General features: G+C 44.2%; 48 protein-coding genes and 1 other RNA gene (1 of these 49 running past the window's edge). 32 read left to right on the plus strand and 17 right to left on the minus strand.

Annotated features, from left to right (window positions below; all coding sequences use genetic code 11):
* Positions 1-378: 378 nt before the first annotated feature.
* The 9 genes from R7E51_RS18185 to R7E51_RS18225 all read left to right on the plus strand — a co-directional run bounded on the left by R7E51_RS18185 (position 379) and on the right by R7E51_RS18225 (position 10,359).
* Positions 379-1,506: a bifunctional tRNA (adenosine(37)-C2)-methyltransferase TrmG/ribosomal RNA large subunit methyltransferase RlmN gene (locus tag R7E51_RS18185; protein WP_017633913.1), complete on the plus strand. Its 1,128-nt coding sequence runs from the start codon at positions 379-381 to the stop codon at positions 1,504-1,506.
* Positions 1,507-1,941: 435 nt separating this feature from the next.
* On the plus strand, positions 1,942-2,892 hold the full coding sequence (rodZ, locus tag R7E51_RS18190; RefSeq protein ID WP_005381700.1) for a cytoskeleton protein RodZ: 951 nt from the start codon (positions 1,942-1,944) through the stop codon (positions 2,890-2,892).
* Positions 2,893-2,898: 6 nt separating this feature from the next.
* Positions 2,899-4,017, plus strand: coding sequence for a flavodoxin-dependent (E)-4-hydroxy-3-methylbut-2-enyl-diphosphate synthase (ispG, locus tag R7E51_RS18195; RefSeq protein ID WP_005381699.1), 1,119 nt, complete (start codon positions 2,899-2,901; stop codon positions 4,015-4,017).
* A 26-nt stretch (positions 4,018-4,043) separates the two neighbouring features.
* The gene (hisS, locus tag R7E51_RS18200) at positions 4,044-5,312 is read left to right on the plus strand and encodes a histidine--tRNA ligase (RefSeq protein ID WP_206958373.1); all 1,269 of its coding nucleotides are present in this window, start codon (positions 4,044-4,046) and stop codon (positions 5,310-5,312) included.
* Positions 5,313-5,438: 126 nt separating this feature from the next.
* Positions 5,439-6,053 carry a YfgM family protein gene (locus tag R7E51_RS18205; RefSeq protein ID WP_005381697.1) on the plus strand — a complete coding sequence of 205 codons (615 nt, stop codon included), beginning with the start codon at positions 5,439-5,441 and terminating at the stop codon, positions 6,051-6,053.
* Positions 6,054-6,065: 12 nt separating this feature from the next.
* Positions 6,066-7,226 carry an outer membrane protein assembly factor BamB gene (gene bamB, locus R7E51_RS18210; protein ID WP_005381696.1) on the plus strand — a complete coding sequence of 387 codons (1,161 nt, stop codon included), beginning with the start codon at positions 6,066-6,068 and terminating at the stop codon, positions 7,224-7,226.
* 167 nt (positions 7,227-7,393) lie between these two features.
* On the plus strand, positions 7,394-8,890 hold the full coding sequence (der, locus tag R7E51_RS18215) for a ribosome biogenesis GTPase Der (protein ID WP_206958375.1): 1,497 nt from the start codon (positions 7,394-7,396) through the stop codon (positions 8,888-8,890).
* A gap of 59 nt (positions 8,891-8,949) precedes the next feature.
* Positions 8,950-9,825 carry an alanyl-tRNA editing protein gene (locus tag R7E51_RS18220; RefSeq protein ID WP_206958377.1) on the plus strand — a complete coding sequence of 292 codons (876 nt, stop codon included), beginning with the start codon at positions 8,950-8,952 and terminating at the stop codon, positions 9,823-9,825.
* Between the two features lie 309 nt (positions 9,826-10,134).
* Positions 10,135-10,359 carry a zinc ribbon domain-containing protein gene (locus R7E51_RS18225; protein ID WP_054575088.1) on the plus strand — a complete coding sequence of 75 codons (225 nt, stop codon included), beginning with the start codon at positions 10,135-10,137 and terminating at the stop codon, positions 10,357-10,359.
* A 13-nt stretch (positions 10,360-10,372) separates the two neighbouring features.
* Here R7E51_RS18225 and xseA read toward each other — a convergent pair whose 3' ends face one another.
* A complete protein-coding gene (gene xseA, locus R7E51_RS18230) occupies positions 10,373-11,704 on the minus strand; it encodes an exodeoxyribonuclease VII large subunit (RefSeq protein WP_054575087.1) in 1,332 nt (443 codons plus the stop codon).
* Between the two features lie 231 nt (positions 11,705-11,935).
* On the opposite strand from xseA, the gene guaB reads away from it, so the two are divergent.
* From guaB to R7E51_RS18255, 5 genes are all read left to right on the plus strand, one after another.
* Complete coding sequence (gene guaB / locus R7E51_RS18235; RefSeq protein ID WP_017633908.1) at positions 11,936-13,402, plus strand: IMP dehydrogenase; 1,467 nt, start codon at positions 11,936-11,938, stop codon at positions 13,400-13,402.
* A 99-nt stretch (positions 13,403-13,501) separates the two neighbouring features.
* Entirely contained in the window at positions 13,502-15,055 is a 1,554-nt protein-coding gene (guaA, locus tag R7E51_RS18240) for a glutamine-hydrolyzing GMP synthase (protein WP_005381685.1), read from the plus strand.
* Between the two features lie 163 nt (positions 15,056-15,218).
* Entirely contained in the window at positions 15,219-16,742 is a 1,524-nt protein-coding gene (locus R7E51_RS18245) for a Na+/H+ antiporter NhaC family protein (protein WP_206958380.1), read from the plus strand.
* Between the two features lie 212 nt (positions 16,743-16,954).
* Positions 16,955-18,658, plus strand: coding sequence for a chitinase (locus tag R7E51_RS18250; RefSeq protein ID WP_017820571.1), 1,704 nt, complete (start codon positions 16,955-16,957; stop codon positions 18,656-18,658).
* Between the two features lie 182 nt (positions 18,659-18,840).
* Positions 18,841-19,431, plus strand: coding sequence for an acetate uptake transporter (locus tag R7E51_RS18255; RefSeq protein WP_005381682.1), 591 nt, complete (start codon positions 18,841-18,843; stop codon positions 19,429-19,431).
* 100 nt (positions 19,432-19,531) lie between these two features.
* Here the strand turns inward: R7E51_RS18255 and R7E51_RS18260 are convergent, their stop codons facing one another.
* Together R7E51_RS18260 and R7E51_RS18265 are read right to left on the minus strand one after the other, a co-directional pair.
* Complete coding sequence (locus tag R7E51_RS18260) at positions 19,532-21,079, minus strand: alanine/glycine:cation symporter family protein (RefSeq protein WP_005381681.1); 1,548 nt, start codon at positions 21,077-21,079, stop codon at positions 19,532-19,534.
* Between the two features lie 307 nt (positions 21,080-21,386).
* Positions 21,387-22,643 carry a D-amino acid dehydrogenase gene (locus R7E51_RS18265; RefSeq protein ID WP_206958382.1) on the minus strand — a complete coding sequence of 419 codons (1,257 nt, stop codon included), beginning with the start codon at positions 22,641-22,643 and terminating at the stop codon, positions 21,387-21,389.
* 106 nt (positions 22,644-22,749) lie between these two features.
* On the opposite strand from R7E51_RS18265, the gene R7E51_RS18270 reads away from it, so the two are divergent.
* The 4 genes from R7E51_RS18270 (at position 22,750) to R7E51_RS18285 (ending at position 27,416) form a co-directional block, all read left to right on the plus strand.
* Complete coding sequence (locus R7E51_RS18270; protein WP_206958384.1) at positions 22,750-23,661, plus strand: LysR substrate-binding domain-containing protein; 912 nt, start codon at positions 22,750-22,752, stop codon at positions 23,659-23,661.
* Positions 23,662-23,778: 117 nt separating this feature from the next.
* A complete protein-coding gene (locus R7E51_RS18275; RefSeq protein ID WP_005381677.1) occupies positions 23,779-25,047 on the plus strand; it encodes an O-acetylhomoserine aminocarboxypropyltransferase/cysteine synthase family protein in 1,269 nt (422 codons plus the stop codon).
* Between the two features lie 207 nt (positions 25,048-25,254).
* Positions 25,255-26,586 carry an aspartate aminotransferase family protein gene (locus tag R7E51_RS18280; protein ID WP_206958386.1) on the plus strand — a complete coding sequence of 444 codons (1,332 nt, stop codon included), beginning with the start codon at positions 25,255-25,257 and terminating at the stop codon, positions 26,584-26,586.
* Positions 26,577-27,416 (plus strand): 3-keto-5-aminohexanoate cleavage protein, encoded by an 840-nt coding sequence (locus R7E51_RS18285; protein ID WP_158157263.1) that lies wholly within the window; start codon positions 26,577-26,579, stop codon positions 27,414-27,416. Before R7E51_RS18280 ends, R7E51_RS18285 begins: the two co-directional genes overlap by 10 nt.
* 74 nt (positions 27,417-27,490) lie before the next feature.
* On the opposite strand, the gene R7E51_RS18290 is transcribed toward R7E51_RS18285, so the two are convergent.
* The 4 genes from R7E51_RS18290 to R7E51_RS18305 all read right to left on the minus strand — a co-directional run bounded on the left by R7E51_RS18290 (position 27,491) and on the right by R7E51_RS18305 (position 32,368).
* Positions 27,491-28,858 (minus strand): Na+/H+ antiporter NhaC family protein, encoded by a 1,368-nt coding sequence (locus R7E51_RS18290; RefSeq protein ID WP_206958389.1) that lies wholly within the window; start codon positions 28,856-28,858, stop codon positions 27,491-27,493.
* Positions 28,859-29,038: 180 nt separating this feature from the next.
* The gene (locus R7E51_RS18295; RefSeq protein WP_005381671.1) at positions 29,039-29,626 is read right to left on the minus strand and encodes a DedA family protein; all 588 of its coding nucleotides are present in this window, start codon (positions 29,624-29,626) and stop codon (positions 29,039-29,041) included.
* Positions 29,627-29,830: 204 nt separating this feature from the next.
* Entirely contained in the window at positions 29,831-31,366 is a 1,536-nt protein-coding gene (locus R7E51_RS18300) for a bifunctional GNAT family N-acetyltransferase/carbon-nitrogen hydrolase family protein (RefSeq protein ID WP_047102129.1), read from the minus strand.
* Positions 31,367-31,486: 120 nt separating this feature from the next.
* Positions 31,487-32,368: a LysR family transcriptional regulator gene (locus tag R7E51_RS18305; protein ID WP_047102126.1), complete on the minus strand. Its 882-nt coding sequence runs from the start codon at positions 32,366-32,368 to the stop codon at positions 31,487-31,489.
* A 398-nt stretch (positions 32,369-32,766) separates the two neighbouring features.
* On the opposite strand from R7E51_RS18305, the gene R7E51_RS18310 reads away from it, so the two are divergent.
* A complete protein-coding gene (locus tag R7E51_RS18310) occupies positions 32,767-33,330 on the plus strand; it encodes a porin family protein (RefSeq protein WP_005381668.1) in 564 nt (187 codons plus the stop codon).
* Between the two features lie 692 nt (positions 33,331-34,022).
* Here the strand turns inward: R7E51_RS18310 and R7E51_RS18315 are convergent.
* The 3 genes from R7E51_RS18315 to smpB all read right to left on the minus strand — a co-directional run bounded on the left by R7E51_RS18315 (position 34,023) and on the right by smpB (position 35,955).
* Complete coding sequence (locus R7E51_RS18315; protein WP_206958391.1) at positions 34,023-34,508, minus strand: DUF6795 domain-containing protein; 486 nt, start codon at positions 34,506-34,508, stop codon at positions 34,023-34,025.
* A gap of 527 nt (positions 34,509-35,035) precedes the next feature.
* Positions 35,036-35,403, minus strand: a transfer-messenger RNA (tmRNA) gene (ssrA, locus tag R7E51_RS18320).
* Between the two features lie 66 nt (positions 35,404-35,469).
* Positions 35,470-35,955: an SsrA-binding protein SmpB gene (gene smpB / locus R7E51_RS18325; RefSeq protein ID WP_005381642.1), complete on the minus strand. Its 486-nt coding sequence runs from the start codon at positions 35,953-35,955 to the stop codon at positions 35,470-35,472.
* Positions 35,956-36,073: 118 nt separating this feature from the next.
* On the opposite strand from smpB, the gene R7E51_RS18330 reads away from it, so the two are divergent.
* The gene (locus R7E51_RS18330) at positions 36,074-36,517 is read left to right on the plus strand and encodes an SRPBCC family protein (protein ID WP_005381641.1); all 444 of its coding nucleotides are present in this window, start codon (positions 36,074-36,076) and stop codon (positions 36,515-36,517) included.
* A complete protein-coding gene (locus tag R7E51_RS18335) occupies positions 36,507-36,866 on the plus strand; it encodes an RnfH family protein (RefSeq protein WP_005381640.1) in 360 nt (119 codons plus the stop codon). Before R7E51_RS18330 ends, R7E51_RS18335 begins: the two co-directional genes overlap by 11 nt.
* 101 nt (positions 36,867-36,967) lie before the next feature.
* Here the strand turns inward: R7E51_RS18335 and bamE are convergent, their stop codons facing one another.
* The 5 genes from bamE to nadK form a co-directional block, all read right to left on the minus strand.
* Entirely contained in the window at positions 36,968-37,327 is a 360-nt protein-coding gene (gene bamE / locus R7E51_RS18340; protein WP_017820585.1) for an outer membrane protein assembly factor BamE, read from the minus strand.
* Positions 37,328-37,569: 242 nt separating this feature from the next.
* On the minus strand, positions 37,570-38,052 hold the full coding sequence (locus tag R7E51_RS18345) for a GNAT family N-acetyltransferase (RefSeq protein WP_154204810.1): 483 nt from the start codon (positions 38,050-38,052) through the stop codon (positions 37,570-37,572).
* A gap of 21 nt (positions 38,053-38,073) precedes the next feature.
* Positions 38,074-39,738, minus strand: coding sequence for a DNA repair protein RecN (gene recN, locus R7E51_RS18350; RefSeq protein WP_005383750.1), 1,665 nt, complete (start codon positions 39,736-39,738; stop codon positions 38,074-38,076).
* Between the two features lie 166 nt (positions 39,739-39,904).
* Positions 39,905-41,086, minus strand: coding sequence for a DUF3103 domain-containing protein (locus R7E51_RS18355; RefSeq protein ID WP_017820586.1), 1,182 nt, complete (start codon positions 41,084-41,086; stop codon positions 39,905-39,907).
* A 265-nt stretch (positions 41,087-41,351) separates the two neighbouring features.
* Positions 41,352-42,236: an NAD(+) kinase gene (nadK, locus tag R7E51_RS18360; protein WP_005381631.1), complete on the minus strand. Its 885-nt coding sequence runs from the start codon at positions 42,234-42,236 to the stop codon at positions 41,352-41,354.
* Between the two features lie 146 nt (positions 42,237-42,382).
* Here nadK and grpE point away from each other — a divergent pair, with 146 nt between their 5' ends.
* From grpE to dnaJ, 4 genes are all read left to right on the plus strand, one after another.
* Positions 42,383-42,979 carry a nucleotide exchange factor GrpE gene (grpE, locus tag R7E51_RS18365; protein ID WP_021034134.1) on the plus strand — a complete coding sequence of 199 codons (597 nt, stop codon included), beginning with the start codon at positions 42,383-42,385 and terminating at the stop codon, positions 42,977-42,979.
* A gap of 417 nt (positions 42,980-43,396) precedes the next feature.
* On the plus strand, positions 43,397-44,671 hold the full coding sequence (locus R7E51_RS18370) for a dicarboxylate/amino acid:cation symporter (RefSeq protein WP_005381625.1): 1,275 nt from the start codon (positions 43,397-43,399) through the stop codon (positions 44,669-44,671).
* Between the two features lie 347 nt (positions 44,672-45,018).
* Complete coding sequence (gene dnaK / locus R7E51_RS18375; RefSeq protein ID WP_005381623.1) at positions 45,019-46,932, plus strand: molecular chaperone DnaK; 1,914 nt, start codon at positions 45,019-45,021, stop codon at positions 46,930-46,932.
* A gap of 204 nt (positions 46,933-47,136) precedes the next feature.
* Entirely contained in the window at positions 47,137-48,285 is a 1,149-nt protein-coding gene (gene dnaJ, locus R7E51_RS18380; RefSeq protein ID WP_005381620.1) for a molecular chaperone DnaJ, read from the plus strand.
* Positions 48,286-48,354: 69 nt separating this feature from the next.
* Here the strand turns inward: dnaJ and R7E51_RS18385 are convergent, their stop codons facing one another.
* Positions 48,355-48,786, minus strand: coding sequence for a type IV pilin protein (locus tag R7E51_RS18385; RefSeq protein ID WP_017820588.1), 432 nt, complete (start codon positions 48,784-48,786; stop codon positions 48,355-48,357).
* Between the two features lie 103 nt (positions 48,787-48,889).
* On the opposite strand from R7E51_RS18385, the gene R7E51_RS18390 reads away from it, so the two are divergent.
* The 6 genes from R7E51_RS18390 to tadA all read left to right on the plus strand — a co-directional run bounded on the left by R7E51_RS18390 (position 48,890) and on the right by tadA (position 54,256).
* Entirely contained in the window at positions 48,890-49,399 is a 510-nt protein-coding gene (locus R7E51_RS18390; protein ID WP_017820589.1) for a GspH/FimT family pseudopilin, read from the plus strand.
* Entirely contained in the window at positions 49,380-49,997 is a 618-nt protein-coding gene (locus R7E51_RS18395; protein WP_017820590.1) for a PilW family protein, read from the plus strand. The genes R7E51_RS18390 and R7E51_RS18395 overlap by 20 nt, the downstream gene beginning before the upstream one ends.
* A complete protein-coding gene (locus tag R7E51_RS18400) occupies positions 49,994-51,247 on the plus strand; it encodes a hypothetical protein (RefSeq protein ID WP_017820591.1) in 1,254 nt (417 codons plus the stop codon). Before R7E51_RS18395 ends, R7E51_RS18400 begins: the two co-directional genes overlap by 4 nt.
* Entirely contained in the window at positions 51,237-51,647 is a 411-nt protein-coding gene (locus tag R7E51_RS18405; RefSeq protein ID WP_054579040.1) for a type IV pilus modification PilV family protein, read from the plus strand. Before R7E51_RS18400 ends, R7E51_RS18405 begins: the two co-directional genes overlap by 11 nt.
* 288 nt (positions 51,648-51,935) lie before the next feature.
* Complete coding sequence (locus tag R7E51_RS18410; RefSeq protein WP_017635695.1) at positions 51,936-53,495, plus strand: AbgT family transporter; 1,560 nt, start codon at positions 51,936-51,938, stop codon at positions 53,493-53,495.
* Between the two features lie 212 nt (positions 53,496-53,707).
* Positions 53,708-54,256, plus strand: a complete 549-nt coding sequence (gene tadA / locus R7E51_RS18415) for a tRNA adenosine(34) deaminase TadA (RefSeq protein WP_206958393.1) — start codon at positions 53,708-53,710, stop codon at positions 54,254-54,256.
* A 588-nt stretch (positions 54,257-54,844) separates the two neighbouring features.
* Here the strand turns inward: tadA and mltF are convergent.
* The gene (gene mltF, locus R7E51_RS18420; protein WP_031779069.1) at positions 54,845-56,422 is read right to left on the minus strand and encodes a membrane-bound lytic murein transglycosylase MltF; all 1,578 of its coding nucleotides are present in this window, start codon (positions 56,420-56,422) and stop codon (positions 54,845-54,847) included.
* Positions 56,423-56,721: 299 nt separating this feature from the next.
* On the opposite strand from mltF, the gene purL reads away from it, so the two are divergent.
* Positions 56,722-57,671: the 5' portion of a phosphoribosylformylglycinamidine synthase gene (gene purL / locus R7E51_RS18425; RefSeq protein ID WP_137281754.1), read on the plus strand. It continues 2,944 nt past the right edge of the window; only the first 950 of its 3,894 coding nucleotides appear in the window; its start codon is at positions 56,722-56,724; its stop codon lies beyond the right edge, outside the window.

The following is a 57,671-nucleotide window of genomic DNA, read 5'->3' on the forward strand; positions in this document are numbered from 1 at the left end:
TGGCGCTGGACTAAACAAAGGCCCCCTTTTAGGGGGCTCACACAAAGCCACCTTCTTTAGAAGGTGGTAATTTACTCCGTGTTCTCCATTTCATCGGCGAGTTCATTCGTAATTATTCGCGAAGATATTGGCTAATCTGAGCATTTTACAGAGGTGAAAGCTTAGTTACGTGTGTTTGTTCTCACTGTTTTCTCTGTACCACTTCTACGCTTTTGTTGTCGGTTGTCTAATCATTATTCTCACCGTAAAGTCTGATTAAAATTTAATCGTTTTTATTTTAATGCCTTAGCAAACTCAGGGTCTTACACCCCTTGTTGTAGCTGCATAAAGGCTGTACAATTCGCGCCCTTATTCTTGTTTCAGTCATTGAGAGGCAACATGACCACTGAAAAAATCAATCTACTCGACTTTGATCGCAAAGGCATGCGTCAGTTTTTCGCGGAAGAACTTGGCGAGAAAGCGTTTCGTGCTGATCAGGTTATGAAGTGGATCTACCATTTCGGTGTAGATGACTTCGAAAAAATGACAAACATCAACAAGAAGCTGCGCGAAAAGCTTTTACACAAGTGTGAAATTAAAGCTCCAACTGTAGCAGAAGCCCAGCATTCTTCAGACGGCACGATCAAGTGGGCAATGAAGGTTGGTGATCAGGATGTAGAAACGGTTTACATTCCAGAAGATGATCGCGCAACGCTTTGTGTATCTTCTCAAGTAGGTTGTGCATTGGAATGTAAGTTCTGCTCAACAGCACAGCAGGGCTTTAACCGTAACTTGAAAGTTTCAGAGATCATCGGTCAGGTGTGGCGTGCTGCACGTGAAATTGGTCTTGAGAAAGAAACAGGCCGTCGCCCAATTACGAACGTGGTGATGATGGGCATGGGTGAGCCGCTTCTTAATATGAAGAACTTGATTCCAGCACTGGAGTTAATGTTGGATGACCTTGGCTTTGGTTTGTCGAAGCGTCGCGTAACCGTATCAACATCAGGTGTGGTTTCTGGTCTTGATCAGATGACGGGCAAAATCGACGTTGCGTTGGCGATCTCTCTTCATGCGCCAAACGATAAGCTGCGTAGTGAAATCATGCCAATTAACGATCGTTGGGATATTCAAGATTTCCTAGCATCCGTTCGTCGTTACATTGCTTCATCGAATGCAAACCGTGGCAAGGTAACAGTCGAGTACGTGTTGCTTGATCATGTGAACGATGACATGGACCATGCACGCGAGCTGGCTGAATTGATGAAAGACACACCATGTAAGATTAACTTGATTCCGTTTAACCCGTACCCAGGTTCACCTTACAAGAAACCAAGTAACTCACGTATTGATCGCTTCCAAAAAACATTGATGCAATACGAGCACACAGTTACGGTTCGTAAAACGCGCGGTGATGACATTGATGCCGCATGTGGTCAGTTGGTCGGTGATGTAATTGACCGAACTAAACGTACGGCAATGCTGAAAGCGTCACGCGGTGCCGATACCATTGAAGTGAAAGCTGTATAAACGACCGGAATTCAAAAATAGCCAGAGCCATTCGCTCTGGCTATTTTGTTTATTGTTTAGGACATTTTCGCCAAGATTTGGGACTATCACTCTTCAACTTAAGGTTATTTGGGTATAATTTCGAATTCCTTTGTCAAAGTTTGGACAAAAGCTTGAGCTATCTGTTAGTTTGAGTGTAAAGAGTTTTTGTCTTCGTTGCGCATTCGCTTATCATGATATGTAACACTAACGATGACACCGATAATTCTCAGCACTTTCTCACATACGTTTTGCTGATTTTTGCAAAACGGGTATTCGCACTCAGATCGCTGAGAGTTTCTTAAAACTATTATTTTTGGTTAACGCGTTTAGGCTAGCTATCTTTAAAGAGGCTTAAGAACAATAACGAAAATACATGACCACGTTAGCCACTAAAACAGATTAAATACCGCCATTATGACAGAACACGAAAATACGAATGAAGTGCCACTCTCTATTGAAGCTGGCACATTACTGAAAAACAAACGTGAATCCTTGGGAATGAGCCAAAAGCAAGTTGCCGATCGCCTGAGGCTTCGCATTTCTGTGATTGAAGATATTGAAAATAACCGATTTGAATCTCAACAAGTCGCGACATTTACGCGTGGTTACTTACGCTCTTACGCTAAATTCGTAGGTCTTGATGAGAAGGTGGTTTTGACGGCGTTAGAGCAGACTGCCGATGCTCAGCCTCAAGAGCAAGAAATTGAAATGCAAAGCTTCTCTCGTAAAACAAAAGACGAGAAGCACAATAGCCGTATTATGCTCCTTACTTGGGTTATCGGGCTGGTCATTATTGGCATTTCAGCGGCATGGTGGTGGCAAAACCAACAAGAGAATAGCCTAACTAAGGAAGTAACGGATTCAAGTGTTGAAGCGCCGCAGCCCACTGCTCAAGAATTAGCTGATATCGATTTGATGACGGCTGAAGAGTTAATCGCAAGCACTCCTGAAGAAGTTGCTTCAACTAATGAAGGCGTTGCTGAATCGACTGAAGCATCCGTTGAGCAAGGGGCGGATCCTTTGCTGACTGAAACTGAAAATACAACAAGCGTAGATTCTGAAGAACCTGTTGCCGTGATTGAAGCGGCGGAAGAGGAACAGCCTGCGCCAGTAGTACCTGAAGGCATGACACTTCTTACTATGAAGTTTAAAGCGGACTGTTGGATTCAAGTAAAAGACACCAATGGTAAAACGCTGGTAAGTGGTACTCATAAGCCAGGACAAGATGTAGAACTTACCGGAAAAGCGCCATTTAAAGTGATATTGGGCGCACCGGAAGGGGTTACAATGACATTTGCAAGTGAACCTGTCGACCTTTCTGGGTATACTTCAGGCAAAGTAGCTAGATTCACTCTACCGTTATAAAAAATTATGCAACACGAATCTCCAATTATTCGTCGTAAATCGACGCGTATTTATGTGGGTGATGTGCCAATTGGTGATGGTGCGCCAATTGCAGTACAGTCAATGACTAACACTCGCACGACTGACGTAGAAGCGACAGTCGCTCAAATCCGAGCACTAGAAAAAGTCGGCGCAGATATCGTTCGAGTTTCTGTACCTACGATGGACGCAGCAGAAGCTTTCAAACTGATTAAACAGCAAGTTTCTGTACCATTAGTGGCTGATATTCATTTCGACTATCGTATCGCGCTGAAAGTTGCGGAGTACGGAGTTGACTGTTTACGTATCAACCCAGGTAACATCGGCAATGAAGAGCGCATTCGCGCCGTTGTTGATTGCGCTCGCGATAAAAATATCCCGATCCGTATTGGTGTCAATGGTGGATCTTTGGAAAAAGACCTACAGATGAAATACGGTGAGCCTACGCCAGAAGCCTTGGTTGAATCGGCGATGCGTCACGTAGACCATCTCGATCGTCTTAACTTTGACCAATTTAAAGTTAGCGTGAAAGCTTCAGACGTTTTTCTTGCGGTGGATTCATATCGTCTGCTGGCGAAGAAAATCGATCAGCCTCTTCATTTAGGTATCACAGAGGCGGGTGGTGCTCGAGCTGGCGCTGTTAAGTCATCTGTTGGCTTAGGTATGCTGTTATCTGAAGGGATAGGTGATACGCTGCGTATCTCTTTGGCTGCCGATCCAGTTGAAGAAATCAAAGTCGGTTTCGACATCCTTAAATCTCTGCGCATTCGCTCTCGAGGCATCAACTTTATTGCGTGCCCAAGCTGCTCACGCCAAGAATTCGATGTGATTGGTACGGTGAATGCACTGGAGCAACGTTTAGAAGACATCATCACGCCAATGGATGTGTCTATCATCGGTTGTGTGGTAAACGGCCCTGGTGAAGCAGAAGTTTCTCACTTAGGTCTAGCAGGTAGTAACAAGAAGAGCGCATTCTACGAAGATGGTAAACGCCAGAAAGAGCGCTTTGATAACGATGACCTTGTGAATAAGCTAGAAGCTAAGATCCGTGCGAAAGCAGCTATGATGAATGGCGAAAACCGCATCGAAGTTAAAGTACAAGATTAATCTCAACGAGAATTACGGTAAGTATTGTGGCAAAAACAATTCAAGCAATTCGAGGCATGAACGATTGCCTCCCAACTCAGTCGCCACTGTGGCAAAAATTAGAAAACACAGTGAAAAATGTAATTAGCGCATACGGTTATAACGAAGTGCGCATGCCAATCGTTGAAGAAACAAACCTATTCAGCCGCGCTGTTGGTGAAGAAACAGACGTCGTTTCAAAAGAAATGTACACTTTTGATGACCGTAACGGCGACAGCCTAACACTTCGCCCAGAAGGTACGGCGGGTTGTGTACGTTCATGTATCCAAAACAGCCTGATCAACCGTGATGAACAGCGTCTGTGGTACATGGGGCCTATGTTCCGCCATGAACGTCCGCAGAAAGGTCGTTACCGTCAATTCCACCAGTGTGGTGTTGAGGTGTTTGGTCTAAATGGTCCAGATGTTGATGCAGAGCTTATCATGATGACGGCGCGTCTATGGCGTGAGCTAGGTATCAATGAGCATGTCCGTCTTGAGCTGAACTCTATCGGTTCTCAAGAAGACCGCGCAGACTACCGTACTGCACTGGTTGCATTCCTTGAGCAACATATTGATGTGCTAGACGAAGATTGTAAGCGTCGCATGCACACGAATCCACTGCGTGTTCTGGATACGAAGAACCCAGACGTTCAAGCTATTTTAGGTGATGCACCTCGCCTTTCAGATTACTTGGGTGAAGAGTCTAAAGCACACTTCGCAGGTCTATGTGAACTTTTAGACGCCGCAGGTATCAAATACACAGTTAACGAACGTCTAGTTCGTGGTCTGGATTACTACAATCGCACGGTATTTGAGTGGATCACTGAGAGCCTAGGTGCTCAAGGCACTGTATGTGGCGGTGGTCGTTACGATGGCCTTGTAGCGCAATTAGGTGGTAAACCAACACCAGCGGTTGGCTTTGCAATGGGCCTAGAGCGTCTAGTACTGATGCTAGAAACGTTGGAACTGACAGACGTTCGTCGCAGTGTTGACGTGTACGTAGTCACAGCGGGTGAAGGCACCATGACGGCAGGAATGAAGCTAGCAGAACAGCTTCGCGAGTCTGTTCCAGGCGTTCGTGTGATGAATCACTTCGGTGGCGGTAACTTCAAGAAACAGTTTAAACGCGCAGACAAAGTTGGTGCTGTTGTAGCATTGGTTCTGGGCGAAAACGAAGTTGCGGATAATACCGTAGTACTGAAAGACTTAGCTGGTGGTGAGCAAGAGACTTACAACCAAGCAGAAGTTGCAGAAAAGATCGCAGCACTGATTTAAGTCTTTTAGTAATCTAACAAAATTACATCCTAGTTCGTAAGCTAAGGCTCCCAAATGTGGAGCCTTTAAACGAAATAGGAACAATGGCAGCTAAGCTGCCATTTACATGTTTTAAGAGGACAGGAAGTGGAACTTTACGATACTGAAGAACAACAAGTTGAAGCCATTAAAGACTGGTGGAAGGAAAACGGCAAAGCCGTCATCATCGGTGCGGTTGTTGGTTTAGGTGGTCTATTTGGCTGGCGTTACTACCAGGATTCTGTGATTCAGGCGAGTGAAGCAGCTTCTCAAAGCTACACGACAGCAATGAATGCTTTGCAAGACAAAGGCACTGATGCTCAAGCTGACGTGAAAGCTTTCATTGAGTCAAATGAAGTAAAAGAATACTCAGTATTGGCTGCGCTACAACTTGCTAAAGCACAAGTTGAAGCTCAAGACCTTTCTGCTGCATTGGAGCAACTGAAGTGGGCGCAAAGCAACACTCAAGATGCTGCGTTGTTACCATTGATTAGTTACCGCATTGCGCGTATTGAGACGGAAATGGGTAACTTCGACGCTGCAACGGCAGAGCTAAGTAACGTCACTGATACAGCATGGACAGGTCGTATTGCTGAACTTCGTGGCGATATTGCGATTCGCCAAGGTGACAAAGATGCTGCGTACGCTGCGTATACTGAAGCTCAGCAAGCGGCAGATGCAAGCCCGACACTACAAATGAAATTGGACGATCTGGCGAAATAAGGACCGCATTGGATGAAAAGAGTCTTTAAGAAAGCCTTGCTAGGGGCGTTAACAATGGGAGTACTTGCCGGTTGTGCAGGTGAGAAAGACACCATTGTAATGGCGCCACTACCTCAGGTAGACAGTCAGTTTACAACCAGTAGTGAGTGGAGCACATCGGTTGGCGATGGTGTTGGTCATTACTTTTCAAAACTATCCCCTGTATTTGCGAATGATACATTGTTCGTGGCAAGTCGTGATGGCTTAGTAAAAGCGCTGGATCCTGAGAATGGTAAACAACGTTGGCAAACGGACCTAGAAGAAGATGTCATTGCTCGTCTCTCTGGTGGTATCACAGCGGCATACGGAAACCTTTACATTGGCTCTGAGAATGGTGAAGTCATCTCTCTTGACCAAGAAACAGGTGAAATTGTTTGGCGTGTAAAAGTTGGTGGTGAGGTACTGGCGAAGCCAGTTGCAGATTCAGGCCTTATTATCATCAATACTAGCCGAGGCATGTTGATTGCCCTTAATGAGAGTACAGGTGAGCAACGCTGGGCATTGAGCACAGAAGTGCCGAACTTAACTTTACGTGGCGACAGTACTCCGACTGCAATTGGCGGCGGTGTATTTTGGGGAACGGCAAATGGCCGACTCGCAGCTGCTATCGTTGAGCGTGGTCAGTTGATTTGGCAACAGCCTGTTGGTACGCCAAAAGGCGCGACAGAAATTGATCGTTTGGTTGACGTTGATTCATCGCCAATTGTGCTAGGCGGTACTCTTTTCACCATTGGATACAATGGTCAACTTATCGCCATTGACTTGCGTTCAGCGAACCCGATTTGGAAGCGTAATTACTCATCTGCGACAGACATTTCTACAGATGGTAGTCGCATCTTTGTGATAACGGAAAAAGATCATGTTGTTGCCGTTGATTCACGAAGCGGGACTGAGTTGTGGGAAAACAGCTTGCTTGAGCACCGACAACTTACAGCGCCAGTTATTGTTGGCAATTATCTCGTTGTCGGTGACACGCTTGGTTACCTTCACTGGATGGATCGTTCAACGGGCGAATTTGTTGCGCAGCAGTTTGTCGATGATAGCGGCTTGGCTGTTGGCCCGACGTTATTGTCGGATGGTTATGTGATTACAACTCGCAACGGCGATGTAAAGAAACTAACCATTAACGAATAATATCGTGATATAATTCACATTCGGCTCCTGGCTGGTGACAGCTAGGAGCCGTTTTGTTGTTTGAATTTATTAACCCTGACGTGGTTATAGGTAAAAAGCTGGTTTGATTTGGCATCGAGCAAGTCGTTACCTATAACTACAGAAGAAAGATTATTGTAGAGGTTGTTATGGTACCTGTTGTAGCTCTAGTAGGGCGTCCGAACGTAGGTAAATCTACACTATTTAACCGATTGACTCGCACTCGTGACGCGTTGGTTGCGGACTTTCCAGGCCTAACGCGAGACCGTAAATATGGCCAGGCGAGACTTGGTGAAGAGCACGAATTCATTGTGATTGATACTGGTGGTATCGATGGCACAGAAGAAGGCGTGGAAACAAAGATGGCAGAACAGTCATTAGCCGCGATTGATGAGGCTGATGTTGTATTGTTCCTTGTTGACGGTCGTGCTGGTCTGACACCTTCAGATGAAGCAATTGCTACGCATCTGCGTAAAATTGAAAAGCCAGCGATGCTGGTAGTAAACAAAATCGATGGTATTGATGCCGATGCGGCGTGTGCTGACTTTTGGCAGCTCGGCGTGGATGATATGTACCAGATTGCGGCCGCTCATGGCCGTGGTGTGACCGCTTTGCTTGAGCGTGCTTTATCTCCATTCTTTGATGATCTACTAACAAGTGAATCTGAAGAAGGTGAGATTGAAGACCTGACTGGATTCGAAGACGAAGAGCCTCTTGTTGAAGATTACACTGAAGAAGACGCAGAAGCAGAGTTCAAACGCCTTCAAGAGCAGCCGATTAAGTTGGCGATCATCGGTCGTCCTAACGTAGGCAAATCGACACTGACTAACCGTATTCTGGGTGAAGAACGTGTAGTTGTATACGATATGCCAGGTACAACGCGCGATTCTATCTACATCCCGATGGAGCGTGATGGACGCGAATACGTACTAATTGATACCGCAGGTGTTCGTCGTCGTGGTCGTATCAATGAAACGGTTGAAAAGTTCTCTGTTGTTAAGACTCTGAAAGCGGTAGAAGATGCAAACGTCGTTCTACTGGTGATTGATGCCCGTGAAAATATTTCAGACCAAGACCTAAGCTTGCTTGGTTTTGCACTGAATGCTGGCCGCTCAATTGTCATCGCCGTTAACAAGTGGGATGGTCTAGACAGTGACGTGAAAGAAAGCGTGAAGAAAGAACTGGACCGCCGTCTAGGATTCGTCGATTTCGCGCGTATCCACTTTATCTCTGCGCTGCACGGTACTGGCGTTGGTCACTTATTTGAATCTATTCAAGAAGCATATAACTCGGCGACAACGCGTGTGGGTACGTCAGTACTGACGCGTATCATGAAGATGGCAGTGGATGATCACCAGCCGCCAATGGTTCGTGGTCGTCGTATCAAACTCAAATACGCACACGCAGGTGGTTACAACCCACCGATCGTTGTTATCCACGGTAACATGGTTCGTGAATTGCCAGATTCGTATAAACGTTATTTGATGAACTACTTCCGTAAGTCTCTGGAAATTATGGGAACACCGATTCGCATTAACTTCCACAACAGTGATAACCCATACGAGAACCGTACGAATAAGCTTACGCTATCACAAGAGCGTAAACGCAAACGTATGATGTCGATGGTGAAAAACCGCAATAAATAATGAAATTCGAATACCCAAGTTTCTACTTGGGTATTTTTTTATCAAAAGTAATCGTAAAAATGACTATCACAGCAACAAAGACTCGTTTTTGTCATCAAACATGGCAATTAGAAGCACAAATACAGCTCGTTCAATCTACGGAAGAAGTGACTTACGTTATTACAGATGTCACGCCGTTCCATCCCGTTAGTCACATATGGCCGGATCACCCTGCAGACAAAGGAACGTTGAAGGTGAATGGGGCTGAGCATGACGTAGTAGATTGCCAAGTTGGAGCAGTGGAGCAGGAGAGTGGTGCTTTGTATGTGGGTAGTGACATCCCTGTAAAGCGTGATGCTGAAGGTTGGGTGTTTGTCGTCGTGCATGTTTTATCACGTACGGAATCATTTGCAATTAATGACTTGGTAACATTAGCGGTAGATAAAGACTATCAAAATGCTTTGAGTCGAGGCCACACAGCAGGACACTTAGCGTATTTGGCGTTGAATAAAGTACTAGCGGAAGACTATTGGCGAAAAGACGCAGACCGCAAAGACCCACATGGTTATTATGACTTTAATAGCTATGCGCAAGTTACGAGTTATGTCACTCCAGACAAGTGCCTCGATACGTACCGTTTAGGTAAAACACTCCGTAAAAGAGGATTAAACAGTGCAGATATGCTGAATGACCTCCAGGCGATTGCAGAAAAAGTGAATGGCCAACTGGTTGAATGGCTTCAAAGAGATGCGATGATCACCATGGAATGCCACGGCGATAGATTAACGGATTCTCGCTATTGGAAGTGCGATTTAGGGGAAGGTCAATTAGCGGTAATCCCTTGTGGTGGAACGCATGCGAGCCATTTAAATGAGTTTGCTTTTATCCAAGTTAAACTCGTTAAGCTCGACGCTCAAACTATCGAAATGCACACCAATGTAAACACTGCTTTTTGAATAAGATCTTTTTATTAAATTCTTATTTTTTGTTTAATTAAATATTTCTAAGGTTTTTTATTCTGTTTTAAATTGGAATGCAGAATATGTAACTTATGCTTTCGGTGTGTGGTTATATAAATATTCTTTTAAGGGGTGATCGCTGATCAAGGAGTAAATATCAGACGATCAGTATAAGATCCTACGTATCAAGTATGGTTATCGCCTCGTGAAACTTGTTGGGGCGGTGATGAAGATCAACATACTTGTTCGTTATTTTGAGTAGCATGCGTTACTCGAAATTGCTTAGTTTAGAGAGAGGAACGGGATATGCAGCAGAACATTTGCCCGACTTGCAATGTCGAACTGGAATGGACAGGACAATACCATTGTGCACAGTGTGAATCGGATTTTAAAAAAGTAGGTTTTTGCCCTGATTGTGAGGCGGAGCTGGAGAAGCTGCAAGCATGCGGTGCTGCGAGTTACTTTTGTAATGTGTGTAATGAACTCAAATCAAAATCACGTGTCCGATTTGAGTTCAAGAAAGTCAGTTAACCAGAGTTTGTATTCAGTTAACGGTAGAACGAACGTCGCCTTCGGCTAACCGGGTAATCAATACATCTCCCGACTTTACATCTGAAGATTGCGTAATTACTTTACCTTGCTCAGTTTGAGTAATTGAGTAACCTCGTTTCAATGTCGCTAGTGGGCTGACGGTGTCCAACTTTTCTGCGGCAATCGCGAGTTGATGGCGCATAGTCAGTAATTTGCGATCCATTGCATCCATGAGCTTTTGCTCAACACGTTCTAGCTTCGACTTCTGCTCGCTAAGGCGTGTTACAGGAGAATTTAATTGCAGCCGATAATGTTGACGCTCGATTCGCTGTTGACGCAAGGCAATAAAACGACTCATCGCTCGCTGTAAGCGCATGTCCAACTCATCTAACTGTTGCGTCTGACGTTGTAAGCGATAGCTTGGGTGCTGTCTCTCTAGACGGTGCACTAATTGAGCAGATTGCTGCTTTTGTTGTGCTAGGTAGTAACGCATCGCGCTCGCTAACTTATGCTGGCGGGTAACTAAAGCTTGATCTTTGTGGCTGTTATCACGGCTTACTAGCTCAGCGGCTGCTGATGGAGTAGGCGCGCGTACGTCGGCGACAAAATCAGCTATTGTCACGTCAACTTCATGTCCAACGGCGCTAATAATAGGAATTTGGCTTGCTGCAATCGTGCGAGCTAATATCTCGTTGTTAAAGCACCATAAGTCTTCTAATGAACCACCACCTCGGCCCACAATTAGCACATCACATTCATCACGGCTGTTAGCGCGACCAATGGCTTGTGCAATTTGAATGGCTGCGTCCTCACCTTGTACCACTGTCGGATAAATCACAACAGGTAGGGAAGGATCACGACGTTTCAATACGTCTAAGATATCGTAAAGCGCGGCACCAGTTTTCGATGTGATGACGCCAACACGTTTAGGGTGTTCAGGCAAAGATTGCTTATTGGTTTGCGCGAACAACCCTTCTGCTGCAAGCTTCATTTTCAGCTCTTCAAACTCTTGCTGAAGACGGCCGTCACCTTCCGGTTGCATGCTTTCGATGATCAATTGGTAGTCACCGCGAGGCTCATAAAGAGACAGACGAGCTTTTACTAGGACTTGATTACCGTTAGCGGGTTTGAAAGTAACGCGGCGATTGTTACCACGAAACATGGCACATTTAACTTGAGCGCGAGAGTCTTTAAGAGTGAGGTACCAGTGACCAGAGACAGGAGCTGAAAAGTTGGATATCTCTCCGACTAGCCAAACGATCCCCATTTCGTTTTCAAGGAGTAAACGAACTTCTGCGTTGAGGCGAGAAACAGTAAAGATGTTTTGATTGGTCTTGGAGAGCACAGCTAATCTCTTAGACGTGAGTATGGAAATTAGCGGCAATATAATACATAGCAAGGGGGTAATTGCAAGAAAAAAATTAAAAAATTTGTGGTCAAGCGATTGCGTTAACCGTATAATCCCTCCGCAATATCTAATCCAAATGTAGCCAACAACCTAAAACTGGTTACCCTCATTATGCGAAACGATGAGATTGGATTGTCTTTTTACTCCTCTAATTGTGAGATATTGCAAATGCTAAGAATTGCCAAAGAAGCGCTGACATTCGATGACGTACTACTCGTGCCAGCTCACTCCACCGTTCTCCCAAACACAGCTGATCTTCGCACTCAGTTGACTAAGAACATCACCCTAAACATCCCAATGATTTCAGCGTCTATGGACACTGTTACTGAAGCTCGTCTAGCGATTGCGCTAGCGCAAGAGGGTGGCATTGGCTTTATCCACAAGAACATGTCTATTGAGCAGCAGGCAGCCGAAGTTCGTAAAGTTAAGAAGTTCGAGGCTGGTATGGTGACTGACGCGGTTACTGTAAACCCTGACGCGACCATCGCTGATGTTGTTGCACTCACTGAAAAGCATGGTTTTGCAGGTTTCCCTGTTGTCACTGAGAGCAATGAGCTTGTTGGTATTATCACTGGTCGTGACGTTCGTTTTGTGACGGACCTTTCTAAGAAAGTATCTTCAGTAATGACGCCAAAAGAGAAGTTGGCAGCAGTTAAAGAAGGTGCAACACGAGAAGAAGTGCAAGAGAAAATGCACGAAGCTCGTGTAGAGAAAGTATTGGTTGTGAATGATGAGTTCCAACTAACCGGTATGATTACTGCGAAAGACTTCCACAAAGCAGAACGTAAACCAAACGCATGTAAAGATGAGCGTGGTCGCCTACGTGTTGGCGCAGCCGTTGGTGCTGGCGCTGGTAACGAAGAGCGTGTTGCTGCTCTAGTTGAAGCAGGCGTTGACATTCTACTTATCGACTCTTCACACGGACATTCTGAAGGTGTACTAAACCGCATCCGCGAAACTCGCGCTGCTTACCCAGATCTAGACATCATCGGTGGTAACGTAGCAACAGGTGCTGGTGCTAAAGCACTAATCGAAGCTGGCGTAAGCGCAGTGAAAGTGGGTATCGGCCCTGGTTCTATCTGTACAACTCGTATTGTAACGGGTGTGGGAGTTCCACAAATCACTGCAATCGCAGATGCGGCAGAAGTGGCTAATGATTATGGTATTCCGGTTATTGCTGACGGTGGTATCCGTTTCTCAGGTGATATCTGTAAAGCAATCGTAGCTGGCGCATCATGTGTGATGGTTGGTTCTATGTTTGCAGGTACTGAAGAAGCGCCGGGTGAAGTGATTCTATACAACGGCCGTTCTTACAAGTCTTACCGTGGCATGGGTTCTCTTGGTGCTATGTCTCAAGGTTCTTCTGACCGTTACTTCCAGTCTGACAACGCAGCGGACAAGCTAGTACCAGAAGGTATCGAAGGTCGTATCGCATACAAAGGCCGTCTAAAAGAGATCGTACACCAACAAATGGGTGGTCTACGTTCAAGCATGGGTCTAACTGGTTCTGCAACTATCGAAGATATGCGTACGAAAGCTGAATTTGTACGTATCTCTGGTGCTGGTATGCAAGAGTCTCATGTACACGATGTTCAAATTACTAAGGAAGCGCCGAACTACCGTCTAGGGAACTAATTACCTAACGGAAACGTTTGCTTTTTCCTTGAAGCATTAAGAAGAGGCGAGTACACTCGCCTCGGTTTTAATCACTTAGCCTTAAAAAGACTGCTCAAAATGACTAAAAATATCCATGACCAACGTATTCTGATCTTGGACTTCGGTTCTCAGTACACTCAATTAGTAGCACGCCGCGTACGTGAAATCGGCGTTTACTGTGAACTATGGAGCTGGGATGTAGAAGAAGCGGATATTCGCGAATTCAACCCAGATGGCATTATCCTATCTGGCGGTCCAGAAAGCGTAACGGAAGAGAACTCTCCACGCGCGCCTCAATATGTGTTTGATTCTGGTGTTCCTTTGCTTGGCGTATGTTACGGCATGCAAACCATGGCGGAACAGCTAGGAGGCAAAGTGGCGGGCTCTAACGAACGTGAGTTTGGCTACGCTCAGGTTAAAGTTTCTGGTGAATGTGCTCTATTTAAAGACCTTGAAGCAACTCAAGACGTTTGGATGAGCCATGGCGACAAAGTAGTAGAGATCCCAGCCGATTTCGTAAAAGTTGGTGAGACAGACACTTGTCCTTACGCTGCGATGGCGAATGAAGAGAAGAAATACTACGGCGTTCAGTTCCACCCAGAAGTGACACACACAAAAGGTGGCCTACAAATGCTTGAGAACTTTGTTCTTGGCGTATGTGGCTGTGAACGTCTATGGACTTCTGAATCTATCATCGAAGACGCGGTTGCTCGTATTAAAGAGCAAGTGGGTGACGACGAAGTTATCCTAGGTCTATCTGGTGGTGTTGATTCATCGGTAGTCGCGATGCTAGTTCACCGTGCAATCGGCGACAAGCTAACGTGTGTATTTGTTGATAACGGTTTACTTCGTCTAAACGAAGGTCAACAAGTAATGGATATGTTCGGCGACCAATTTGGTTTGAACATCATCAAAGTTGACGCTGAAGAACGCTTCCTAAAAGCACTTGAAGGCAAGTCTGACCCAGAAGAGAAGCGTAAGACTATCGGTCACGTATTCGTAGATGTATTTGATGAAGAGTCTAAGAAGCTGAAAAACGCGAAATGGCTAGCTCAAGGTACGATTTACCCTGATGTAATCGAGTCAGCTGCATCTAAGACTGGTAAAGCGCACGTGATCAAATCGCACCACAACGTGGGCGGTCTTCCAGATGACATGGAAATGGGTCTTGTTGAGCCACTACGTGAGCTGTTCAAAGATGAAGTTCGTAAGATTGGTCTAGAATTAGGCCTGCCTTACAACATGCTTTACCGCCACCCATTCCCAGGTCCTGGTCTAGGTGTTCGTGTTCTTGGTGAAATCAAGAAAGAGTACTGTGACTTGCTACGCCGTGCTGATGCTATCTTTATTGAAGAGCTTCACGCAGCTGATCTATACAACAAAGTATCTCAAGCGTTCACGGTATTCCTACCAGTACGTTCTGTTGGTGTAATGGGCGATGGCCGTAAGTACGATTGGGTTGTGTCTCTACGTGCGGTAGAAACTATCGACTTCATGACTGCTCATTGGGCACACCTACCATATGACTTCCTTGGTAAGGTTTCTAACCGTATTATCAACGAAGTTGATGGCATTTCTCGTGTTGTTTACGACATTTCAGGTAAGCCACCAGCGACTATCGAGTGGGAATAATTTTCCTCTAGACAGTTGAGTTTATAAGAACCAGCCTTCGGGCTGGTTTTTTTGTACTTCAAGTTTGTGAAGAGGAGGCTCAACTTTTTCGTGAGAGATATATATGTGGTTAAATTAAATATATATTCATTTTAATTGTTTGATTATCATAAATGGTATTGCTATGGAACAGGCTGACGTTACCTCTCTCATTCCCATCCTTATTACTCTTTTCCTCGCGCTGACCACAAGAAATGTCGTTGTTGGTTTATTCGCCGGTGTGGTGAGTGGTGTCGCTATGCTCGAAGGGACATTTGTCGAAAAAGGGCCACTAGACTCGTTTAGTGCATTGATGAAAAGCTATCTACTGCCGCAATTAACTGACAGCTACAATGCGGGCGTCATTTTGCTCTTGGTCTTTATTGGTGGCTTTGTTGCCTTGATGGAGAAATCTGGCGGTGGTGTGGCGTTTGCTAAAAAGGTTACTCAATGGGTTGCGAGTAAATGCCAAGCTCAACTGTCCGCATGGTTCGGTGGTGTGGTTATTTTCTTCTCAGACCTTGGTACACCACTGATTGTTGGCCCTGTTTTTCGCCCTTTATTTGATAAGTTAAAAGTATCACGCCAAAAATTAGCTTTTATTATCGACTCTACTTCCTCTCCCGTCGCAATCTTGATCCCTTTTATCGGATGGGGCGTTTACATCATGGGATTGATTCAAAAAGAGTTTACTGCCCTGAATGTCAGTATGAGTGATTGGGATGCTTTCATTGGTGCGATCCCGTATCAGTTTTACGCCTTTCTTGCGATCGCGATTGTGCCGATTGTCTCTTTCTTCAAATTAGATTTCGGACCGATGGCGAAGGCTGAACAACTAGCAGAGCAGGGCTCCGACTTTGGGAAAGTGCAGGAGTCCATGAATGTGTTTACGCATAAAAATGCAAAATCTAGTTTTGTATGGGCACCTTTGCTCGTTATGCTGGTGGTTCTATGTACCATCCTCGTGCCACACGGTTTTCCATTTCAAAAAGTGGCAGGATCAACGTTTAGAGCTGCACTTTCTTCTGCATATTTCTTTGCGGCCTTCACTTTAATTGCGCTGATGGCGTTTTATGGCGTAAGAAAGCTTTCGGATGGTATTCAGGTTTATCTGAAAGGGATGTCAAACATGATGTCAGTGGCGGTGATTCTGGTATTGGCTTGGGCGCTTAGCTCGGTTGGGAAAGAATTAGGTGCAGCTGCATACATTGCTGAACAAGCTCAAGCCTGTTTCCCTTACTGGTTATTGCCAGCGGTTGCGTTTTTACTGGCCGGTATTATCTCGTTCGCTACGGGATCATCTTGGGGGACGTTTGCCATCATGATGCCATTAGTGATCCCAACTGCCGTCGCGATTGATGCACCACTGTTGGTTTGTATTGGTGCGGTATTATCTGGTGGCTTGTTTGGCGATCACTGTTCTCCCATCTCTGAAACTACGATTTTGTCGTCGACAGGAGCGGGGTGTGAACAGTATGAGCACTTCCGTACACAATTACCTTACGCATTACTCAATGGAATGATCGCATTGGGGTGTTTTCTTTTAGCTGGAATCAACGCCTCACCAGTGATTGTGCTTGCCGCAATTATTTCTCAGTGTGTGGTTTATTTTGTGCTGTCTAAACAAAAGTCAACCGCGAAGCTAGAGGTGGTTTCGGCAGAACAATAAAGAGAGAAACATCACAAAGCGGAGGCTCATAGGGTCTCCGCTTTTCTTTTGAGTCAAGGTAACATTTTTCTTGTGACAAAATGTGTGTGAGGACCTATTTATTCATTTTGTCTCGCAGAATCAACGTACTTGGCTCGGTGTTTCGTATATATGATCCACTATATGTCTAGTTATTCCTCGTATATTGTATTGTTGAAATCCGGAGACTAGACATGTTTGCACTCAAACATCTTCCTCTTGCATTGAGTTGTGTCTTAGCAGCACAAGTGAATGCGAGTATGAATATTCAGCCCGATCCGCAAAATCCGAATGGTTATGTTATTGCTCGTGGTGACGTTCAAGCCGTAGAGCAAAGCAAAACTTCTGATCCTATGTATGCCATTTGGTCACAAGCATTAGAGACACGCCCGAACTCAGTGGTTGAAGCGATTGTTCCAGGGGCGACAACCAACCCAGAAAACGTGAAGCGTGTAGAGCGTGTATTCCCCGAAAGTGAGTGGGACTTCCTGACTCAAATGGCGGCACCTGAATACACTTACACGCGTTTCCTACGTGCAATTGGTAAGTTCCCTGCATTCTGTGGTGAGTACACAGACGGTCGTGATTCGGATGCAATTTGTAAAAAATCGATCGTGACAGCGTTTGCTCACTTTGCACAAGAAACCGGTGGCCATATTTCGATTGATAACGTATCGGATAATCCGCTAGGGTTGGAAGAGTGGCAGCAAGCTTTGGTTCATGTGCGAGAAATGGGATGGTCTGAAGGGCAAGAAGGTTACACAACAGGTTGTGGTCAAAATGACTGGCAAAACAAACGCTGGCCATGTGAACCTGGACAAGGTTACTTTGGACGTGGTGCAAAACAGCTTTCTTACCATTTTAACTATGGCGCGTTCTCTGAAGTGATGTTTGATGGCGATGCATCTGTATTGCTGAAAAATCCAGGCTTGGTTGCGGATTCGTGGCTGAACTTAGCATCGGCTATCTGGTTCTTCCTAACCCCACAAGCACCGAAACCTGCAATGCTACATGTGATTGACCGTACTTGGGGGCCTTCACAGCGTGAGCTTGATGCTGGCATTGGTTACGGCTTTGGTACCACCATCAACGTGATCAATGGTGGTATTGAGTGTGGGGAGCAAAACAAAGATAAAGGTCAACCTGTTAACCGTATTCGTTATTGGGAAGGTCTTGCCGCCCATTATCAAATTCCAATTGAAGCCGATGAGACCAATACCTGTTGGCAGCAGACGCCTTACGGCAGTCTGAACCTAAATGGTGCGACAGACGTGCTTTACACCAACTGGGATGGTAACTGGAAATACTACTCAGATCGTCCTGGAGGTCACTCATTTGAATGTGAGCTTGTTGGTTTCCAAACGGCTTACTCTGCGCTAGTTGCGGGTGATTATGAGAAATGTGTAACTAACTTCTACCAATCTCATGCGGGTTGGCCAGAAGTTCGTGTAGTTGACAAGTTAGACTCTGTGGATCCGGTTGAGCCGCCTGTAGGTGGTGTGGCAGCTTGGGATTCTGGCAAAGTATATAACACGGGTGATCAAGTTTCTTACCAAGGTGCTGTTTACGAAGCGAAATGGTGGTCACAAGGTAATGAGCCAACGAAAGGAGACCCGTGGAAGCTGGTTTCAGGCACTCCTACGGAGCCGCCTACAACGGAACCTGAACCACCGGTGACTGAGCCAGAGCCGCCCGTCACAGAACCTGAGCCGCCAGTAACCGAGCCAGAACCACCAGTGACAGGCAATTTTATTCAGTGGGAGCCGGGTGTAACGCAAGTCGCTAACGGCGATAAAGTGACGTACCAAAACAAATGTTTTGTTGCGAAAAATGGCCCAGGAGTGTGGGAAAGCCCAACGCAAAGCAACTGGTTCTGGGACGAGATTTCTTGTCAGTGATCGAGTGAAAAACAACCTAACCATCTATAAAGACTCTGCTTTTTTGCAGGGTCTTTTTTTATATATGTAGTGGTTTATTTATGGAATCTAAGTTTTCAATAACAGCTTTTCTCTTTTGTTCTGCAGCCCATTAAAATTCGCGCGCATTTTTTATCAACATTTTTGAAAAAAGGTATTTGTACATGTCGACAAAACTGGCTAACCCAGCACCGCTAGGTCTTATGGGTTTCGGTATGACCACTATTCTGCTCAATATTCATAATGCAGGATTTTTCCCAATTGACTCTATGATTCTAGCGATGGGCATCTTTTACGGTGGCCTTAGCCAAGTAATCGTTGGCATCATGTGCTTTAAACGCGGTGATACATTCGGCACAACTGCGTTTACTTCTTACGGTCTATTTTGGCTAACATTGGTTGGTCTAATCGTAATGCCTCACATGGGTCTTCCTGCAAGCCCTGCAAGCTTTATGGGTTGGTACCTAGCGCTTTGGGGCATCTTCACTGGTTTCATGTTCATTGGTTCTCTATGTTACCCAACAGCGAAGCAAGTGGTATTTGGCTCTCTAACTATCCTGTTCTTCTTGCTTGCTGCTCGTGATTTCACTGGTAGCGAAGTGATCGGTGCTATCGCTGGCTTCGAGGGTATCTTCTGTGGCGCAAGTGCAATTTACTTCGCAATGGCACAAGTACTGAACAACGAATTTGGTCGTGAAGTGTTACCTGTAGGTAAAGCAAAAATCGCTCGTAAAGTTGAAGCGGTTATCGCCTAAGCTGCTACTCATAATGAAGAAAGGGGGATTAACCATTGGTTAATCCCCCTTTTTTATGTCCTCAATCGGACCACTGCTTTTTCTTATTTATGTGATAACGCTATGTTGATGGTTGCTCAACAGTTTCTGCGCTATTGCTGTCTGCCGTTGGTGCTTTACCCGTTTTACGTCGGTACTTATCTTCCCAGTAATCTGCGCCTTTAATGCCCAGTGCAACAGGGTTAAATGTAAAATCGGTCACACCACGTTTTTGTTGCTCTTCGTAGTCGTTCAGTGCTTTGAGTGCAGGCTTCGACATAAAGAAGATGATCAAAATACCGATGATGTTTAGCCACGCCATCAGTCCTACGCCTACATCACCCATCGCCCATGCTAAGTTGGCGGTTTTCACGGTTCCGTAGAACACGGATGAAATAATGATGACTTTCAGAATAAACATCAGTCCATTTACTTTGAACGTACGACGAATGTAAGCAATGTTCGTTTCTGCAATGTAGTAGTAAGCCAGAATGGTCGTAAACGCGAAGAAGAATAGAGCGATTGCGATGAATGGTTTACCCACGCCAGGTAGTGCGCTTTCGATCGCCATCTGTGTAAACACAGGACCATTTGCACCAATATCCGCTGGTAGGTTTTGAACCAGGAATGTACCTTCAATCGCACCATTTACGTTGTACGCGCCAGTGATAAGAATCATGAACGCGGTTGCTGAACACACAAGTAGTGTATCGATGTAAATAGAGAAAGATTGAACAAGACCTTGCTGAGCTGGGTGATCAACACTCGCTGCTGCTGCTGCGTGAGGACCAGTACCTTGACCTGCTTCGTTGGAGTAGACACCACGTTTTACACCCCAGCCGATTGCTGCACCAACGCCTGCCATTGGTGTGAATGCGTCACCAATGATCATGCCGAAAATGCGTGGAACCTCACCAATGTTTAGAAGGATGATGACAAACGCAGTAATGATGTAAGCTAACGCCATAAATGGCACAACGACTTGGGTAAAGTTCGCGATACGCTTTACGCCACCAAAAATGATGAAAGCCAAAATGACACAAACAACCGTACCAGTGAAAATTTTAGCAAAACTGAAGGTACCAATAGCGGTTTCAATCATGTCACCTGAGCCAAATGCGGCTTCTACTGCGTTACCGATACTGTTCGATTGAACGCCAGGAAGTAGAACACCACAAGCAAAGATGGTCGCGATAGCAAAGATCCAAGCGTACCATTTTTGTCCCATTGCTTTCTCAATATAGTAAGCAGGGCCACCACGGAACTCGCCTTCGTCTTCTTCTTTATAAATTTGTGCAAGTGTTGATTCTGCGTATGCGGTTGCAGCGCCAAAGAAGGCTACGACCCACATCCAGAATACGGCGCCTGGGCCACCGAAACCGATAGCAGCAGCAACACCAGCAATGTTACCTGTACCTACACGGCCAGACAGTGAAACGGCAAGTGCCTGAAATGATGATATCCCTTTTGTTGAACTCTTCCCTGAAAGTAATAAGCGCCACATCTCAAAGAAGTGACGAATTTGTACAAAACGCGTCATGATTGAATAGAACAAACCTGCGCCAAGGCACAAATAGATCAGTACCGGGCTCCAAATAATTCCATTCAGAAAATCAACTAATGACTGCATGAGTATTTTCCCTGTTAGTTGTGTTTGTGGTTGTTTTTCACACAATACATTACCCTTTATGTAATGCAATTGTTAACTTTTTTAGCTACAAATCCTTTGTAGCGTGATGATGAACACAGAATGGAGAGTAGTTGTTAAAATTTGGTTCTTGTTGCTTATTTGCTCCTTTTAGGTAGAAGATTTGCTTGATGATTAATTATGCAGCACATTGTCATTTAAATGTGCTGCGATTTTGATGAGTTAAAAATGCCAGTGGTTATGCATTTTGTGGAGTAAGTGTCTGCCTGTTTTTTGTTCAGTCATGTCCTCAGGCGTAACGACAAAGGTTAAGCTCCGCATTATCCATCACTTTTGTTTTTTCACCTTTCATTACGCTTGCTAGCAATTGACCTGAACCACAAGCCATCGTCCAACCCAGAGTTCCGTGTCCGGTGTTAGTAAAAAGGTTATCGTATTTAGTCGCGCCGATAATTGGTGTGCCATCAGGCGTCATTGGCCTAAAGCCGCTCCAAAACTCAGCTTGTCTGAAGTCACCACAACGAGGAAAAAGATCACGGATGACCATTTCGATGGTGTTTTTGCGCTTTTGTGGAAGGGAAGCATCAAACCCTGCTAATTCTGCGGTGCCAGCTACGCGAATTCGGTCATCAAATCGAGTCATAGCGACTTTGTAGGTTTCATCCATCACAGTAGATCGAGGAGAGAAGTGTTCATCTTCCATCGGGATGGTGAGTGAATAGCCTTTGACAGGGTAGACCGGAATATCAATATCGAGTTGCTTGAGTAGCGCTGTAGAGTAGCTGCCAGAGGCCACCACATATTGGTCTGCTTTAAATTGTCCTCGGTTCGTTTGGACACCTATGATCTTTTTACCTACTGTAACCCAATTGCTTACTTCAGTATCGAACTCAAATCGGACACCGTGTGCCTTAGCAAGCTCCGTTAGTTGTTGGCAAAATTGATGGCAATCGCCCGTTTCGTCATCAGGTAGATGCAAGCCACCAACCAGTTTGTCTTTCACAAGTGCAAGCCCTGGCTCTTGTTCAATACATTGTTCGACGTCCATTAGCTTAAATCGGGTTCCGCTTTGTTCAAGGAGCTGCATGTCCTTTTCAATGGCTTGCAGCTGTTGATGTGTTCGGAATACTTGCAAGGTCCCAAACTGACGTCCTTGATACTCAATGGCGTGTTCTTGGCGTAACTGTTCTAAGCAAACACGGCTGTGGTTAGCGATCGAAAGCATGCGAGCCTTGTTAACTTGATAGCGAGGTAGGGTGCAGTTCGCGACCATTTTACTCGCCCAGCGGATCATGTCGGCATTCAGAGTGGGTTTGATTTTAAGTGGAGCATGCTCCTCCATTAACCACTTAATGGCTTTAACAGGAACACCAGGCGCAGCCCAAGGCGAAGAATAGCCATATGAAATCTGCCCGGCATTGGCGAAGCTCGTTTCCATGGCACTGCTTGGTTGGCGGTCAATGACGGTAACTTGATAGCCTGCTTGAGATAAATACCAAGCAGAGGTTAAGCCGATAACGCCGCTGCCTAATACGATGACTTCCATTGATGCACTCCACACATTTATCAGAGTGCTCAGTTTCTTTTCTTTACCTTTTGTTAACAATCGATATAAATTACACGCAGCGTTTAGAAAAACTATAGGCTCAAGGATGAAAAGTAATCTGATAAGTGGCTTATGTCTATTTAGCCAAGTCGCGGAGTACAACAGCTTTACTGGTGCTGCAAGACATTTACACCTCACCACTGGTGCCATAAGCCAACAAATTATTCATTTGGAAGCGTTATTAGGTTTTACTTTATTTGAACGCCACTCTCGCGGTATTCGTTTAACCGTAAAAGGCACTCAGTTACACCAAGCGACGCAGTTTCACTTTTCGGAACTGAGCAAATTGCTTGATGAGCTCAAAGTAGAAAAGCAAACTAATGAAATTCGTTTGAAGTTGACGCCTTCTTTTGCTTTCAAATGGTTAGTCCCAAAGCTCGAAAGCTTCCATCATGATAATCCGGATATCCAAGTACAAATCTTTGCGGAAGGTGCGCTGGTAAATAGTGAGATAAAAGACTATGACGTCGCAATTGACTATGGTCTTCATCCTTATAGAAATGCTAACGCGGAGCTGATTTTGGATGAGCATCTGCTGCCGGTGATGAGTCCAAAATACCTTGAAGATCATGGCTGGCTAAAAACGTTGTTTGGTGAACAAAAAACCTCAATGCCAGTGAAGCAATGGCAAGAGGCGACGCTACTACACGATGCGATGCCATGGGAAAAAGCGACGCGTGACTATGAGTGGCTATATTGGGCGTCAGCGATGGGGTTGGATTTTAAAACCGATATCGGACACTTTTTTAATCGAACGGATATGGCGATGTCTGCAGCCGAAGCAGGCGTTGGGATTGCGATGGCACGAATGGCACTGATTGAGGATGAATTGACGACAGAGCGTTTGGTTTCTCCATTCAAACCGATTCCTGCCAATGCAGGGTATTACTTGATCATGAACACACGTACGAATGCGACAGAAACGTTTCGTCACTGGTTACTTGGACAGTTGAATTAGCGTTTTATCTCTGTGATTCATCCCTACGTTATTTGTTGAAAAATTGGGCAATATAAGTTTTAAGCAAGGTAAGTGCTTTGCTTGCCGCTATTTGAGTGATGAAAGACAGGGAAGAACATGAAAGACGAAACGCTATCCATCCATTTTGGTTACGAAACTGACCCTACCACTAAATCTGTCGCGACGCCGATTTATCAAACAGTCGCGTACGAGTTTGACAACGCGCAGCACGGCGCTGATCTGTTTAACTTGGAAGTGCCGGGGAATATCTACACTCGCATCATGAATCCGACTAACGATGTTCTGGAAAAACGCATGGCGGCGTTAGAAGGCGGCATTGCTGGATTGGTCGTGAGTGCGGGGAGTGCAGCGATTAACTATGCAATTCTGACCTTAGCGCAAGCGGGCGATAACATCGTTTCTACGCCGCAACTTTATGGCGGTACTTATACCTTGTTTGCGCACATGCTCCCAAATCAAGGTATTCAGGTGAAGTTTGCTAAAGATGACAAGCCAGAAAGTTTGGCCGAATTAATTGATGAAAATACCAAAGCGGTGTACTGCGAGAGCATTGGTAACCCTGCGGGTAATATCATCGATTTAGAACGTGTGGCGGAGCTTGCTCATGCACAAGGCGTACCTGTGATTGTGGATAACACCGTTGCGACGCCAGTGCTTTGCAAACCCATCGAATTTGGTGCGGATATCGTAGTTCACTCTCTCACTAAATACGTTGGTGGGCATGGCACCACATTAGGTGGCGTGATTGTGGATTCAGGTAAATTCCCTTGGGCGCAGCACAAAGACCGCTTTCCTGTTTTCAACCAACCAGAACCTTCTTACCACGGCGTGGTGTATACCGAAGCGTTTGGTGAGGCGGCATTTATCGGGCGTGCGCGTACCGTACCACTGCGTAATACCGGAGCAGCATTATCACCGATGAATGCATTTATGCTTATGCAAGGGCTAGAAACGTTACCGCTGCGTATGGAGCGCCATACCGAGAACACACTCAAAGTGGCTGAATTCTTGGAACAGAATGACAAAGTCAGTTGGGTAAGTTATGCCGGATTGCCAAGTTCTGAACACTTCCATCTCGCCGAAAAATACATGAAAGGTAAGCCTTCTGCGATTTTGTCGTTTGGTTTAAAAGACGGTTATGACGCAGGTGTGCGTTTTTATGATGCTTTGAAAATCTTTAAGCGTTTGGTGAACATTGGCGATGCAAAATCATTGGCTTGCCATCCTGCATCGACGACTCATCGTCAATTGAGCGAAGCAGAACAAAAACAAGCTGGTGTGTCTCCAGAGATGATTCGTTTATCGGTGGGCATTGAACATATTGACGATATTCTAGCCGATTTAGAACAGGCACTAAACGCGTAAAACGATTCTGTTTTTAGCTTTGGGTTACCCATAGGCCAGCCTTTAAAAAGCTGGCCTATTTTTATTTTATTGTTTAAATATCAAGGGTTTTGGTGTTTTTGGTTTGTGGTATTCCAAAAGCTCATAGAGGGTGAGATTTATTCTCTTGTCACGTTTGGGGTGGTTCCTGATGATGTGTGCAAGTATTACACATTGGAAGGGACTCAAATGTCTTACGTATTTCACCGTCATTGCCATGCCACGCTGCCAATCATCGATAGAGGTGAAGGTGTTTATCTATTCGATAAGCATGGAAAGCAGTATCTCGATGCTTGTGGTGGTGCTGCGGTATCAAACCTTGGCCACAGTCATCACGCCGTTAAAAAAGCCATGTTGGAACAGATCGAGCGAGTGCCATTTGCTCATACTGGATTTTTTACTAGTGACAACAGTGAGCGCCTAGCAGAATTGATTTGTCAGCACATGCCTGAACAGTTCAACCATGTGTATTTAGTCAGTGGCGGATCAGAAGCGGTGGAGTCGGCACTAAAAATGGCGCGGCAGTATTTCGTGGAATCAGGTAAGCCAGAGAAAAAGCAATTCATCGCGCGTCAGCAAAGTTATCACGGTAATACCTTGGGGGCTTTGGCTGTCGGAGGTAATGAATGGCGACGTGAACCGTTCAAACCCATCTTACACCCGAGCCATCATATCGCCCCTTGCTATGCTTATCGTTATCAGCAGAGTCATGAGTCGGAATTGGATTACTCATTGCGAGCGGCGAATGAGCTAGAGGCAAAAATTCTTGAGTTGGGGGCTGATAATGTCATGGCTTTTGTCGCCGAGCCCATTGTGGGAGCCACCGCTGGAGCTGTGACTGCCACACAAGGTTACTTCAAGCGTATTCGCGAAATATGCGACCAATACGATGTGTTATTGATCTTGGATGAGGTCATGTGTGGCGTTGGACGCAGTGGCAGTTTTTTTGCATTTGAGCAAGAAGAGGCAGAACCCGATCTGGTGTGTATGGCTAAAGGGCTTGGTGCGGGTTATCAACCTATTGGCGCGGTGGTTGTGAATGATCGAGTCTACCAAGCTATTGCCGGTGGAAGCGGTTTTTTCCAACATGGCCATACCTTTATGGCGCACCCTGTGGCGTGCGCTGCTGCCGTGGCAACCATTCAAACCATCTTCCAAGATGATTTATTAACGGCGGTGAATCAGCAAAGTGCTTTGCTGCGTAATGAGCTTACTTCTGAATTGGCCCATTTACCGTACATTGGCGACATTCGTGGTAAAGGCTTATTTTTTGGCATTGAGCTGGTGGCGGATAAAGAAAGCAAGGCGCCTCTGAGTAAAGCCACATTGGCAGACAAACGCATCAAACAGCAAGCAATGGAAAATGGCTTAATGTGCTACCCAATGGGCGGAACGATTGATGGCGTTAATGGGCACCATATCTTGCTTGCACCGCCATTCATTATTCAGCCTCACCATATTGATGAGCTAGTTGGCAAACTCTCATTAACGCTAAAAGAGGTAGCGAAGGAATGGAATTAGAAAATCGATCTATACGAGAGCCTATCGCTATTATCGTGGCCCCAAACGGTGCAAGAAAAACTAAGTACGATCACGCCAGCTTACCCATGACAACAGACGAACTGGTTGCAGAGGCTATCGCTTGTCAAACGGCAGGGGCTGCTATGATCCATTTGCATGCTAGAGACGCCAACGGACGTCATTCATTAGACATCGACGACAACATGGCAATTTACCATGCCGTGAAAGAAGCAGTGGGACAAAACATGATGGTACAGCTCACCACAGAGGCGGTGGGCTTGTATTCTCCGCCACAACAGATGGCGTTAGTTAAAGCTGTGAAACCAGAAGCGGCTTCTTTCGCATTGAGGGAGTTAATCCCTGATCGCGCAAGTGAGAAAGAAGGGCATGCCTTTTTCCATTGGGTGGCAGAACACAACATCGTGAGCCAAATTATTCTCTACGATGCAACCGACATTGAACGTTATTTCCAACTGCGTGATGCGGGCGTGTTACCTAAAACGCATCAGCATGCATTAGTGGTGTTAGGGCGTTATCACCAAGCTCAACAGTCTTCGCCATGGGATTTACGAGGTTTGAATTTGGCGCGTTTTGTCGAGGAAGAAATTCGATGTGCCATTTGTGCTTTTGGCGCGCGAGAGCAAGACTGTTTAGCGAGTGCGATGTTACTTGGATTCGATGTGAGAGTGGGGTTTGAGAATAACCACGTCGATGTGGCAGGCGAATTAGCAATCAGTAACGCGGCTCAGGTGGAAGCTCTACGCGATGTGGCGCATCGCTTTGCTATTCCTTTACACAGTGCGCAAAGTTTGCGTTCAGCTTTGAAGTAAATCTGCTCGCGGAAAAGAAAAAAAGAAGAAAGGAAAGTAAAAAGGCTCCATCGGAGCCTTTTCGGTATTTGTCGTTAGTTCTCAGTTTGCGCTACAGGTTGACGAGCGGGATGTTTGATAAACACCGCGACAACAGCCGCTATCGCTAATGCAAAACAATAGTAAGAATTGGCAACTACTTCAAGTGGCGATAGGTTGAATACGGAACCTAGCAGCAGTACTTGAGCACCGTAAGGCAACACGCCTTGCACCACGCATGAGAAAATGTCTAACAAGCTTGCTGAGCGGCGAGGAGAGACATTATTCTCTTCCGCCAGTTGGCGAGCAACGCTGCCCGATACAATGATGGCTACGGTGTTGTTTGCCGTACAGCCATTGACCATTGATACCAAACTTGCAATACCTAGCTCGCTTGCACGACTGTTCGCATGCTTAGAGTGACTAGAGCCAAACGCGTGGATAAGGCTACTAACGAAATTTGTTAGAAAAGCAAGACCACCTTGGCGACGCATCAGTTCACTCAAACCACCAATCAACATGGATAACAAGAAGATCTCTTGCATGTTACCAAAGCCTTTGTAAACGTCTTGGGCTAGATTAGTTAGTCCGTAATTGTCAATCGATGCCAAGCTCACGCCGCCAGCCAAAAGAATGCCAATCGACAGAACCACAAACACATTCACACCAGATACCGCTAGGATCAAAATAGTGATGTACGGCAAGACTTTTAGCCACTCAATATCGCCAGTTGCAGGCACTTGAGTCGCAGTACTGTTGAAAGCGAACACTGCAATCGCGATCAACGCCGCAGGTAAAGCAATACGAATGTTCTCTTTAAACTTGTCTTTCATCTCACAACCTTGAGAGCGTGTCGCCGCGATGGTGGTGTCAGAGATGATAGAAAGGTTATCACCAAACATAGCGCCGCTCAGCACAACGCCTGCGGTTAACGGTAAGCTCATTCCTGCTGATTCAGCAATACCCAACGCTACGGGGGCAACGGCTGCGATGGTACCCATCGAAGTGCCCATTGCTGTTGCGATAAAAGCAGAAATCAGAAAAATGCCCGGTAAAATCATGCTGGTTGGAATAGCGGATAAACCAAGGTTCACTGTTGCATCAACACCGCCAGAGGCTTTTGCTACCGCAGCAAAGGCACCTGCAAGCAGATAGATCATACACATTGCGATGATGTCTGGGTGGCCAACACCACGCATGAAGTGTTCGATTGAGCGGTTAAGTTTCTCTTTACTTAAAAGAAACGCAATGATGATGGCTGGTAATACCGCGATGGGTGCAGGCAGCTGGTAGAAGGCAAATTCCACGCCTTGCAAAGATAAGTAAGTGCCTACGCCAATAAATAGCGCAAGGAATACAATTAATGGGATCAGTGCGACCGCAGACGGTGCAACTGTTTTAGTAGTTTGTTGGGAACCGGACATGTAAACGACAATGTTAATGATAAGAGAGAAGAGCAGACTAATATCACATTTCTACATTGTCAACGTCTAGACGTCTAAATGGCTGTTTAAATTTTACACGTAAAGAAAAAGATAAAAGCTCGTGTTGCGTATCTCACTGATACCACGAGCTTTAGTTATGCGCTAATGAAGAGACTGTTGTTATTGCATTGATTTGGCTTTTTTGCGTTTAACAATACCTAAAACCATCCACGTAAATAAGACAGCAGCAAATGCCCATACCAGATATTTGTATTCGGTGTACAGGTTGCTCAACACGCTTAAATGCTCAAATGCAAAGTGAGTTAACAAGCTGAATACCAATACCCAAACCGTCGCCGCGAGGGCGTTACCGAGCAAAAACTCTCTACGTGGCATTTTCGCGATACCGCATGCAAGAGGCATAAATTGCTTCATTCCTTCAATAAAGCGGCTGACGACCAAGCACGTAGGGCCGTATTTCTGGATAGTCAATTGAAGCGTTTGCATCTTCGGGCCGGAAATGTAGCCTTTTTTATCCAACCAGCCTTCAAAGTAATAGCCGATTAGGTAACCACAGGTATTACCCAAAAAGCAGCTCAGCCACGATACCATCATTACCATACTTAGGTTCATGACTTGTTCTGACGAGAGCAAAGATGCCGCGATCATCAGTGATTGACCAGGCATCGGGATACCTATCCCTTCTAGAAATATACTGACAATCAGCGCAACGTAGCCGTATTGCTCAAGCAAAGGCTTCATTGACACGAGAAGTTCGTTAATATGTTCCAAAAGCTTTCCCCTAATAAAAGCGGAACGAAGTTGGAGTGATACTCCGAATGTCCTATTGGGTCAATTCTTGTTTCTCACCATTGAGAAAAACTGACATGCCTCTGATAATTGCGCAGAATCAACCTGCAGCAGGCTTTATTCGCCGCCACGCTCTTTGGTAGCGGCGAATTAGGGAGATCCTTATGACTCTTTGGCTTTGGTGAATGCACCATACAAATCAAGGCGGCGATGACGTAAGTTGGTGACAGAGCCTTCGGTATTAAGCTGTTTCAACTTAGTCAAATCAACATCAGCGAAGATTATCATTTCGGTGTTGGCGCTTGCTTCTGTCAAGGTCGCATCGTGTGGGAAATAGATATCCGACGGTGAGAATACGGCAGATTGTGCGTACTGGATATCGACATTATCAACACGAGGTAAGTTGCCGACACTGCCCCCAATTGCAACGTAGCATTCGTTTTCGATGGCTCGTGATTGGGAACAGATTCGTACTCGTTGGTAGCCATTTTTTGTGTCCGTCCAGAAAGGAACGAATACAATTTGTGCGCCTTGTTCTGCTAACATTCTTCCCAATTCAGGGAATTCGCTGTCATAACAAATCAGTATGCCGACTTTGCCCGCATCGGTTTCGAACACTTGAACATTGTCACCACCGTCGATCACCCAGTCTTTTTGCTCATGGGGCGTGATGTGGATCTTATATTGAGCGTTTATTTCACCATCTCGTTGCAGCAAGTAGGCCACATTATACAGTTTGCCATCTTCGATAACGGGCATACTGCCTGCAATAATGTTGATGTTGTAGGTGACAGCCATCTGCGAGAAGCGGTTTTTGATCTCTTCTGTAAAGCTAGCCAAAAAGCGAATTGCTTCGACGGAATTTTGGTCGTTTTGCAATCCCATCAGCGGCGCGTTAAAGAATTCAGGGAATAGGGCGAAATCGGCTTTGTAGTTCGCAAGAGAAGAAATGAAGAACTCAGCCTGATCGAGCAAGTCCTCTAAGTCATTCATAGCACGCATTTGCCACTGCACAACACCAATACGAATCAGCGTTTTTTCTACATCATGGACGGATTGAATATCCTCTTCGTAGAAAAAGTTATCCCACTCCAGTAGAGTTGCGTAGCCTTTAGAAGCACTATCCTCTGGCAAGTAACCACGCATAATACGCTTTACATCGAAGTCATTTGCAAGCTGAAAAGACAAAATAGGATCGTGAAGCTCACGGCGTTTTATCTTGTCGATGTATTCAGCCACGCTCAATTCGTCAGCATATTTGTGGTAATTCGGGATGCGGCCACCGGCTAAAATTGCTTTGAAGTTCTTACTCCGGCAAAGCTCTTTACGCGCATCATACAAACGTCGACCTAAACGTAGCCCTCGATAGTCCGGGTGGACAAATACATCGAGACCATACATTGCATCACCGGTTACTTGATTCTGTATGACGTTGTTTTCGGTAATGATGTCGGTATATAGATGAGGAAGAGAAAAGCGGTTGTAGTCCACTTTAATGGTTAATGCTGCACCGACTATTTTGCCGTTATCTTCAATACAGATTTGGCCATCAGGAAACTGATGAATGAGATCCATAATAGTCAGCCGTGGCCATGAGCCGCCAACATCAGGAAACACTAAGTCCATTAGTTCTGCAAGCTCAGGGTAATCCGTTGGCTCAATGGTACGTAATGAGAGTTTGGGCGAATTGCTGTCCATATCTTTCAATCCATTTATCCTTTTGAAACAGTGTTAATGAGAATGCCACAATTTGGAGCAGACAGATACTGAAGTCTTTGAGTTGTTTTGGTTTACCAAAAGCATTTCAAGAAAACAATATTAGCTTAGTTTGCTCTTCAACCATTCGTAAAACGCCGCCACTTTCTTAGCCGATAGGCGATAATTCGGGATCATCACGTAATAACCATAACCACTCTGTAAAGTTAGGTTGAGAATATGTTGGATATCCCCTCTCAAAATAGAATTCTGCGCCATAAAATCAGGAAGTAAGGCGAGTCCTTTTCCCATTTTGACGGCTTCGTAAGCTAGGTAAAAATGTTCAAAGCCTACAGAGTGATAGGTAACGGTTGATTCTACTGCATGTGCCGCCTTAAATTGCTCCCACAACTGAGGACGAGTGATTTGAGGTATCAGCGGATAGTCGCTAACAGCGTGCACATTCTTGAGTGCAGGAGCGTTAGTACAACCGACCAATAGTAGTATTTCTTCGCATAGTAAGTGGCTGTATTCATAATGCGTGGATAATGGAAGGCAGCGAATATGTAAGTCACTTTCGTTGCTCGAATCTTTGACGTTCCCATCCCCAGTACAGACTCTTACTCGGATGTTAGGATGTTGCTGGTGGAAGTCATCAATATTAGGTATCAACCAAAGACTGGCAAAAGAAGGGGTTACGTCCACGGTGAGTAATTCTTGCTTTGAATCTGACTGGATTAAGTTGGCAGTTGCATGCTGAATAAGCTCCAAAGCTTCTGTGACTTGCGGCAGATAACGCTTGCCTTCTTCGGTTAACTCAATACCACTCGCCCCTCTTTGTATTAAAGGTAAACCCACCAATTGCTCCAGCGATGCGATTTGTTTGCTTACTGCGCTTTGCGTAATACATAGGGCATCCGCTGCTTTAGAGAAACTGAGGTAATTAGAGACCGCGACAAACGTCCTTAATGCTCGAATAGAAGGGTATTCACTGCCTTTTAACATACTTCAGTTCCATTAAACTCTGCTTAGGCAAAGAGTAGAGTATTCACGGCTTGAAGCAAAGTAAGATGCAACGTATGTGTGATTAGCTTCCTTTCTTATAAAAACTAGCTAAGCGTTTTTTGACTGATTAATCTACAAGAGTATTTTAGATGTTTATTTAATTTCTTTGAAAAATCTACAAATTAACAAGAATCTTTTTCACATCAGCGATTAACCTCAATTTAGTATTGTTTATATAAAGTAAACAGACAGCTCTTTTTTTCTGTTTTTGTTCGGCGTTCTTTAGAGGATTGTCAGTGTTCTATAAAATTAAATATATTTTTCATTAATTTAAAGTTGGCATTGCATTTGCTATTTACTATTCGAACCTTCAATAGAACTTATATTAGGAGAACGAAATGAAAAGCAATGTTGTTACTTTGATTAGCCTTTTTTCTTTAGCAACGTTTAGTACTTTATCACATGCTGCGGACTCCAACGATCATGGTGTATATGTTGGCGCCAACTACGGTTACTTAAAAGTTGATGGACAAGATGACTTTGATGATGACAGCGATGTTATTCAAGGTTTAGTTGGTTACCGTTTTAATCCTTACTTAGCGTTGGAAGGTGGTTACATTGATTTCGGTAGCTATGGTAATAACCTAGCAAATGCCGAAACGGACGGCTATACAGCGGCTCTAAAAGTTACCGCTCCCATTGCTGATCGTGTCGACCTTTACGCAAAAGGCGGTCAAATGTGGTACTCGACGGATTACAACGTTGCGGGCTTCCAAGGCAACAAAGATGATGAAGGTGTATTCGCTGGTGCCGGTGTCGGTTTTAAAGTTACTGATAACTTCTTAGTTAACGCAGAATATATGTGGTACGACGTAGAACTCAATGCGGAGAATGTCGCGAACGGTGCAAACACGGAAACAGACTTTAACCAAGCATCACTAGGTGTAGAGTATCGCTTCTAATATTGTTAACAACTCTAAGCCCTAATAAAAAGCGAAGCCTAAATAGCTTCGCTTTCTCTGAACTCAATCTAGTTGAGGATAATAGAGCGGTTTTTAGAATAATTGTTCGTGCCTTTTACTGTCACTCTACTATATTTAGAGCATTTCTAACATGACTATCTAACCTTCTTACTAGTCTCGAAAAACAAAGTTTTATCACTCTATAAGTAATACTCGATAGGTCGATCGCTGCGCTACCTGACATTACATTCATGTGACCTAAAATACCGCGAACGTGTTCTGTATACTCGTTTTTTAGTTTTGAGATGTACGCCATAGCTTTAGCTAGTTGATCCCAAGCAGTAAGGCCTACAGTTGCTATTTGTTGTATTATATGACCCAGACCTGAAATTCTTAGTAAGGTCAAAATTGAAGAGACTATTTTACTTACCCAACCATCAGTCATCCGAGCATTATATCTATTGTTGAAGTCAAGAAATACGTTGCGTTCTAGGTAAGCTTGAGATTTGGGTTGTAGTGCCGACCACTCATTACTTGTAGCGGTATTGACATAACTCGGAACAGATTTTTTCCCAGTCCATGAGCGTGGAAGTCGATACCAGAACCTCCTTCTAACCGATACTCAATATCCCCCGTAAATAAATGGACATAGAGGAGATATAGGAACTGGAGTTGTATCATGAGTGCATTGTTTAATTTCCATATAAGTCAGAGTCTATATAACCAAATAAATTACATTGGCTGTTTACGTAGTAGTCATCGTTTTCTTCATCATCAATTGAAAAAGCAAAGTACTTAAGAGGGTTCTCAGTGTCACAAGCAAGGTTAGCCATGTTATTTTTTACGTAATCCTCTATTTTATAACCATCAAAGCTTCCTTCCCAAATAATAGTACTTTCATCATTACTGAGTTCTGCGACTAAAACAATAGTTACATAGTGCTCAATAAGAGGAGTGCTTATGATGTTTTTATTTTCATAGACTGGAGAAAATTCAAAGCGACCAGTACTGTCTGTGAATGTTGATAAGTCTATTGTTTTCCCTGACATGCTTAAACCAATACTAAGGCTAACCTTCAGGCTACTAAGTGGTTTTCCTTTCTTTGTTAACACACCATTGATTTGCGGTGTGTATTGATTAACGTGTTCGTCATTCAATTTACTTTCTTCAAAATTCATTACAATGCTCACTAATATGACTGTAATAATTCCAGTAACTTAATTTTTCACAACAATATTTTCATTTTGAAATTTAAAAATCTATATATGTTGTGTTTCTATTCAATATCTAAGGTTAACTTTGTGATTAGAGTTACGTTATTTTTTGTAACTACTGTTTGTAGTCATTACATCTATAGAGTTGTAATGAAACAAGCGAGTAGGGACTAACAATGAATACATCAATCAATTCATCGAGGGAGATGAGTATAGACTTTAGACTTAGATCTAGTTATCTCTTAGAAAGGATAGGTAAGCAGAAGACTTTTAAGTTGCAGGGCTTTTAGTACCATGCTTTCTGCCTTTTAGATTAGTACTTATGAACTTCTTGTTTACTGATTAATACTCAACGAGTTTGTAAACCTACATGGGCCAAAGGTATGCGGTAATCCATGTAGTAAGATTTCAGAAAGCATGAATGTTTGAAAAAAGAGACTATTTTAGTTGATACAAAAAAGGCCACCCGAAGGTGGCCTTTTCCAAACGTTTGGTGGAGCTGGCGGGAGTTGAACCCGCGTCCGAAAACCGTTCATCATTGGTACTACATGCTTAGTCGATCTTTAATTTCGCCACCCACCTGCGAACCGACACGCTAATGAATGACTAGCCTGAATTAAAATTCGCCGTTCATCTCTCAGGCGGGAGAATCCGGGCTAGCGCGTTTGGGTTTGATCCCTCGTTATTCCCCGTCTTACGTGCGGAAGCTAGGGCGAGAGAGCTCTTAGCAGGTTATTAAGCTGCTAGTGCGTAGTTTTCGTCGTTTGCGACTATTTTTTTGCGGTTTGTTAACGAGGCCTACCGCACCTCGGCATGCACCTCAGACTTCTGAATTCCCGTCGAATCCTAAATCAGCCCCAGGTAATATTCGCATAGTAACAGAAAAGCATTGGCTGTCCAGTACTATGCGTTTAAGTGGTCAAGATTAACGCAGCGCGCTCTTCATTACGCGTGCTTTTTCTCTTGCCCAGTCTTTTTCTTTTAGATCCGTACGTTTATCGTGCAGCTTTTTACCTTTTGCTACGCCAATTTTTAGTTTCACCCAAGAGCGAGACCAGTACAGTGAGAGGGCCGTTAATGTCATACCTTCACGGTTTACACGTCCGAATAGGTTATCCAGCTCACGACGACTCATTAGTAGTTTACGCACACGTGTAGGGTTCGCCACAACGTGTGTCGATGCCTGATTTAAAGGAGTGATTGTCATGCCACTCACAAAGGCTTCACCGTCACGCATAAATACGTAACTTTCAGAAATATTGGCTTTACCTTGGCGAAGGGCTTTCACTTCCCAACCTTGGAGCTCCAAGCCAGCTTCGATTTCATCATCGATGAAATACTCGTGGCGAGCTTTTTTATTCAGCGCGATAGTATTGCTACCCGCTTTTTGTTTCGTTTTTTTCTTTGCCATAATAGCGACATTATACGGGTTGGATATCGGATAGGAAATCCTTTTATTTGCGCAATCGTGGAATAAAAGTAAAATTGGCAGGAGCTTTAAATCTGTACATGTATCGATAGGAGTATGTATGAAGCAAGTCAGCCGTTCTGCGCTTGTGTCTTTTAGTGCTGAACAGATGTTCAATCTGGTTAACGATGTTGCTAAATACCCTGAGTTTCTGCCTGGTTGCTCGGGCTCTAGAATCATTGAGTCTTCGGGTAATGGTATGGTGGCTTCTGTCGATGTGGCGAAGGCTGGTATCAGCAAAACGTTTACTACTTCAAATGAGCTGATCCCAGGCCAAGCAATTATGATGAACTTGGTGGATGGCCCGTTTAAGACGTTGCGTGGTGGTTGGATTTTTACCGCGCTAGATGAGCAAGCTTGCAAGGTTGAACTAAAGCTTGAGTTTGAATTCTCAAGTAAAATGATTGAGATGGCCTTCGGTAAGATTTTTAACGAGCTTACTAGTAATATGGTAAATGCATTTACTAAACGCGCAAAACAGGTCTACGAGTGTTATGAGTATTGAGTCAGATATGATTCACGTTGAGGTTGTCTATGCTCTTCCTCATGAACAGCGTGTATTTAACTTAGTGGTAAATAATCACGCAACGGTAGAAGAGATCATTCGACAATCCGGTGTATTGGAGTTGTACCCTGAAATTGATTTGTCCAAGAACAAAGTGGGTGTGTTTAGTCGTAACGTGAAGTTGGATGCGACCGTTCGAGATCGAGACCGAATAGAGATTTATCGTCCGTTACTCGCCGATCCGAAAGAGATTCGCCGTAAACGGGCGGAGCAGGCTAAAGCCGAGGGGAGTGCAGACCCAGTCACCGGTGGCAAGCCTAGTTCTGTACGTAAAAATAAGCAGGATTAATATAAACCCAATAGCTCATGTGAGTTACTCAAAGTTTGACTAACGTGATTTCTATATAATAAAAAACCTCCCAAACGGGAGGTTTTTTTGCAAAAGTCAGTTTACTGAATTTGCTCGTAAAATGCGTCACTTTTTGGAAAGTCACCACTGATGTCTGCGAGTGTGCCTTGGTCATTAAAGTTTACAATCAGATCTTTCTGTACTGGTTCGCCATGGCCAGGAGTATGATGATAGATGTAATACCAAGTGTTTGGATAGCCGTTTTCAATAAGCATTGGCGACCCTAATACGAAGCGAACCTGTGCTTTAGTCATCCCAAACTTTAATTTATCAACCGCACTTTGTTCTACATAGTTGCCTTGGTTGATATCAATACGATAAACCAGTCTTTCCAATACCGAACATCCTGTCAGCAATGTCATTGCTAATGGTACGGCAACTAACCACTTCTTTAATTGCATAATAATTTCTTAGTAACCTTTAAAATACTGCGCTGATAATAAACAAGCTCGACGCAGATGTAAAAAGCTATGCGTCGTATGGTAGACAATCTGACAACGAATTTTGAGTTGAGTTGCATTTATTCACCGATATTAGGCGGTAAATGTCACCACATGACGTATTAGTTAGGTGACGAAGAGCACATTTCAATCGGAGGTAGGGTGATGGACGCTTTCAGCGGTGAGCCAAGCCTAGTGACTCGTTAGTCGGTTTTGGCGAATTCGCGTAATGCATCACCTGAAAAACGATAATACTCTTTTTCATGAATTAGTGTTGCACCAATTGAGCGGTAAAACTGACCTGCGGTAGGGTTACTACTTTCAGCTGTCCAGTCCAACCTTTGGCATCCACACTTGATCGCCAAAGATGCCAGATACTTCATTAACTTGAGACCAACCCCTTTTCCTCGAACCTTCGAAGATACGAACAGATCTTTTAAGTACATCTGTCCTGAGAGTTTTGGGGCAGGGAGCATGACGGTATAAGATGCAAAGCCTACGACGTCATCATTATCGTAAACCGCAATGATATTAACACCAGAATGTTCAGAGAAGACTTGGCTCTTTAGATAATGGACCAGATCGTGTTTTGATGAAGCTTTTTCTTTGAAGTAGTAATGTTCTAACTCAATAAAAATAGGGATGAGATCTAAGCAGTTGGTTTTGTGTATTGCTCTGATATCCATATCTCATCCCTTGTCGATTTATTAAGCGGCGATAAGCAGTTCTTTTGCGTTTGCCAACGTTGAGTCGGTTATTTGACTACCACCAAGTAAGCGAGCTAATTCTGCCACACGTTGTTGTTCATCTAATGCGTGCATTTGGGTTTCGGTTTGGCCTGCTTTGGTTTGCTTAGCAACAAACATTTGTTGATGGCCGCATCCGGCAACTTGAGGGAGGTGAGTGACACACAATACTTGAGTAGATTCGCCAAGCTTGCGTAGCATTTTGCCCACTACGGCAGCTGTTGGGCCACTAATACCTACGTCCACTTCATCGAAGATTAAACTTGGTGTATCTACTTTCTGAGCGGTGATCACTTGGATAGCTAGAGAGATACGTGATAGCTCACCGCCTGACGCAACTTTTGCTATAGGTTGCAATGGTTGTCCCGGGTTGGTCGATACTAAGAAGCACACGCTGTCCATGCCAAGCGGCGATGGGTGCGTGTTGTCATTGCTAACTTCGATACTGAATACTGCTTTCTCCATGCTCAATTCGTGCATGCTTTGTGTGATCAGTTTGTTCAGTTCTTTTGCGTAACGGCTGCGTGATTTGTGCAGTTTTTCTGCTTGTGTTAGAAAGCTTTGGTACTTGTGTTCTACTTCTTGAGCAAGTTCATCTAAACGTTCATCGGAGCAATCTAACGCTTCTACTTGGGCCAGAAGATCTTGATGATGCTGGTAGAGTTCTTCTGGCATTACGTGGTGTTTACGAGCTACAGACATCACTTTAGAAAAACGTTCTTCTACATAAGCCATACGAGCTGGATCAACATCGATGCCATCTAAGTAGCTGCGTAATTCATTCTTCGTTTCTTCAAGTTGAATCATCGCTTCTGACAGCATGTTAGGTAGCTCAGATAGCTTTTCATCTAATTCGGCTAATTGAATTAGGGAGTGATTGGCCGATTGCAAAATACCAAGCGCATTGACTTCTTCACCTTCGTAAATAAGTTCGATGGCTTGCTGACAGGTAGTGGCGAGTTCACCACTGTTGGATAGTCGTTTATGCTCTTGCTCGAGCTCTGCAAATTCTTCTTCACCTAGCGATAACTCATTCAGTTCTTTGATTTGGTATTCAAGCAACTGTTTTTGCGCCTGGTTTTGCTGGCTATTTTCTTTTAGCTGCTTGAGGTTATTATCCGCCTGACGCCAATGCTGGTAAGCACTTCGTGTGCTTTTTAGTAGGTTTAAATGCCCAGCATATTGGTCGAGCATGGCCATTTGGTGCTCACTTTTCATCAATTGATGATGAGCGTGCTGCCCATGGATATTGATAAGTAGCTGCCCTAGAGATTTGAGTTGTGATAGTGGAACAGGGCTGCCATTAATGAAGGCTCTTGAGCGGCCTTCTTTTGTGATAATACGACGCAAAATACACTCACTGCCATCTAGCAGATCGTTATCTTCTAACCAACGTGTTGCATGTAAGTTGTTGTCCAATAAAAAAGCGGCGCTAACTTCGGTTTTCTCTTCACCTTGTCGCACCATGCCGGCATCGGCTCGTCCGCCTAAGCAGAGCCCTAAAGCATCGATAGCAATGGATTTACCCGCGCCTGTTTCACCTGTAATGGTGGTCATGCCCTTAGAAAGCTCGAGTTGTAAAGACTTAACAATCGCAAAATTATTAACACTTAGATGAGCCAGCATTTTATTTACCTGTATAACTGAACAATACTGTATAAGAGAACAGTATATACTGTTTCTTTATACAGTAAAGTCAGGTAAGGAAAATTTTCTTTGTAGGCTGTTTTTTTGTGATGAAGTGGGAAAAATGAGCCGATGTGATTACAACGACTCATTAAAATTGAACAGGTTACGGACGAGTTGGGTTAATCGTTAGTGGTTCTAGTGTGACGACTGCATTCACACCTGCACCTGGGTGATCTACGTATGAAGTATCTTGCATTAGAGTGTAGTAAACGTCGACGAAGTCATCATCATTCGTGAGTACACCATCGGGGATAGTGTCGATGATCTTGTTCGTGATTTGCGGAATAATCGCGTAAGCCTGAACTTCTGGATCTGGAATCGCTTTCAATACTTCTTCGGCAACTTGAACAAGGAGTTTTGCCAATTGTTTATAGTCTGTGCCGTCATCTTGCTCCATGAGCACAATGTCTGCCGCACCCCAGCGGTAACGAGACCAGTGAATAATGATCTGATTCGGATAGTAATCTTGGTTATCGTAGTCTAAGTATGGAAGCTCCACCAAATCGAGAGTAGGTTCATCACGACTTGGATTGACGCCCGTTACGATAGCGTAGATTTCTGCCTTGCCAGAGATCCAAGGTTCTTTGTCATCGGCTAGACGGATCTTTTTCAACTGCGTGGTTTGAATTGGAGCCGCTTCGCTATTTGACAATAGCGGTGTATTTTGGCGTTGTTCATCAGCAATATATGGTTGAACTAAAGCTGGTTGACCGAGTTTTTTCATCTCAGCTTGCATAGCTTGCAAGCCTGCTTTTAGCTCTGCAGAGCTATTGTTATCAACGACAAGCACAGGTACCTCAGGGAGCTGGTAAACATCGAGTTGATGGATGTTGCCATAAACATCAAATGCTTCGATGTATTGCCAATTCTCATCATCACCACTTGGTTCAAATGCAAATAATGGCTCGACCTCGCCACTTTGCCATGCTGTTATCATGGCTTCATTTGCCAAGCGAACTTCTAACAACTGATCTGAGTATTCAGAAATACCTTTCCAGCTACGAATTTGAGTGTCAGCTTGTACAAGCTGGCGGCTGAACTCTGAGTTAGGGTTTTGCTTAACAAATGCTGATACAGAAACGTTAGTCTGTTGCGGAGTAATATCTCTTCTCAGCATGGGTTCAATGGCAGCATAATTCTCACTCAATTGTTGAGCTAGGGCCCGTTTCGTCTTAGTGATATCTTCCGCTTTTGCGTTGGACACACTGTTGACTTGCGTTTCCTCTGATTGGCAGCCAATAAGTGCTAATGTACTGAGAACAGACAGAATGATGGTTTTCTTCATAATATGTCCTTTATTGATTGTATGAAATAGAGTTAATACTCTATTCATGGTGAGAATATCACCGGACATAGATCATTGAATTTGCTTTTCTATCTTTTGTGTAAAGTTTGCCCACAGGATCAAAATTTATAAGCTTCTCTTTAATGATGACAAATATCGTGTCGCCTCACTACTTTGTGTCTATTTCTTGTCTAAGAAAGCCAAAAGCCAGTAGCAATTGAGCTGCTGGCTTTTTTATTGAAGTTATTACCCTGAGTAACAAGTGTTAGAACAATTTACTAGACCAGCCAAGCTTATTCCGTAAGACGTGATAGTAGCTGTAGTCTTTTGGATGGATGAGCTTTAGTACATTTGGACTTTGATAGATGTGAATTTCGTCGCCAGGGGTAACTGGAAGTGAGACTTGTCCATCACAGCTAACTTCTTGTGTTCCACGGTTTTCTGGTGATACCACCAATTTAATTCGACGTTTTCCATCAACCACCAAAGGTCGACTCGACAATGTATGAGGGAACATTGGCACGAGTGAAATGGCATTCAAGCTAGGAGAAAGAATTGGGCCGCCGCCAGAAAGTGAATATGCCGTCGAGCCAGTCGGAGTGGAGACAATCAAACCGTCGGCCCGTAAAGAGAAGGCGAAGCTTTCATCAATATACACTTCAAATTCAATCATATGAGCAATTTGCCCTGGGTGAAGTACGGCTTCGTTTAGCGCAGCGTTATGGCTCTTTATTTGTCCGTGGCGGTGTACTTCCGCCTCTAAAAGAAAACGCTCCTCTTCAATGTACTCACCGTCGAGTACCGCTTGCAGAGACGCTTGGAAGTCGTCTGGGTTCAAGTCAGTTAAGAAGCCCAAATTTCCGCGGTTCACGCCTATAACTGGTACATCAAATCGGGATAAAATTCTTGCTGCACCTAGCATGTTGCCATCGCCACCAACCACAATGGCTAGGTCGGCATTTTTTCCTAGTTCAACTAAGCTAGCAAACTGACTCTGTGGGATATCATCCAGTATTGCGGCAAGGCGATCGTCAATGAATACTTTATAGCCCTCAGAGGTCAACCATTGGTACAACTCTTTATGAGTTTGAATTGCTTGTTGATCTCTTGGTTTTCCGATAATCGCGATCACGTTACATGGATTTTTCATAGCATTTCCGCATTAAAGAGGCTTGAATCAGGAATCTTCATCCCCATAATAATGGCAAGTCACCTAAATATGCGAATTTTTATGTGGTTAAAGCCCGCAAAAACGCGCATGGCTTTAAGGGCATTATGTTGAATTCTGGAGATATCATGAGCAACGAAGAAAACAAAGTTACAGAAGAAGAGCTTGATCAAATCATCGAAGAGGCTGAAAAAGTAGAAGCTGAAGCACAAGAAGTTGAAGCTGAGCTTGAAGAGCTTGGTGATGAGACAGACGCTAAGATTGCTCAACTAGAAGCGGCACTATTGTCTAGCGAGGCAAAAGTAAAAGAGCAACAAGATGCGGTGTTGCGTTCTAAAGCTGAAGTAGAAAACATGCGTCGTCGCACTGAGCAAGAGATCGATAAAGCACGTAAGTTTGCGTTGAACAAGTTTGCAGAAGAGCTGCTTCCTGTTATTGATAACCTAGAGCGTGCAATTCAAGCGGCAGATACAGAGAATGAAACTGTGAAGCCGTTCCTAGAAGGCGTTGAACTAACCCATAAAACGTTTGTAGACGTTGTCGCGAAATTTGGCTTGAAAGCAATCAACCCTGAAGGTGAAGCATTCAATCCAGAGTTCCATCAAGCGATGTCGATTCAGGAGAGCCCTGATCATGAATCAAACACTGTTATGTTTGTTATGCAAAAAGGTTACGAACTAAACGGTCGTGTGATTCGTCCGGCAATGGTAATGGTTGCTAAGTAACTTTAACTCCCTGTTTTTTAAATATAAAAGCGCCCATCATTTTTGATGGGCGCTTTTTTGTTTTAAACATAAATGACTGCATCGAACTTCGTTGTATATCGATAAATGAAAATTTGATCCCCTTCATATTTTTTCCTATTGGTTAATTATTTTCCTATAGGAGATTTTCTCTCATCTCGCTGCGTGTTTATTAACGGAAAGGGCTATAAGTGATTGTAATCATTCGCTGTGTGAATGTTTGTTCTGCATAGGAATGTAAATATAGTCATTTTTTCTAAAACAATTTCGTTAACAAAAATGTAAATTATCACTTTATTTTGTAACTTCGGTGTGTATGATTTGCGACTAATGCTTTAAAAGTAAGCATATATAACTACAAAAATGTAAATAGTAAACACAGCATATCGGAGATTTATAATGGATAAATCGCTTTCTAGTAAGATTTTTATAGGCTTGTTTGCCGGCCTTGTGCTGGGGACAGCAATTCAGTACTTATTTAGCGGTATTGCGATTTTTGATACATACCTACTTGGAGCAGCAGAAGGTGTTGGCGGCATGTTCGTCTCACTGATCAAATTGCTTGTTGTTCCTTTAGTTTACGTTTCAATCGTATGCGGCATTGTTGACTTGAAAGATATCAGTGCATTTGGTCGTCTTGGTGGAAAAACTTTTACCCTTTACATTCTTAACACCATCATTGCGATTACGGCGGCTTTGACTGTCGGCTTGATCTTCCAGCCAGGAGCGGGCGCTAATCTAGCAGGAACGGTATCTGAGGCTGTACAGCTGACAACGACAGAGACGCCGGACATTTTCTCTTTAGTTGTTAACATTGTTCCTAGCAATCCTGTACAAGCGTTTGCTAGCGGCGACATGCTGCAAATCATCTTTATGGCAATTTTGACGGGGCTTGCAATTCAAGCTTTGGATTCTCGTGGTGGCCCAGCTATTCGCACATTCAAAATGGCAAATGAAATCATGATGAAATTGGTTGGATTAGTGATGAGTCTTGCACCATATGGTGTGTTCGCACTAATGATTCAACTAGGTGCAACGCTAAACGCCAATACATTAATGTCCGTTGCCGGTTACGTGGCTTTGGTGGTTGCGATGTTGGTGTTTTGGATCTTCTTCTTCTACCCAATGGCAGTGAGTATTGCGACAGGAACTTCTCCAAAGACTTTCCTACGTGCAACTCGTGAGCAGATTCTTTTTTCTCTATCTACCGCGAGCTCAAACGCGACTATCCCGGTAACGATGCGCACACTGACAGAAAAGCTTCAGGTCTCTAAATCGGTTGCTGGCTTCGGTGTACCACTGGGCGCAACGATGAATATGTCTGGTGTGTCTATCTATATTGCTCTAGCAACGATGTTTGTTGCGAACGCTTTTGGCCAGCCAATTAACACCGCAGACATCTTCACACTTGGCTTAACTATTCTTCTGTTATCTATTGGTGCTGGCGGCGTTCCTGGGGGCGGCGTGGTAATGGTAGGCGTTTTGCTTCACCAACTGGGTTTACCACCTGAAGGTTTAGCAATCATTGCAGCGGTCGACCGTATTAATGATATGTTCTGTACATCATCTAACGTTGTCGGCGACACGGCAGTGAACACCATTGTTGCAAAAACAGAAGGTGAGATAGGTAAAGAAGAAGGTGTTGATGCTGAGCCTGCTCAAGCGAACGCCTAATACCTTGAATCATTTATTTTAACCCTAATATTGAAGCGAGCTCTTATGAGCTCGTTTTTTATTTAGGAAGAGTCGGACATAAATAAATTTATCTGGGAAATGACGTTTTGTTGCGCTACAGCAGTGTGACGAGTTCCCAACTAATCAGAAAGAAACACATAAATTTCGAAAAAAGACGCTTTTTTTTAATTCTGCCCTTGAAAAGCATTTTGCCGCCCTTATCTATGTGGCATAGAGAAGCAAACATTGATTATTTTTGTTTGTGAGCAAGGGTTGAAACCCGATTCTCCTCCCCCCACATTGGGGTTATAACCAAACGAAAATAGAATTTATTCGGAGATAGCCAGATGGGTAAAATCATTGGTATTGACTTAGGTACTACTAACTCATGTGTTGCTGTATTAGACGGCGACAAACCACGTGTAATTGAAAACGCAGAGGGCGAACGTACTACTGCATCGGTTATTGCTTACACTGACGGTGAGACGCTAGTAGGTCAACCAGCGAAACGTCAAGCAGTAACTAACCCAGAAAACACGCTATTTGCAATTAAGCGTCTAATCGGTCGTCGTTTTGAAGACGAAGAAGTTCAGCGTGACATCGAAATCATGCCTTACAAAATCGTTAAGGCTGACAACGGTGATGCTTGGGTAGAAGCGAAAGGCCAAAAAATGGCAGCTCCTCAGGTTTCTGCTGAAGTTCTTAAGAAAATGAAGAAAACTGCTGAAGACTTCCTTGGTGAGGAAGTAACTGGCGCAGTTATCACAGTACCTGCTTACTTTAACGATGCTCAGCGTCAAGCGACAAAAGATGCTGGCCGTATCGCAGGTCTAGAAGTTAAACGTATCATCAACGAACCAACAGCAGCTGCGCTAGCTTACGGTCTTGATAAGAAAGGCGGCGATCGCACTATCGCGGTATACGACCTTGGTGGTGGTACATTCGATATTTCAATCATCGAAATCGATGAAGTTGAAGGCGAGAAAACATTCGAAGTTCTAGCAACTAACGGTGATACTCACCTAGGTGGTGAAGACTTTGATAACCGTCTAATCAACTACTTGGTTGATGAGTTCAACAAAGAGCAAGGCATCAACCTTAAAAACGACCCACTAGCAATGCAGCGTGTTAAAGAAGCAGCAGAGAAAGCGAAAATCGAGCTTTCTTCTACTTCTCAAACAGACGTAAACCTACCTTACGTTACTGCAGATGCAACTGGTCCTAAGCACATGAACATTAAAGTGACTCGTGCAAAACTAGAATCTCTAGTTGAAGACCTAGTACAACGCTCTCTTGAGCCATTAAAAGTAGCTCTAGCTGACGCTGACCTATCAGTAAACGACATCACTGACGTAATCCTAGTTGGTGGTCAGACTCGTATGCCAATGGTTCAAGCGAAAGTTGCTGAGTTCTTTGGTAAAGAAGCGCGCCGTGACGTAAACCCTGACGAAGCAGTAGCAATGGGTGCTGCAGTTCAAGGTGGTGTACTTGCTGGTGACGTTAAAGACGTACTACTACTAGACGTAACTCCACTGTCTCTAGGTATCGAGACAATGGGTGGCGTGATGACTAAGTTAGTTGAGAAGAACACAACTATCCCAACTAAAGCGAACCAAGTTTTCTCTACAGCGGAAGACAACCAGAGCGCGGTAACTATCCACGTTCTACAAGGTGAGCGTAAGCAAGCGATGTACAACAAGTCTCTAGGCCAATTTAACCTAGAAGGCATCCAGCCTGCACCACGTGGTATGCCACAAATCGAGGTTACGTTTGACCTTGATGCGGATGGTATCCTACACGTGTCTGCGAAAGACAAGCAGACTGGTAAAGAGCAGAAGATCACTATTCAAGCTTCTGGCGGTCTAAGCGATGAAGACATCGAGAAAATGGTTCAAGAAGCAGAAGCTAACAAAGAAGCGGACAAGAAGTTCGAAGAGCTAGCGACTGCACGTAACCAAGCTGACCAAATGATTCACGGTACTCGTAAGCAAGTAGAAGAAGCTGGTGAAGCGCTACCTGCAGAAGAGAAAGAGAAGATTGAAGCAGCAATTTCTGAGCTAGAAACAGCACGTAAAGGCGAAGACAAAGAAGCTATCGATGCTAAAGTTCAAGCACTAATGACTGCTTCTCAAAAGCTGATGGAAATCGCTCAACAACAAGCTCAAGCGCAGCAAGCACAAGGTGCTGACGCAGGTGCACAGTCTAAAGAAGACGACGTTGTAGATGCTGAGTTCGAAGAAGTTAAAGACGACAAGAAATAATATTTCTTAACCAGATGGCTGCATAGCCATCTGGGGTCGATAAGACTTCGTGTGCGGGCGTTTGGGGCAACTCTTACGCCCGTCTGTTTGTAAACGCTGTCTTTCTAGTTAAGTATGTTGCAGACAAGTGCACTTACCTAGAACGATACAAACACCAAGCGGTGAATCGATGCCGTTTGTAGTAATTAACTGGTGACGAAGAACATGTCAAAACGTGATTTTTACGAAGTATTAGGCGTAAGCCGTGATGCCTCAGAGCGCGATATCAAAAAGGCGTATAAGCGTCTAGCGATGAAATTCCACCCAGACCGAAACCAGGGTGATGATTCTGCGGCGGACAAGTTTAAAGAAGTAAAAGAAGCGTACGAAGTTCTGACCGACCCTCAAAAGAAAGCGGCGTACGACCAATACGGTCATGCAGCTTTTGAACAAGGCGGCGGTGGTTTCGGTGGCGGCGGCTTTGGCGGCGGCGGTGCTGATTTCGGCGACATCTTTGGCGATGTATTCGGTGACATCTTTGGTGGTGGTCGTCGTGGCGGTGGTGGCCACCGTGCCCAGCGAGGTGCTGACCTACGTTACAACATGGAATTGACGCTAGAAGAAGCGGTTCGTGGTGTAACGAAAGAGATCGAAGTACCGACACTAGTACACTGTGATACCTGTGATGGTAGTGGCGCGAAGAAAGGTTCATCTGCTGAAACATGTGGTACCTGTCATGGTCATGGTCAAGTACAGATGCGCCAGGGCTTCTTCGCAGTGCAACAAACCTGTCCTACCTGTCACGGCAAAGGTAAAATCATTAAAGACCCTTGTAATGAGTGTCATGGTCAAGGTCGTAAGCAGAAAACAAAAACACTTAACGTTAAGATCCCAGCAGGTGTTGATACTGGCGACCGTATTCGTCTATCTGGCGAAGGTGAAGCGGGAGAAATGGGAGCACCAGCGGGTGACTTGTATGTACAAGTGCACGTGAAAGAGCACCATATCTTCGAGCGTGATGGCAACAACCTATACTGTGAAGTGCCAGTAAGCTTTGCGATGGCAGCTCTAGGTGGTGAAGTTGAAGTACCAACCCTAGATGGTCGCGTAAGCCTAAAAGTGCCTTCAGAAACGCAAACAGGTCGTATGTTCCGTATGCGTGGTAAAGGTGTGAAAGGCGTTCGCGGTGGCGGTGTTGGTGATCTTATTGTTAAGTTGGTTGTTGAAACACCAGTAAACCTAAGCTCACGCCAAAAAGAACTGCTCAAAGAGTTTGAAGAGTCTTGTGGTGGTGAAGCGGCGACAAAGCACAAGCCTAAATCAGAAGGCTTTTTCAACGGTGTGAAAAAGTTCTTTGATGATTTAACCAGCTAAGACGTTAGTGAAAAGCACAAATACAAAGGCCTGCTAAAATGCAGGCCTTTTTGCATCTCGGTGTTCTTCCTAATTCCAGCAATCACTTGGTTCTTCGACATTTGTTGACGTTAAAGTAATCGTTTTAGAACCAGTCAAGCACTCGTCGTCGTCTTGTCCCAGAGCCGATTTTGCTGTTGCTGTAATGGTATAGGCCGTACTTGCAGAGCTCGCAATATCGAAAGAAAATCTATTTGTGTCTGAGTCACATAGAGTGCATGTGCCTCCAGAGAGAATATGACTCCAGTCGTACCCACCATCATAAGATGTCTCTAGCTCTAGCTGAATTCGACTAAGATCGCTCAAGGCAACCGTCCTATGAGACTTGATTACATGATTAGTGTAAGAGGGGTATGCGACTGCAGCAATGATCCCGACAATCACTACAGCTACCAGTAATTCGATCAATGTCATCCCTCTCAATCCTTTTTTGTAGCCGTTACAACGAGAAATTCGAATCATCACGAGTAGTTTCCTTTTCACTTTTCCGCCTATTTTTGGCAGGTGATAGCATCTGTGCAAGATGAATTACGGCCCTTTTGCCGTTTACATAGGAATTTGGGAAATGCCTCGCGGGTTTACGTTGTTGGAGCTTCTTATTACTGTTGCTGTACTGAGTATTATATTGGCGTTTGCAGCTCCAAGCTTTAGCCGTGTTTCACAAACTGTGCAAATGCAGCGATTAGCAACTGAATTAGCTGGTTTTCTAAGCCAAAGTAAGTCCGAGGCGGTAATGAGAAATCAAAAATTATATATTCATTTCTCTATGGCTAAAAACGTCGTTGTCAGTCAAGGTGCATGGTCTCTACAGTTAACTAACTCGTCTAGCGGCTCTGGGGGCGTAATTTTAAGCCTTTCCGGCTCTGCCTACTCTGAATTATCTTTGAAGCACAGCTACGAGAATCAAAAAATAAGCTTCGATGAGGTCCGTGGACGACCCCAAGGAGGAAATATAGAGTTTTTCCCAACTAATGCTCAAAACATAAAACTACAAGCAAAGCTCTCCAACCCTCCCGGAAGGATAAAAATTTGTAGTAACTCTGGAGCTAAGTTATATGATTACCGTCAGTGCTAACAAACGCTATCAAATAGGTAGCTCTTTAATCGAATTGATGATTAGTTCTTTAATTGGGTTAATTGTCCTTAGTGTAGTGGGCTCTATATTCTTGAGTTTACAAAAAACAGCAAAGGAAAAAAGCTTAGGGCTAAATTTATTGCAAGGTCTGAATATCACTTTATCTGTTATGAAAGAAGATATTCAAAGAGCAGGTTATGATGGTGGGAACGGTAGTTCACTCAAATTATCCGGAGCTACAGGAACCATAATGCTGAGCGGCGCCTCTTCTGTAGGGCTTGTGTATTTTAAAGAGGACTCAGCTGCCAATGAAGACTATCGAAATATTAAGTATGAGAAGAGAGATACTCGGTTTTTTATATGTGAAAAAGGTGTTGTGTCTCAAACACAAATATTATCTTTTGATGGTATAGATTTTTGTCGTTCTCTATTTGATGATGATATTTTCCAAGTTACCCAATTCACCGTTAGTTCAGAAACAGTGACTAATGGAGGAAATGTAAGTTCGGTCACGAGCGTTAAGTTAGGTTTGAAAACGATTGATGGAGCCTTTAGTGAAGTTGCGGAGTTTTCTATCAAACAAAGGAATTGGCAATGACATCTAAATATAGCTATTCCGGTTATACCACTTTGCTTGTGACTTCTATACTTTTATTACTTGCTTTAATTGCATCATTAGCATCATCCAAAGGTGTATTTTTTCAAATAAAAGTTGCGCAAAACGAAATAAAATCTCGACAAGCACATTGGTTAGCGGAAGGAGGTGTTGAATGTGCATGGGCGCAATTTAGAGTTAATAATATTGTACCAGCCGTAATAACAGATTGTGGCTCAGGGCTTTGGACGATTCCGAGTTTTACGAGTACTTCCAATGGGTATTTGGTTACTTCTAATGTTGGATTTACAAGCATTAGTAAGGAGATTATTTTGGGAGGTAACTTGAGTTATGGTGCAATGCAGTCTAGTGCAGACATTTATTTTCATTCTAGTGCAACGTTCTCTACTCCAGACCCAGGGGAATTGAGCAGCGATGGGTGGGAGTGTATTGCGTTAAGGTATAAAAAGCGCTTTTACTCCTCTTCAGTTGATAATAAAGGCGTAATTCATGGAGAGTCTCCCTATGCCGATTTTAACAACCCTACAAATAAAGATTGTGCAAACACGACGGCAAACCGTCATCTCTCATCTAGTGTTGGCGGGGTTGATGCTGGTGATGATTTTACTCAAGATACAGATTTAAAGCCATTTGAATCCTTCTTTGGAGTAAAGGCTGAAGAGCATAACGATGTCCGAGATAATGGTGTATTTCATGTTATGACGGGCTCAGTGGCTGATGGTATACCTAATTGTGGTGCTGCTTTAACAGCAGAAATTCAGTCAGGGAAGCATCATTTATGGGTGGAAGGGAGCTGTGAAATCAAGCAATCGGAATACAATGATTTAGTGAATGCTACATCATCGACCAATGGCGTAACAGTGCTCATTCATGATGGTCTTTTCTCCGTGATGGGACCACCGAGCTCCGGCGCTACATCAAATAAGTTTAAAGGGGTCTTGTTTCATTTCAATCATGATTATACCCCGACAACAGCGGATTGGGTTGGGTTCGAAGCCAATGCTCACCTAAATCATGTGCCAAGTGTTGTTGAAGACTCATACAGGACAATAGCTTCTTATTATCAGCATGGTTCTTTTACGGTATCTGGTGGTCAATATTTTGATAGTGAAGATCAGGCAGCGGTTTTCTTCGATTCTTTGGACTTTAGATACAATAAAGATGTGATAGACAATTCAAGGAATGCGCATGCAATTCCTAGATGGAAAAAAGGCTCCTGGAATGATCTCTAAACAAAAAGGTTTTAACCTTCTTGAAGTTCTAATTTCTTTTCTGCTTATCGGTGTTGGGGCTCTAGGTTTAACTAAGCTAAACGTATATCTAGAACGCGAATCCGAATATGCCATAAAAAGTATTGAAGCACTGCGTCTAGCAGAAAACCAGCTCGAATGGTTCCGGACGCGTGGTGCTTCTGCGGCGATGTCTACCATCACACCTGCAAATTTTGCTTCTATTGCAACAGGCTCTTCTGTTGCTGGATCTTATGTCGTCGAGTGGGAAGTTCCAGCTGCCACGGTTTCAGGAACACTGAAAACTATCACCATTACCTCTATCTGGAAGGATAGAATCGGCGAGACGCGATCAGTTCAGCTTAAAACGATGATCTCACAATACAGTGAATTCGAAAACTAAGTTCAATTGCATACATGGGCTGAGACAAATGCGGGTGTAATTCCTGTTTGATACCGGATTTGTCACGGTTAATAAATGGTTTTTGAACTGTTAATCGAGTTGATGTGCTACTGTTTTTATTATGTTTAATTGAAGTGGTGTTTTTGCAAAATATGTCTCCAATTATGAAAAAAAATCTAGAACCTTGTGCTTTCTCCATTGGTGTTTACTAGAATACTCGTTGGATAGTAGGTCGTTATAATTATTCAAATAGGCCTTGGCACCAACATCATTCACTATGGAGTTACCATGAGTAACCAAGCTGTAAATAAGGCACCATCATCGAAGCCGAGCGGGATGGAGCGCTTTTTAAACTTTATCGAGAGGACAGGTAACAAAATTCCTGATCCTGCGATTTTGTTCTTCTGGGCATTGATCATTACTTGGGCGGCGTCAGCACTTTTGTCGAATGTATCATTCGATCTTCCAAACCCTCGAACGGGCGAAGCTCTTACTATCACCAACTTACTTACGGGCGAAGCGCTAGCAAGTTTCCTTGCTAACATGGTGACGACGTTTACTGGCTTTGCGCCACTGGGTATCGTACTTGTCGCAATGCTAGGTGTGGGTGTTGCAGATTCTTCGGGCTTTATTACGACGGGTCTTAAGAAGATGCTGAACTTCACGCCAGCTAAGCTTCTTACTCCAATGCTTATTTTGGTTGCCATTGTATCGCATACTGCGGCAGATGCAGGCTATGTTCTGGTTATTCCTCTTGGCGGTATTATCTTCCATGCGGCAGGTCGTCACCCTTTAGCAGGTATTGCGGCAGCATTTGCAGGTGTATCTGGTGGCTTCTCTGCAAACTTTATCCCTTCAGGTATCGATCCGCTATTGGCTGGCTTTACGCAAACTGCGGCGCAGGTTCTTGATCCTGAATATGTGGTTAACCCATTAGCGAACATCTTCTTCACTGGCCTATCCTCTATCATTATTGTGGGGATTGGTTGGTACGTGACAGAGAAAATCATCGAGCCTCGTTTATCAAAAATGCCAATTGATGATGATGCGGAAACCGCGCCAAACCTAGGTTCATTTACTGAACTGGAATCAAAAGCATTCCGTTATGCAGGTTGGGCAATGATGGCGGGTATTGCTTTACTTGTTGCAGCGTTAATTCCAGAAACATCAGCACTTCGCTCGCCTGAAGGTGAAATTACAGCCTTCTCAGCACCGATAATGAAGTCTATCGTGCCGTTGATCTTTATTCTGTTTATCATTCCTGGTTACGTTTACGGTAAAGTGTCTGGAACGTTCAAGACCAGCAACGACATTATCAAAGCGATGGCTGATACTATGTCAACCATGGGCGCATACATTGTTATGTCGTTCTTCTGTGCTCAGTTCCTATCTGCATTTGCTCAGTCAAACATCGGTACGATGCTAGCGTTGTATGGCGCAGAAGGCTTAAAAGCGATGAACCTACCAGGTGAAGTGACCATCATCGGTATGATCCTTCTAACCGCGTCTGTAAACCTACTTATTGGTTCGGCATCGGCAAAATGGGCTTTAATTGGTCCAATCCTAGTGCCAATGCTAATGGCGGTTGGTATCTCGCCTGAGCTGTCTCAGGCGGCTTACCGTGTGGGTGACTCTGTATCGAACATCATTTCGCCTCTAATGGTATTTTTCCCTCTTGTTGTGGTTTACTGTCAGCGTTATGTGAAGTCGGCTGGTATCGGTACGCTTGCGTCACTAATGATGCCATTCTCGATCGCAATGCTGATCGGTTGGTCTATCTTCCTAGTTGCTTATTGGATGGTAGGTATCCCGCTAGGCATTCAAGCTCCTTACACTTACACAATGTAAAAACGTGTAGGGTGTGAAAGCCGCTAATTGGCAGCCAAAAAGCGCAGGTCTTCGATCTGCGTTTTTTTGTTCTCGTAAAACGAACATCGATAGGTCTTGTAACTAGTTTTTTGGAGTTGCAGACTTTGTCCCGTGATGTGTTGCTGTAGTGAAACCGAAGTTGGTGATAAAATTCCTGACTTCAATCGTTTTTTGTTTCTTTGGAGCCTCCTTTGTCTAACCATCCGTTTTCCCCTCAAGATGAATTGTTTATGCGCAGAGCGATGGAGCTTGCTGAGCAAGCAGAAGCTGAGGGGGAAGTACCTGTTGGCGCAGTGCTTGTCAAAGATGGTGAAATTATCGCTGAGGGGTGGAATCGCTGTATTGGTACTAATGACGCTACCGCACATGCTGAGATCCAAACGCTGCGTAAAGCAGGCCAAAAGCTAGAAAATTACCGCCTTCTGGATACGACGTTATATGTAACACTTGAGCCATGCCCAATGTGTGCCGGAGCCTTATTGCATAGCCGCGTTAAGCGGGTTGTTTTTGGAGCGCCAGATTTAAAAGCTGGAGCAGCAGGAACAGTGCTTAATTTGTTTGAAAGTCAAGCCGCTTACCATTACGCCTTAGTTGAAAAGGGGCTGCTAGAAGATGAGTGCCGCACTCAGCTACAAGCGTTTTTTAAGCGCCGCCGAAAGGAAATTAAAGCGAAGAAGCAAGCACAAAAAGCATTAGAAAATGGAGAGAGCGAACAAGGTAGTAGGAGTAGTGAGGGCTAGCAAACACCTACAACGTGGTAGATGTTTGCTTGGACGCACTAGTGATTGACTAAATGTACAAAAACACGATTACGTGAACTTACTTTCTTTTTCATACATGTCAGTTTACGTTTACGTCGGATAGCAGCTACTGTGTTATTTAAACGCTTTGACTGCACTCTACGTCTTCTCATATTCAAAACCTCCTGCAGACAAGACTTATACCAGTAAAGCGCGGCTCATCGATGCTTGGCAATAGGCTCGATAATCGCACTAAACATTGTATGGTTTAAACGTTCTTCATTTGACTTCTGCATTGCACAGAGCCAGCAAACAATTTCAATACGATGCTTAATAATAGGAGTGACGTTATTTCGGCAGAGTGTAGCCGAAAGCGCCGCTTCATCAAGTGAGCTAAACCATGTGGTTGTAAAGTAATCTGTTACAAAGCAATCAGTTTTACTAACGATGAAGAAAAGGCGACCAACCAAAGGAATGGTTGAGTGTGGTTGGTGTCACTCAGAATATTGGAGTCTAGATAAGTTTTCGTTAGGACTCAACAAAAATGACGAGCTTCATAGGCTCGTCATTTTTTAGTTTACCGCGGGTTTATTCTTCAATGCTTTCTTGTTCGGTGTCTTCTTCAACCGTGACGTCAGAAGCGCCAGAGACTTGTTCTACGACGGTCTCTACTGCGCCCGATATCAAAATGTCGGGGTTGAGCGGCGGAATCACTTGCAAGTCATCGCTATTCTCATCAATCGCTGGCTGTTGGCTGACATGACCAATGATGGATTGGTAGTAACGTCGAATATTTTCTACGTAATTACGCGCTTCATCGCCTCTGGCGTACCCATAGCGAGTTTGGCTGTAATAGCGCTTCTGACGTAGTAAAGGCAGCCTGTCTTTTACATCCGCCCAAGCGTTCGGATCGCCACCTTGTGCTTTGGTGAGTCGTCGTGCGTCCATCATGTGGCCGTAACCAATATTGTATGAAGCTAACGCAAACCATATTTTTTCATGCTCGTTAATGCTATCAGGCACGCGACTTACAATACGGCGTAAGTACTCGACACCACCACGAACAGATTGCTCAGGGTCCAAACGGTTAGTCACCCCGACGCTTTTCGCCGTTGGCAGAGTCAGCATCATCATCCCCCTAACACCCGTTGGCGATTTTGCTGTTGGTTTCCAGTGTGACTCTTGATAAGCCAATGCTGCAATTAAGCGCCAGTCGAACTCTTCGCTGTATTTTTGGAATAAAGGTGCCCATTTAGGCAATTTGTCATCCAGAGCTCGAATGAATGCGCGAGTATCAACGTAATCAAATGCTTCAATATGACCAATGTACTTTTCTTCGAGGGTGGACAGTTCTCCTGATTGTTTGATGTTACCGAAAAACTCTATCAGCATCGCATACAAACTTTCGTCTTCAGAACGTCGAGTAAACCAAGATACTGGTTGATCTTCTGTAAGTTCAAACGCGAGCGCAAGATCGGGGTAAAGGCGTTGAGCTAAGGAAAGTTCCACCGAATCAGTCACAGTAAAACGTAACTCACCCGTCGATACGTATTTGAGTAAGTCTCTCGTGTCAGCATCACCAACAATTTCAAACTGAAGTTCTGGATACTGCTTCTTTAACGCTGTTAGGGTCGGAACATATTGCGATTGTTCAACGATCTTTAATGTTTGAGCGCCTGCATTTGTATCTTCGTCGGACTCGTCGTCTTTCGAGGCTTGGTATTCAATGAGTTGTTCGATATCACGTGGTCGAAGTTGCCCTTTTTTATATACCACTTGTTGGCTTACATAATAATAGGCAGGGCCTGGTCTAAATCGTTTGACTGCTTGTGACGTTTGATTTAAACCCGTAGCGATGATATCGATATCTCCTTTCTTAAGAGCAGGAAAAAGCTCAGCCTGGCGAAAGGCTGGTTTAATCTCGAGTTTGACGCCGAGCTGCTCTGCAAACTGACGCGCCAATTCGTAATCCAACCCTGCGGGACCATCGGGACCTATGTAGTAGGAAAGCTGATTGTTTAGCGTGCCAACACGAAGCACACCACGTTCTTGAATTTTTTCAAATTCACTTTTGGGCTCCGACTCAATCTGGCAAGCAGAGAGTAAAAGAACAGAAACTAAAATTAGAGCACTGCGCTTGAGCCGGTTGAAGTGACTTATTTGCATTAATAGGTACATCTTGGAAAATTTCTATTTGCCTTTATATCAAAGCGAGCTCATGGGGCAAAGTGAATCACACACTTATAACGTGACATTGTGTGTTTTATCGACATTTTAGTTGTAATTCAAATTTGACAAAAAAAATGACGCAAACGGTTGCTTTTGGTGTTACATCACAAAAACAATTACTATATAATGCGCTCGCAATGACGAGGTGGAATCGGCATAGGTTCGACAGGGCTTATTTTAAGTGTCTGAATTTATTCCAATATCACCTTAATCAATTGCATAAGAGACCTAAGCACATGAGAATTTTGCGTGGCTCCCCAGCTCTTTCTGAGTTTCGTGTTAATAAACTACTGGAACTTTGTCGTGAACAAGATCTGCCTGTAACTGGCATTTATGCCGAGTTTATGCACTTTGCCGATCTAAAGTCAGACCTTGATGACCAAGAGTTAGAAAAACTTGAAAAGTTACTAACTTACGGCCCAACCATCGAAGAGCATGAGCCTGAAGGTCTTCTACTTCTTGTCACGCCTCGTCCTGGCACTATCTCGCCTTGGTCTTCTAAATCTACCGATATCGCTGTTAACTGTGGTCTGGATAAAGTGAAACGTCTAGAGCGTGGTACGGCTTATTATGTCGAGTCTTCAGTTGTTCTATCAGAAGCTCAAGCTGACGCTGTTAAAGCGTTAATTCACGACCGCATGATGGAAACAGTATTCACAGAATTTGAAGCCGCATCAGCATTATTTACTGTTGCAGAGCCTAAGCCTGTCGCACATGTTGATATCTTAGCTGGCGGTCGTCTTGCGCTTGAAGAGGCAAACGTTTCCCTTGGCTTGGCACTCGCAGAAGATGAAATTGATTACTTGGTAGAGAACTTTACTAAGCTTGGGCGTAACCCAAACGACATTGAATTGATGATGTTTGCTCAGGCGAACTCAGAGCATTGTCGCCACAAAATTTTTAACGCAGATTGGACTATCGACGGGGTAGATCAACCTAAGTCTTTGTTCAAAATGATCAAAAACACTTTTGAAACGACACCTGACTATGTGCTGTCTGCATACAAAGACAACGCAGCCGTTATGACAGGTTCTAAAGCGGGGCGTTTTTTCCCTGACCCTAAATCTCGTCAATACACGTACCACCATGAAGATACGCACATCTTGATGAAGGTAGAAACGCACAACCACCCAACGGCAATCTCTCCATGGCCGGGCGCATCGACTGGCTCAGGCGGTGAAATCCG

This window comes from Vibrio sp. Vb1166, assembly GCF_033338695.1.
Classification (GTDB): Bacteria; Pseudomonadota; Gammaproteobacteria; order Enterobacterales; family Vibrionaceae; genus Vibrio; species Vibrio alginolyticus.

Coding starts and splice junctions, on each gene's coding strand:
- R7E51_RS18185 (WP_017633913.1), top strand. CDS start 379: ATGACCACTGAAAAAATCAATCTACTCGACTTTGATCGCAAAGGCATG.
- rodZ (WP_005381700.1), top strand. CDS start 1,942: ATGACAGAACACGAAAATACGAATGAAGTGCCACTCTCTATTGAAGCT.
- ispG (WP_005381699.1), top strand. CDS start 2,899: ATGCAACACGAATCTCCAATTATTCGTCGTAAATCGACGCGTATTTAT.
- bamB (WP_005381696.1), top strand. CDS start 6,066: ATGAAAAGAGTCTTTAAGAAAGCCTTGCTAGGGGCGTTAACAATGGGA.
- der (WP_206958375.1), top strand. CDS start 7,394: ATGGTACCTGTTGTAGCTCTAGTAGGGCGTCCGAACGTAGGTAAATCT.
- R7E51_RS18220 (WP_206958377.1), top strand. CDS start 8,950: ATGACTATCACAGCAACAAAGACTCGTTTTTGTCATCAAACATGGCAA.
- R7E51_RS18225 (WP_054575088.1), top strand. CDS start 10,135: ATGCAGCAGAACATTTGCCCGACTTGCAATGTCGAACTGGAATGGACA.
- guaB (WP_017633908.1), top strand. CDS start 11,936: ATGCTAAGAATTGCCAAAGAAGCGCTGACATTCGATGACGTACTACTC.
- guaA (WP_005381685.1), top strand. CDS start 13,502: ATGACTAAAAATATCCATGACCAACGTATTCTGATCTTGGACTTCGGT.
- R7E51_RS18245 (WP_206958380.1), top strand. CDS start 15,219: ATGGAACAGGCTGACGTTACCTCTCTCATTCCCATCCTTATTACTCTT.
- R7E51_RS18250 (WP_017820571.1), top strand. CDS start 16,955: ATGTTTGCACTCAAACATCTTCCTCTTGCATTGAGTTGTGTCTTAGCA.
- R7E51_RS18255 (WP_005381682.1), top strand. CDS start 18,841: ATGTCGACAAAACTGGCTAACCCAGCACCGCTAGGTCTTATGGGTTTC.
- R7E51_RS18260 (WP_005381681.1), bottom strand. CDS start 21,079: ATGCAGTCATTAGTTGATTTTCTGAATGGAATTATTTGGAGCCCGGTA.
- R7E51_RS18265 (WP_206958382.1), bottom strand. CDS start 22,643: ATGGAAGTCATCGTATTAGGCAGCGGCGTTATCGGCTTAACCTCTGCT.
- R7E51_RS18270 (WP_206958384.1), top strand. CDS start 22,750: ATGAAAAGTAATCTGATAAGTGGCTTATGTCTATTTAGCCAAGTCGCG.
- R7E51_RS18275 (WP_005381677.1), top strand. CDS start 23,779: ATGAAAGACGAAACGCTATCCATCCATTTTGGTTACGAAACTGACCCT.
- R7E51_RS18280 (WP_206958386.1), top strand. CDS start 25,255: ATGTCTTACGTATTTCACCGTCATTGCCATGCCACGCTGCCAATCATC.
- R7E51_RS18285 (WP_158157263.1), top strand. CDS start 26,577: ATGGAATTAGAAAATCGATCTATACGAGAGCCTATCGCTATTATCGTG.
- R7E51_RS18290 (WP_206958389.1), bottom strand. CDS start 28,858: ATGTCCGGTTCCCAACAAACTACTAAAACAGTTGCACCGTCTGCGGTC.
- R7E51_RS18300 (WP_047102129.1), bottom strand. CDS start 31,366: ATGGACAGCAATTCGCCCAAACTCTCATTACGTACCATTGAGCCAACG.
- R7E51_RS18305 (WP_047102126.1), bottom strand. CDS start 32,368: ATGTTAAAAGGCAGTGAATACCCTTCTATTCGAGCATTAAGGACGTTT.
- R7E51_RS18310 (WP_005381668.1), top strand. CDS start 32,767: ATGAAAAGCAATGTTGTTACTTTGATTAGCCTTTTTTCTTTAGCAACG.
- R7E51_RS18315 (WP_206958391.1), bottom strand. CDS start 34,508: ATGAATTTTGAAGAAAGTAAATTGAATGACGAACACGTTAATCAATAC.
- smpB (WP_005381642.1), bottom strand. CDS start 35,955: ATGGCAAAGAAAAAAACGAAACAAAAAGCGGGTAGCAATACTATCGCG.
- R7E51_RS18330 (WP_005381641.1), top strand. CDS start 36,074: ATGAAGCAAGTCAGCCGTTCTGCGCTTGTGTCTTTTAGTGCTGAACAG.
- R7E51_RS18335 (WP_005381640.1), top strand. CDS start 36,507: ATGAGTATTGAGTCAGATATGATTCACGTTGAGGTTGTCTATGCTCTT.
- bamE (WP_017820585.1), bottom strand. CDS start 37,327: ATGCAATTAAAGAAGTGGTTAGTTGCCGTACCATTAGCAATGACATTG.
- R7E51_RS18345 (WP_154204810.1), bottom strand. CDS start 38,052: ATGGATATCAGAGCAATACACAAAACCAACTGCTTAGATCTCATCCCT.
- recN (WP_005383750.1), bottom strand. CDS start 39,738: ATGCTGGCTCATCTAAGTGTTAATAATTTTGCGATTGTTAAGTCTTTA.
- R7E51_RS18355 (WP_017820586.1), bottom strand. CDS start 41,086: ATGAAGAAAACCATCATTCTGTCTGTTCTCAGTACATTAGCACTTATT.
- nadK (WP_005381631.1), bottom strand. CDS start 42,236: ATGAAAAATCCATGTAACGTGATCGCGATTATCGGAAAACCAAGAGAT.
- grpE (WP_021034134.1), top strand. CDS start 42,383: ATGAGCAACGAAGAAAACAAAGTTACAGAAGAAGAGCTTGATCAAATC.
- R7E51_RS18370 (WP_005381625.1), top strand. CDS start 43,397: ATGGATAAATCGCTTTCTAGTAAGATTTTTATAGGCTTGTTTGCCGGC.
- dnaK (WP_005381623.1), top strand. CDS start 45,019: ATGGGTAAAATCATTGGTATTGACTTAGGTACTACTAACTCATGTGTT.
- dnaJ (WP_005381620.1), top strand. CDS start 47,137: ATGTCAAAACGTGATTTTTACGAAGTATTAGGCGTAAGCCGTGATGCC.
- R7E51_RS18385 (WP_017820588.1), bottom strand. CDS start 48,786: ATGATTCGAATTTCTCGTTGTAACGGCTACAAAAAAGGATTGAGAGGG.
- R7E51_RS18390 (WP_017820589.1), top strand. CDS start 48,890: ATGCCTCGCGGGTTTACGTTGTTGGAGCTTCTTATTACTGTTGCTGTA.
- R7E51_RS18395 (WP_017820590.1), top strand. CDS start 49,380: ATGATTACCGTCAGTGCTAACAAACGCTATCAAATAGGTAGCTCTTTA.
- R7E51_RS18400 (WP_017820591.1), top strand. CDS start 49,994: ATGACATCTAAATATAGCTATTCCGGTTATACCACTTTGCTTGTGACT.
- R7E51_RS18405 (WP_054579040.1), top strand. CDS start 51,237: ATGATCTCTAAACAAAAAGGTTTTAACCTTCTTGAAGTTCTAATTTCT.
- R7E51_RS18410 (WP_017635695.1), top strand. CDS start 51,936: ATGAGTAACCAAGCTGTAAATAAGGCACCATCATCGAAGCCGAGCGGG.
- mltF (WP_031779069.1), bottom strand. CDS start 56,422: ATGCAAATAAGTCACTTCAACCGGCTCAAGCGCAGTGCTCTAATTTTA.